We start from the raw sequence: 57,671 nt of genomic DNA, 5'->3' as shown, positions 1-57,671 counted from the left end.
TGGCCATGTCCATCGGGCAATGCATCGCCAGGGCCGGCGCACTGAGCAGCACGGCAAAGGCAAGGGCTGAGAAGCGTCGCATGGCTATTCTCCTGCGTGAGAGGGCTCATGCAGTATAGATAGCGTTTTTGGAATCGCGCACTGTCGGAAAAAGCCTCGCGACGAACTACTCTTTTCCCGCACAAAAGAAAAAGCCCCAAGCAACGGATTGCTTGGGGCTTTTCAATATGGAGGCCGATGTCGGAATCGAACCGGCGTACACGGATTTGCAATCCGCTGCATAACCACTCTGCCAACCGGCCTCAAAACGAAGGCGCCGCATGATTACTGCGGCGCGATCTTACAAACTGGAGCGGGAAACGAGACTCGAACTCGCGACCCCGACCTTGGCAAGGTCGTGCTCTACCAACTGAGCTATTCCCGCATTGTCTTGGTGACGGGCGCCATTCTATACGATCGAATGCTGCCGTCAACCCTTTGATTAAAAAAGTTTTTATTTCTTTTCGGTAGGGCTCAGATGCGGCCAGGCGGCCATCAGGTAATTGATCATCGACCACAGTGTCAGGCCCGCCGCCACGATCAGCAACGCATAGCCCAAGCCGACCCAGATCGTTGGTTGCGGCGGGTTCGCCAGCAGGACCACAAGCGCAACCATCTGCGCGGCGGTCTTCCACTTGCCCAGACTCGACACCGCCACCTGCGCTCGCGCGCCCAGCTCTGCCATCCACTCGCGCAGCGCCGAAACGACAATTTCACGACCAATGATGATGGCTGCCGGCAATGTCAGCCACAGGTTCGAGTGCTCTTCTACCAGCAGCACCAGCGCGACCGCTACCATCAGCTTGTCCGCTACCGGATCGAGGAATGCACCGAATGGCGTGCTCTGCTCCAGACGGCGCGCCAGGTACCCATCAAGCCAGTCGGTCAGCGCCGCCACGGTGAATACCGAGCTCGCGGCCAGATAGCTCCAGTGAAACGGGAGATAGAAAAGCAAAATGAAGATGGGTATCAGCAGCACGCGTAGAACGGTGAGCAGGTTCGGAATATTCATCGGTACCACTGATCGGCAGAATTCGGGGGACAGTTTACTCACTGTGTAGAGCGGCATAAATCGACTCGGCAAGCTTTTTACTGATGCCCGGAGCTTTCGCGATCTCGTCGAGGCTTGCTCTACACAGTTCCTGAAGACCGCCAAAATGCGTTAGCAGTTCGCGCCGGCGCTTCGGGCCGATACCTGGAACCGCCTCCAGAGTCGATGTGCGGCGGGTTTTTCCGCGCCTTGCGCGGTGGCCAGTAATGGCGAAACGGTGCGCCTCGTCGCGCACCTGCTGGATCAGGTGCAGTGCCGGTGAATCTGCCGGGAGCGTGAATTCGTGCGCTGCATCATTGAGGTAGAGCGTTTCAAGTCCCGGCTTGCGCGTCACGCCTTTGGCTACGCCGAGCAGGATCAGTTCCGGCACGGCCAGCTCCTCGAGCACCTCGCGCGCCATGTTGAGCTGGCCTTTGCCACCATCGACCAACAGAATATCCGGTAGTTTGCCCTCCCCCTCCGCTGCCTTGCGAAAACGTCGGGACAGTGCCTGGTGCATGGCCGCGTAGTCATCACCTGCGGTGACGCCTTCAATGTTGTAGCGGCGGTAGTCGGACTTCAGCGGACCCTCTGGCCCGAAGACCACGCAGGATGCCACCGTCGCCTCACCGCTGGAATGGCTGATATCGAAACACTCCAGGCGCTGCGGTGATTCGTCCAGTTCCAGCGCCTCGGCCAATGCCTCGAAGCGAGCCGATAGATGCTGACGATTGGCCAGGCGAGCGCCCATCGCCTGTTCGGCGTTGGTCAAAGCCAACTGCTGCCAGCGCGCACGCGTGCCACGCACGCGGTGAGTAATCGTCAGATCGAAGCCACGCAACTCGGCGATGGCGTTGATAAGCGTGGGGAAATCCTCATGCACAGCGTTGACGATCAGCTCGCCTGGCAGATCGCGCTCGATAGCGGCCAGATAGTACTGCTCAAGGAACGCCTGCAGCACTTCGCTGACACTTTCTTCGATCGCTACCTGCGGGAAGAAATTCTTGCTCCCCAGCACCCGGCCGCCACGCACGGTGATCAGGTGAACGCAGGCACCGCCCGGGCTGACCACCGCGGCGACGATATCCACGTCGCCAGTGCCGCCTTCCATGCTCTGTTGGTCCTGCACGCGGCGCAGGATGCCGATCTGATCGCGGATCTCGGCGGCGCGCTCGAAGTCCAGATTCATCGCAGCCTTTTCCATATTTCGTGAGAGTTCTTCAGACAACGCATTGCTGCGGCCTTCAAGGAACATCACTGAATGGCGTACGTCTTCGGCGTACTCGTCCGCGTCCACCAGCTTCACGCAAGGCGCCTTGCAGCGCTTGATCTGGTACTGCAGGCAAGGCCGTGTGCGGTTTCGGTAGTAGCTGTCTTCGCACTGGCGCACGAAGAACGCCTTCTGCAGCAGACTCAGGCTCTCGCGAATCGCTCCGGCGCTCGGATAGGGGCCAAAGTAGCGGCCAGGCTCTTTCTTTGCGCCGCGATGAATGCTCAGTCGCGGAAACTCGCCGGCCGAGAGGAACACATAGGGATAGGACTTATCGTCACGCAGCAGGATGTTGTAAGGCGGCCGCCATTGCTTGATCAGGGTCTGCTCGAGCAGCAGCGCCTCGGTCTCGTTGGCGGTGATGGTGGTTTCGACCTGGGCGATCTTGGCCACCAGTGCGGCGGTCTTCGGCGCCTGCCCGGTCTTGCGGAAATAACTTGCCAGGCGTTTTTTGAGGTTCTTGGCCTTGCCGACATAAAGCAACTTGGCCTGCGCATCGAACATGCGATAAACGCCCGGGCGGCCGCTGCAGGCCGCCAGGAACGCCGACGAGTCGAAGGTTTCTGCCATCAGTTGACGGTGTCGACCATCCCGTGGCGAACCGCCAGCAGGGCAAGCTCGACATCACTGGTAATCGACAGCTTTTCGAAGATGCGATAGCGGTAGGTGTTGACCGTCTTCGGCGAGAGACAGAGCTTGTCAGAGATGCTCTGTACTTTCTGGCAGTTGGCGATCATCAGCGCAATTTGGATTTCCCGCTCCGAGAGCAGATCGAACGGTGATTCGCTGAGCTGCGGCTGGAACGATTTCAGCGCCAGCTGCTGGGCAATCTGGGGGCTGATGTAACGCTGGCCGCCAAACACCATGCGAATGGCCTGAACCATTTCTTCCAGCGCCGCACCCTTGGTCAGGTAGCCCGCAGCGCCGGCTTGCAGGAGACGGGTCGGAAAAGGATCTTCTTCGCAGATGGTCACTGCAATGACCTTCAGATCGGGATAGCTGCGCAGCAGTTTTCGGGTCGCCTCGAGGCCACCGATGCCGGGCATCTTGACGTCCATCAGGACGACATCGGGCTTGAGCTCCCGGGCCTTGCGAATGGCATCTTCACCGGAGTCCGCCTGACCAATCACCTGCAGTCCGGAGATGTCCCCCAACATGCGACTGATGCCTGTGCGAACCAGATCGTGGTCATCGACCACCAGCACCCTAATCAAGCAGACACCTCATTGACCGTACTAAAAGCTGGCTGGCTGCTCGCTTTTTCAGGAGCGAACTCTATCAAAAAAATCATCGGCCTGGCCGATCACGATGCAGGTAACTGATCGAGATCATAAGTCCGCCCCACCAGCCGACGAACTGCATGCTGAACGCCGATGGACGGCCAAAGTCACAAACCTGATGGCTATTTCCTCAGGTTACCCATGCTCACATTGCTCGCCGCACTGGTTCTGACCGCCACCCACATATTGGCCGGAAGGCTGAGCGAGCTGCACCAGTTGCCGCGCAGCCGCTGGTTATCCGCGGCCGGTGGCGTTGCCGTCGCCTACGTGTTCGTTCATCTGCTTCCTGAGCTGGCTCACGGGCAGAAGGTGATGGAGGATAGCGGGTTCCACCCGTTGCGCTACCTGGAACACCACGCATATCTGCTAGCGCTGATCGGTCTCGTCTGCTTCTACGGACTCGAGCGGCTGATCAAGCAGCACCGCGACGAGCAGTCTGAAGGTGCGCCTTCTCACGCTGGCGTGTTCTGGCTCCACATAGGTGCATTCGCCGGCTACAACGCTCTGATCGGCTATATCCTCGCCAACCGAGACCCCGGCCAGGAGTTGGAACTGGTCTGGTACACCGTGGCCATGTCGCTGCATTTCATGGTCAATGACGTAGCACTTCAGCACGACCATCAGCAGCTGTTCGCTCGTCGAGGTCGCTGGATACTGGCGGGCTCTACGCTGGTTGGCTGGGCGTTCGGCGCAATCATAGAGCTGTCCGAGCTAGGCGTATCAGCAGTCACTGCGTTCATCGCCGGTGCAATCATCCTCAACGTACTCAAGGAGGAGCTGCCGTCGGAACGCAACAGCCGATTCGGCGCGTTTCTGCTCGGGTCGCTCGGCTACTCGTTCCTTTTATTGTTGATGTAGCCGGTACGCCCGTGCCTGTCGTTCATCCTCTAGGTCTGCGCATCAATCGATAAACTGCCGGGATCACGAGAGGAAAAACTTGATCGAAATCGTGTCAGCCGGCTTCTGACGCACTTGCGCCGCCGTTGCCCGCAAGCAGATGGCTGAGCACCGAGCGCATCTTGCCGGGCTTGACCGGTTTGTTCAGCACTGGAACGCCACAGCCCTGCAATTGCTGACGGCACTGGTTACTGCGATCAGCGGTGATCATCACCACCGGCAGCGCCTGATTGAAGCGTTCTCGCACCGCGAGCACGACGTCCCAGCCGGTCAGCCCGTGATCCAGATGGTAATCGGCGAGGATTGCATCCGGTGCCATCCCGCCCAGAGCAGCCAGCGCGCTCTGCTCGTCGGTAGCAGTCACTACGGTGCAGCCCCATTGTTCCAGAAGCGCTGACATGCTTTGGAGAATGCTCTCCTCGTTGTCGATCACCAGCAGACGTCGCCCAGGCAGCGGATCACCCAGTTGCGGAGCGATCGAAGGCGAGGCAACCCGCGCACTGGGTATGGTCTCGGCCAGTGGCACATCGATGCTGAAAACGGAGCCCCGTCCCGGAGTCGAGCGGACTAGGACGCTGTAGCCCAGCATGTTGGCGATGCGGTCGACAATGGCCAGGCCCAGCCCTACTCCGCTGCGCTTCGCGGAACGACCGATTCCAAGCTGGTTGAATTCGAGGAAGATCGATTGCAACTCCTCCTCTGGGATACCTCGACCGGTATCCCAGACCTCGAAGCGCACTGCACCGTCGCGTATGCGAGCGCCGACCAGTACGCTGCCTCGATCGGTATAACGGCAAGCGTTGCTGAGAAAGTTGCGCAGAATCCGCGTCAGAAGACGGAAATCGGTCTTGACGGCGAAACGAGGAATATAGTGTTTCAACCTAAGCCCCGCAGCACTGGCCACCGACTGGAACTCGGACACCAGCGGCAACAGAACGTCGTCCAGTGAGTAGATGTCGATGTCCGGCTTGATAGCGGCCTGATCGAGCTTGGAGATATCGAGCAGGTCGGTAAGCAGGTCTTCGGCGCCTTCCAGTGCCTGATGGGCCCGCTCGACCAGATGCGATTCACTCTGGGGCAGCTTTCGCTCACGCAAGGTCGAGATCAAGAGGCGCGCAGCGTTGAGGGGTTGCAGCAGGTCATGGCTGGCCGCGGCGAGATACTTGTCCTTGCTGAGGTTGGCAGCCTCCGCTGCATCACGAGCCTCGCGCAGCTCGCAGGTACGTTCGGCGACGCGCAGCTCCAGTTCTTCATTCAACTGCAGCAGGCGTATCTGGACCAGTCTGCGCTCGGTGACATCGGCGACGAATCCTTCGACCAGGCCTTCTTCATCCGGCTTGAGCAACAAGTTCATGACCACGTAGATGGCGCTGCCATCCTTGCGTCGCAGGCGCGTCTCGTAGCCGAACAATCCATGCTGCTGGCTCAGGGTGTGACGAATCTGGCGCAGTTCATCCTCCCCACCAATGAATAAATGGTGCGACAGGTCGGTTAGCGCCCACAGCGCCTCCTCGGAGGACTCATAACCCAGCATGCGCGCAAGTGCCGGGTTGGTCGCACGGATGCCTTCGTGCAGGCTTGCCTGGAAAATCCCGTGCACGGCGTGTTCAAACAGCCATTTATAACGATTGCGCTCGGCTTCGAGCTCTGCCACGCGAGCCAACAGCTCTGGATAATGGCTTTTGCGTGCCGAATGGCTACCGAACCCGAGGAGTTCCGTCAGTGCCTGATGCTGGTCATCAGAGGGCTTCGGCATAGACGACCTCGACGTCGCGCTGCGTCGACGAGCGTGGATTGGTCAGGATGCAGGGGTCCTGCATCGCATGTTGCGAGAGGAACGGGATATCGGAAAGGTTAACGCCGTGCAGGCTCAGCGTTTCGCGGAAGCCGATCTGCTGTTTGAGGTCGATTAGATGCTGCACCAACCGCTCGCGAATCTGACGATGGTTCAGCCCGCGCGGATCGATGCCAAGTGTTTCAGCGACCTTGCGGTAGCGGTCCGGCGAAGCGTCGTAATTGAATGCGACGACATGTTCGACCAACACGGCGTTGCACACGCCATGCGGCAAATCGAGGTAGCCGCCCAGGCTGTGGGACATGGCATGCACGGCGCCGAGAATCGCATTGGAGAACGCCAACCCCGCCTGCATGCTGCCAAGCATGATCTGTTCACGCAGCGTGATATCAGCCGGGTTGGCAATCATCTGCACCAGATTGCCGTTGATCAACCGCATGGCTTCCAGCGCGTGGGGATCGGTCAATGGACCATGGCCGGTGGACACGAACGCTTCGATTGCATGTACCAAAGCATCGATACCGGTGCAGGCGGAGAGAAACGGATCCATGCTGAGAGTGGTTTCCGGATCGATCAGCGAGACATCCGGCACAGCGGCCTTGCTGACGATGGAGAACTTCATCCGCTCTTGCTGATTGGAGATGATCACGAACTGAGAGACATCGGCCGAGGTGCCCGCAGTAGTCGGAATCAGAATCAGCGGCGGGCTTGGCACGCGTAGCGTATCCACTCCCTCGAACTCATAAATATGGCGCCCATGAGCGGCGACGATGCCTATGCCCTTGGCGCAGTCCATCGGGCTGCCACCGCCGACCGCGACGATCACGTTGCAGCCTTCGCTGCTATAAAGCTCGGCGCCGAGCATTACCTCTTCGCAGCGAGGATTAGGGGAAACACCTGTGAACAGGCAGTGTTCGATGTTCTGGCGATCGAGGCTCGCCTGCACGTCCGCCACCCAGCCAGCCTTGACAACGCCAGGATCAGAAACCACCAGCACCTTTCGCGCCCCAAAGTTGGCGGCGCAGGTGCCGACACTATGACGGCAGCCCGCCCCAAAGATGATTTCAGGGGAGACGAATTTGCGCTGGAGGCTGATATTCGGGCTCATCACTGCGGCCTTCTTTATTTTTTGTAACAACGGGCGCAAGCCTACTGCATTGCTCGGGTAAAGCAATGCGCCTAATGCTAATGGATGGCGCGTTTTCGGGGGCGGAGCAAAGCGTCAAAGCAACCTTTGGTAAAACCGCAATTCGCGCTCCAACGCGTCAGCGAGGTTGGCCGCGTGGCGAAAGCCATGGCGCTCCTCGGGGTACAGCCGATATTCCACCTCGATGCCACGGCTGCGCAAGGCAGCCACCATCGACTCGGTCTGTTCGGGCAGCACCACGGCGTCCAGCCCGCCCTGAAAAAAGATCACCGGCGCGTTTATTCTCTCGGCGTTATGCAACGGTGCACGTTCGCGAAAGCGCTCCGGTACTCGCTGCGGATCGCCGATCAGCCAATCCAGGTAGTCGCCTTCGAACTTGTGCGTTACCCGGCTCAGAGCCAGAGGGTCGCTTACGCCATACAGACTTGCGCCGCCGCGGAATAGATCGGTCGTCGCCAACGCGTTGAGCGCGGTAAAGCCGCCGGCGCTGGAGCCGCGTACGAACAGCCGTTGCGGATCAACCACACCCTGCTCCACGAGCGCCTGTGCCGCCCGGCAGACGTCCTCCACATCGACAATACCCCACTGCTCACGCAAGCGCTGTCGATAGGTGCGGCCAAATCCGCTGCTGCCGCGGTAATTGACGTCGACTACGGCGAACCCGCGCTGGGTCCAGTACTGGATGCGCGGGTCGAACACCGGGTAGCTAGCCGATGTTGGACCACCGTGGGCGAAGACCACCAGTGGGGGCAGTGATTTCGGATCGCCGCAAAAATGCGCATTGGCCGGAGGATAAAAGAAAGCGTATGCGACCTCCCCGCCTTCGGTAGCAAAGCGCATGGACTGCGGGCGCGACAACTGGGTGGTCGCAAGCGGCTGGGCCCCGCCCGCCAGAATTTGCACTGCACCACTGATCCGCTCGATGGCAATAACCGACGCAGCTCGCTCAGGCGAGCCGGCAATGCAGAACACATGTGTCTCGTTCGCGGCAAGTTGGCGGCAGCGAGTGAAGTTGGCGGCCAGTTGGCGCCGGCTACCATCGGCAACGTGCTCGAACAGCCAGCCATAGCCATCGACCATGTGCGTCAGGAGCAAGCCACCCTCTGCCAATGGCACGTAGCTAGTGGTGCCCAACTGCCAAGGCGCTGGGGCGCAGTCGAAATTCTGTGTCGCTTGCGTCTGTCCGGATCGCATCAGCGGATGGATCAGCAGTTGGCCGTCCTCCTCCACCCAGGGTTGCCAAAAGCCCAGACGGTCGCTGAGGCAATACAGGCGGCCATCGGGGGCGAAGCGTGGCTGTTGCAAGGACTCGCCGCCCGCCGCGCCAGCCAGGCACTGCCGGTTGCCCCAATGCCCGTCGGGCGTACGCTCAGCTATGTACAACCGCGTCGACGTCCAGGGTTGCTCTGGGCGATCCCACTCGATCCAGGCCAGACGCGCTCCGTCAGAGCTCAGCGTGGGCGAGGAATAGAAATCGGCTCCCTCAACAAGAACCCGGCGCACGCCATCACCCATGGCAATGCTCACCAGACGATGCACGACCTCATCAGCGGCGTGGGTTTCTTCCAGCGCGACGATTGCATCGGCATGAGGGTCATGTTGCAGGTCGCCATACCGGCATTCCGCCCGCCCGGTCAGGGCGACAGGCAGTGCTGCAGCGTCAGCCTCATTGAGCGCCTGCAGGTAGACCTGCTGATCCGCCTCGTTGACGAAGGCGAGGCCCTGGCCGGTCAGGCAGAACGCGCCGCCGCCGTACTCGTAGACGCGACTGCGTACCGAGTAGCCGTCGGGGGTAACACGGAGCACGCTGCCGGCTCGCCAGAACCACAGGATGCAGCGCCCATGGGCAGGGTCATACTCGATCCAGAACAGCCCACCGTGCCCGCTCCGCAGTTCGGCATAGTCTTGGCTGGCGGCCGCGGCTGCATCGGCACTCCACTCGCTGGGCCAGAAGCCGTAAGGCAGCGCCTGAGTCGCTGGGCTGGCACTGGTGCAATCGTTGTCGGGAGACTTCATACCTTCAGGATCAGCTTTGAGGCCTTTTCGTTGCGGTGCTGCAGTTGCTCGAGCCCCAATGCGCCGTGGTCGGCCTGATCACGAGCCGCGAGGATTATGCCGTGATGCTCGGACTTGCTACATACCGGATCGGCGTTGGCAGCATCGCCGGTGAGCATGAAGGCCTGGCAGCGACAGCCGCCGAAGTCCCGCTCCTTCTCATCGCAACTGCGGCATGGCTCGGGCATCCAGTCATAACCGCGAAATTTGTTGAAGCCGAACGAGTGCCGCCAGATATGTTCGATGCTGTGCTCGCGCACATTGGGAAATTCAACCGGCAATTGGCGTGCACTATGACAAGGCAAAGCCGTGCCGTCGGGGGTGATATCGAGGAACAGGTTGCCCCAGCCGTTCATGCAGCCTTTCGGCCGTTCTTCGTAGTAATCGGGGGTGACAAAGATCAGTTTGCAGGGGTGGTTCTCGGCGGCGAGTTTCTCGCGCCACTCATTGGTGATGCGCTCGGCACGTACAAGCTGCTCCTTGCTCGGCAGCAATCCGGCACGGTTCAGCTCGGCCCAGCCGTAGAACTGGCAGGTGGCGAGTTCGACGAAATCGGCTTCGAGCTCGATGCACAGACGAATGATCTGATCGATGTTGTCGATATTGTGCCGATGGGTGACGAAGTTGAGCACCATCGGGTAGCCGTGCTTCTTCACCGCCCGAGCCATTTCTAGTTTGTGGGCAAATGCCTTCTTCGAGCCTGCGAGCAGGTTATTCACTTCTTCGTCAGCGGCCTGGAAACTGATCTGGATATGGTCGAGGCCGGCCTCGGCGAAACTGGCGATCTTCTCTTCGGTGAGGCCGATACCGGAGGTGATGAGGTTGGTGTAATACCCCAGGCCTCGCGCGGCCTCGATCAGCTCCGCCAGGTCCTGGCGCACCAATGGTTCGCCACCGGAAAACCCCAATTGCGCGGCCCCCATTTCGCGAGCCTGGCGAAACACCTCGATCCATTCGGCGGTGCTCAACTCTTCATGGCTGCGGGCGAAATCCAGCGGGTTGGAACAGTATGGACATTGTAGCGGGCAACGGTAGGTCAGCTCCGCGAGCAGCCAGAGCGGCGGACCGGGCTCGTAACCGGGTTTAGCGAAGCTCGATCCAGAACCGTTCAACGGCAACCTCCAGAAACGCGACAATATCTTCTTGAATACCTTCGGCCTCGGGGTAGCGGGCCTGTAGATCGGCAACGATGGCACCGACGCTGCGTGTTCCGTCCACTTCGGTAAGCACCGCCGCCGCGCTTTCGTTGAGTTTGATCATGCCTTCCGGGTATAGCAGCACATGGCAGCTTTGCGCTGGCTCCCATTGAAAGCGGTAGCCGCGGCGGAAGACCGGAATCTGGGTCAGTTGGATGTCGCTCATGGTCGATGTCTCGCCAAAGGCAGGCTGGCAGCCTGGCCGAATCATTTTGCTCATTGGCGGCGGGCTCAGCCCACCCTACAAGAGCCTGTGGCTAGAAGCTGATTCCCTTGTGCCAGACGCGCTCCGGGGTCACGGTATGGTACGGCGGGCGATCCAGCTCGTAGGCCATGCTCATGGCGTCCAGCATGCTCCACAGCACGTCGAGCTTGAACTGCAGGATCTCCAGCATACGCTCCTGGGATTCTCGGGTTCGGTAGTGATCCAGAGTAATGCGCAGGCCGTGTTCGACGTCGCGGCGGGCTTCCTTCAGGCGTTTGCGAAAGTAGTCGTATCCCGAGGCATCGATCCACGGATAGTGCTGCGGCCAGCTGTCCAGGCGCGACTGGTGGATGGTCGGCGCGAATAATTCGGTCAGCGAACTGCTGGCGGCCTCCTGCCAACTGGCTCGTCGGGCGAAGTTGACGTATGCGTCGACGGCGAAACGTACGCCGGGTAGCACCAGTTCGTGCGACAGCACTTGCTCGCGATCCAGCCCGACAGCTTCGGCCAGGCGCAGCCAGGCCTCGATACCACCCTCCTCACCCGGCGCCCCATCGTGATCGATGATTCGCTGAATCCACTCCCGGCGGGTATCGCGGTCCGGACAATTGGCCATGATCGCCGCATCCTTCACCGGGATGCATACCTGATAGTAGAAACGATTGGCGACCCAGCCCTGAATCTGTTCGCGTGTTGCCTGCCCGGCATACATGGCGCGGTGAAACGGGTGATGGATGTGGTAGTACTCGCCCTTGGCGCGCAGTGCCTGTTCGAATTCCGCGGGGCTCATGGCTGGCAGGATCATGGCGGTGTCATTCCTTTTCTTGTCATTCCGACGTGCGTGACTTGACGCAAGAGGCGGCTGTGGCCGCACTCACGATGGCCAGGCCGTGTTATAGCTCGATGTTCATGCCGTCGAAGGCAACTTCGATTCCGTGTTCACCGAGGATTTCGCGCTCGACGGAATCCTCATCGAGGATCGGATTGGTGTTGTTGATGTGGATGAGAATCTTGCGGACGGCGGGCATGCCATCGAGCACCTCGATCATGCCGCCTGGGCCGCTCTGCTGCAGGTGCCCCATTTCGCTGCCGAGCTTGGTGCCGACCTCGCGTACGAGCATTTCGTCATCGCGCCAGAGCGTCCCATCGACCAGCAGGCAATCGGCCTGGCGCATGGTATCCAGGAGCTCGTCGCTGACTTTGCCCAGCCCTGGTGCATAAAACAGCGTGCCACCAGTTTTGCGATCCTCGATCAGCAGACCAATGTTGTCACCCGGGTGCGGGTCATTGCGGTGTGGCGAATAAGGTGGTGCCGAGCTGCGTAGCGGGATCGGCGTGATATGCAGAGCCGGGCAGCAGGGAATGGTGAAACTGCCGGTCAGGCCGATGGGGTTCCACTTCAGCCCACCGTTCCAGTGCTCGAGCATGTTGAACAGCGGGAAGCCGGTGGTCAGATCCTGGTGGACCATCTCGGTGCACCAGACTTCGTGAGGGCAACCTTCGCGCAGGGTCAGCAGGCCGGTGGTGTGGTCGATCTGGCTGTCCAGCAGCACGATTGCGCCGATGGCGGTATCACGCGGGGCTCGAGCTGGTTGCAGAGTCGGGAAAGATTCCAACTGCGCGCGGATGTCCGGCGAAGCGTTGCACAGAATCCAGTCGACGCCATTGTCGCTGAGGGCGATAGAGGACTGGGTACGTGCCTTGGCGTTGAGCGTCCCGGCGCGCAGTCCTGCACAGTTGGCGCAGTTGCAGTTCCATTGCGGAAAACCACCGCCCGCAGCGGAACCGAGAATACGGATGAACATCGACAGCCCCCAAAAGCAAAGCCCCGGCCTGAGCCGGGGCTGATTCATCAACGATTAGCGAAGTACATGGTGACTTCGAAACCAATACGCATGTCGGTGAAGGCGGGTTTAGTCCACATAGGTCGGTCCTCTTTTTATGGTGCCGGTAGATTCCGACAACCCAATTAAGCCCCTTATTCTGCCTAAAACAGAATGGTACTTTGGAAGGAGACAGCGACATGCGATGGTAGTGCCGTAACACCCACCTTTGCATGTTGCGGTGCCTCGCTTTCAGCTAGCCTTTGCCAGTTCAAAGAGTCAACCCGCATGCAGGGCCGATCGACCATTGGCGTTGCGCCATGCCAGCTCGTTGGTGATGGTTGCCATGGGCGCGAACATGGCGCTATCGAAATCACTCAGCGGCAAGCCCTGCTGAATACGTAGAGGCCAATCATTATTGGCCAGGGCGGCCTTGCCAACCGCAACCAGATCCATGCTGCCGTGGGTGAGCAGGTGCTGGGCCTGATCTCCGCTCACGATGCCGCCATTTCCAATCACCGGAAGCGACACGCTGCTCTTGGCAATCGCGGCGAAGCTCGGTCCATCGGCGAAGGCCGGCGCAGCAGCGTCGGGTTCGGTGACGTGCAGATAATCGAGGCCGGCTTCTGCCAGGGCAGCGAAACGAGTTTGCGCCTCTTCTACCCCGCCCTCCCACTTCAGCCCGCTGTCGCTCACCATGCTCTGCGACAGTCGCATACCGACAAGAAAATCAGCGCCAACTTCAGCCCGCACTGCGCTGATGACCGCCTGTGGCATGCGTAAGCGATCAAGAAAATCACCGCCCCAGTGGTCATGGCGCAGGTTGAACTCGGCGCTGATGAATTCGTGCAACAGGTAGCCATTGGCGCCATGCAGCTCGACGCCATCGAAACCGGCCTCTTGTGCATGGCGAGCAGCAAGGGCAAAGCCTGCGATGGCTTCCTGGATTTCCTTCTCGCTCATTTCAGCTGGTGTCGCATATGGCCCTTCACCACCGTAGAACGTCAGCTGAGACCCGCCAGGCTGCACTGCTTAGGGCGCGACATGCCGAGCATGGTGGATATTGCCCTGCGTTTGAGCGCCGCCGTGCATGAGCTGGGCGACAAAAGCTGCGCCTGCCTCGTGTACGGCCTCGACTGACAGACGCCAGCTGTCTCGATGGGACTCGGTCGCGAGGCCTGGCTGGTTGAAGTAGCCCTGGCTATAAGCCGTATCGGTATAGATGCCCTCGCTGATGACCAGGCCAAAGCCGCCCTTGGCGAACGACGCGTAGTAATCACGCATCAGCTCGTTGGCTGCGCCCTCAGCTTCGGCGCTGACCCGGGTCATGGGCGCGACGACCGCGCGATTGCGCAGGTTCAGGTGTTTCAGCGAGTAGCGCTCGAGCAGTTGCGACATGGTGATCTCCTCATCTTCCAGCACCGGGGACATGCTGATGTGAGAGGTTTGTACCGGAGGGAGTTCGATGCCTGCGATGGCTGGTCATCCATGGAGCCAAAAAAAAACGCGGCCGAAGCCGCGTTGCGATAGGAGCCTTGTGCTCGATTCAAGGGGGTTACAAAGAAGCGGCACAGGTTCCTGCACATGACGTGCGTAGCAAATAACCGGCGCGTTGGAGCTAACGCGCCGGGGCCCTCATCAGAAGAACCCGAGTGGATTGATGTCGTAGCTGATCAGCAGGTTCTTGGTCTGCTGGTAGTGATCAAGCATCATTTTGTGGGTTTCACGACCGACCCCGGACTTCTTGTAGCCACCGAATGCAGCGTGCGCCGGATACAGGTGGTAACAGTTGGTCCACACGCGGCCGGCCTTGATGCCACGGCCCATGCGGTAAGCGCGATTGATGTCGCGGGTCCAGACGCCGGCACCCAGGCCGAACTCTGTGTCGTTTGCAATTGCCAAGGCTTCGGCTTCATCCTTGAAGGTCGTAACGCCGACCACCGGGCCGAAGATTTCCTCCTGGAACACGCGCATCTTGTTGTGTCCCTTGATCAGGGTCGGCTGGACGTAGTAACCAGAAGCCAAGCCACCTTCAAGCTTCTCAGCGGCGCCACCGGTAAGGATTTGCGCACCTTCCTGCTGAGCAACCTCCATGTAGGACAGAATCTTGTCGAATTGCTGCTCGGACGCCTGAGCGCCGACCATGGTTTCAGTGTCCAGCGGGTCACCACGCTTGATCGCCTTGATCTTCTTCATCACCACTTCCATGAAGGGTTCGAAGATCGACTCCTGAATCAGCGCGCGCGACGGACAAGTGCAGACCTCGCCCTGGTTGAAGAACGCCAGCACCAGGCCTTCAGCTGCCTTCTCGATGAACGCAGGTTCAGCATTCATGATGTCTTCAAAGAAGATATTCGGGCTCTTGCCACCCAGTTCCACCGTGCTCGGAATGATGTTCTCGGCAGCACAACGCATGATGTGCGCTCCGACTGGGGTCGATCCGGTAAAGGCGATCTTGGCGATGCGGGTACTGGTTGCCAGCGCCTGCCCAGCTTCTCTGCCAAAGCCCTGAACGATGTTCAGCACGCCCGGCGGCAGCAGGTCGCCGACAACCTCGATGAACACCATGATTGACAACGGAGTCTGCTCGGCCGGCTTGAGCACGATGCAGTTGCCGGCGGCCAGGGCCGGGGCGAGCTTCCAGGCGGCCATCAGCAGCGGAAAGTTCCACGGAATGATCTGTCCGACCACGCCCAGCGGCTCGTGGAAGTGATAAGCGGCCGTGTGCTCGTTGATCTCGGCAGCACCGCCTTCCTGGGCGCGGATACAGCCAGCAAAGTAGCGGAAGTGGTCAGCGGCCAGCGGCACGTCAGCGTTCAGGGTTTCACGAACGGCCTTGCCGTTGTCCCAGGTTTCGGCGATCGCGAGCTTTTCCAGATTGGCTTCGATGCGATCGGCAATCTTCAGCAGGATGTTGGCACGATCCTGGACAGAGGTTCGGCCCCAAGCATCGGCGGCGGCATGAGCGGCATCCAGCGCCTTCTCGACATCCTCGGCGCCCGAACGCGGAAACTCGGCAATCACTTCTCCATTAACCGGCGAGGTATTGACGAAGTACTCGCCTTTGGCCGGTGGCACGAATTCGCCGCCGATGTAGTTGCCATAGCGTGGTTTGAAGGAAACGACGGCGCCAGGGGTACCGGGCTGGGCGTAGATCATGATGGGCCTCTCTTTCTTCTGCTTGTCGGAGCCTGCGCCGGAAGGTGCGCAGAACATGGACCGATGTTAGGCAGCGCAGTCTTCGCTGCGGAATGCCCCCATGGCAGCGGAGAACTCCTCATTTGGTAGTAGATGCCGAGGCGCAGGGCCGACGTTTGAGCATCCGGGCAGACGTGGAAGACGAGCACTTGCGACAAAAAAAGCCCGGCAGCTTAGAGCGCTTACAGGCATTAGAAAATGACTCTGAACAAGGGTGTTGAGGCAGCACTGAAATATTTCTCCAGCGCAATAAAAGTGCGACCAAAAGCGGAAAAAATCAGCCCGAAAGTCGTATGAGATGCCCTCGGAAAGCGCCTTAGTTTCGAGTGGCAACATTGTTTGCCCCTTAACAACCGCTTTAGGAGATATGCCATGCAGTGGATCGATCCGGACTTCTGCGACCTGCGTCTGGGCTTCGAAGTCACCGCGTACGTTTACGTGCGCTGAGCCCCTGGTCGGCGTGGTGGCAACTGCCATCACACCGACCGAGCGAGGAAATGGACATGACAACAACAACATCGACCGAGCGCTGCTACGAGATTCGTCCGCCCTTCCTATTTCGCTGGGAGGAGTCGCAACAGGCCCACGTACTTCTCTACCCCGAAGGCATCGTCAAGCTGAACGCCACCGGCGGAGAAATATTGAAGCGCTGTGACGGCAAGACCAGTGTCACTCAGCTGATCGAACAGCTGCACGAGGCCTACAACGCATCTGCTCGCGACGCAGTCCGCGATGGCGTCCTGAATTTTCTGGAGGTATCCCATGGCAAAGGTTGGATCCGCGCCAAGGCTTGACGGTAACGGTAATCCAGTCTGGCTGCTGCTAGAACTGACGTACCAATGCCCGTTGCAATGCGTGTTCTGCAGTAACCCGCGCAACTTTGGCGATTACCGGCAGGACGAGCTCAGCACCGTCGAATGGATCGACGTAATGGCCCAGGCCCGCGCGATGGGGGCGATGCAGATCGGCTTCTCCGGCGGTGAGCCCACGCTGCGCAAGGACCTTGAGACCCTGGTTGCCGAGGCTGACCGTATGGGCTACTACACCAACCTGATCACCTCTGGCATCGGTCTTACCGAGGCACGTCTGCGGGCCTTGAAGCGTGCAGGCCTGCGGCATATTCAGCTCGGTTTTCAGTCCACCGACCGCGATGTGGCCCGCCAGCTCGCCGGCGTCGACGCGTGGGAGCGCAAACTGCGCATGGCACGGCTGATCAAATCCATGGACTTTCCGATGGTGCTCAACGTGCCCATCACCAGGCAGAACATCGGTCAGGTGCAAGACATCATCGAGTTCGCTGTGCAGCTGGGGGTCGAATACCTAGAGCTGGCCAATGTGCAGTACTACAACTGGGCGCTGCTCAACCGTGATCAGTTGATGCCGACCCAGGCCGAGCTGCAGAGAGCCGAAGCTGCGGTGAAGAGTGCACGCGAGCGTTTTGGTGATCGCCTGACCATCTTCTTCGTTATCCCCGACTATTACGAAGGCCGCCCCAAGGCCTGCATGAACGGCTGGGGCGCCATACATGTCACCATCGCACCGAATGGCAATGTGCTGCCCTGCTCACAGGCCAGTAACTTCAAGAGCCTGACTTTTCCCAATGTTCGCCAGCAGCGGCTTGAGCAAATATGGCACGACTCGCCGGTGTTCAACCTCTATCGAGGTGACGCGTGGATGCCTGAGCCATGCCGCAGCTGCGATGAGAAGGAAAAGGACTTCGGCGGCTGCCGTTGCCAGGCGTTGCTGCTGACTGGCAATGGTGCCAACACCGACCCGGCATGCAGTAAGTCACCGCATCATCAGCTGATCCGTCAGGCCGTGGAGCTTGCACAGGACGCCACGCGCCCGCCAGGCGCGCTGATCGCTCGTCAGGCCAGCCAGGGGGTGGAATTTGAAACTTCCCCATGACTCGTTTGGCGGCACCGTCAGCGCCGGTCTCATGTTGACGCTCGGCTGCTATCTACTGCTGCGCTACTGGCTGGTGGGCTGATGCCGATTCTTGACCTGATCACACGTTACGCACATCTCCTTTTCGCGCTGGTGTGGATCGGGCACAACTACGCCAACTTCATTCAGAACCCGCGTTTCGTACCACTACAGAATGGCATCGACACCGCTACGCTGAACCGCGACCTGGAAGTGCGGATGAAACGTGAACACGGCATCTTCCGCTACGCTTCCGTGGTGGTCTGGGCCTCCGGTATGTTCATGCTCTGGCAACGCGGCTGGCTGGTCGATGCCCTGTTATTGCAAGGGCCGCTGGCGGTGATCGGCCTTGGCGCCTGGATCGGCACGCTCATGCTGCTCAACCTTTGGCTGGTGCTGTGGCCGCATCAAAAGAAGCTGCTCGGCTTCGTCCCGGCGACATTGGAAGAGCGGGTGCGCTGCTCGCGGATCACCTTTCTCTCCTCGCGCAGCAACACCATTCTGTCCTTTCCCCTGCTGTTTCTGATGGCGAGTGGTGGTCATGGCTTGCACCTCTTCTGAGCAGCCCGAACGCTACAACTTCGCCGCAGGTCCGGCGATGTTGCCTGAGGAGGTGTTGGAACAGATTCGCGAGCAATTGCCGAATTGGCGTAATACCGGCTCTTCTGTGCTGGAGCAGCCCTTCACCAGCACCGCCTTCAAGCAGCTGATGGCCGAGACCGAAGCCGACCTGCGCGCGTTACTGGCGATCCCAGACAACTATCGCGTGCTCTTCATGCAAGGCGGTGCCTCGGCGCAGTTCGGCCTGTTGCCGCTCAACCTGCTGCACCCAGGCCAGAGCGCAGACTATCTGGAGAGCGGCCACTGGGCGCGCAAGGCAATCACAGAGGCCCGCCGTCATTCGCCAGTAAATGTCATCGCCAGCGGTGCGGATCAGGCTTTCACCGCCCTGCCCCCAGTCGATCATTGGTGCCTCGACCCTGCTGCCGGCTATTGCCATGTAACCAGCAACGAAACCGGTAACGGATTGCAGCTGCAGGAGTTTCCGCAATTGTCGGTACCGCTGGTGGCGGACATGACCTCCGACTTTCTAACCCGGCCCGTTCCGATCGAACGCTTCGGGCTGATCTATGCCAGTGCACAGAAAAATCTTGGAGTCGCCGGTTTGTGTGTGGTGATAGTCCGTGAGGATCTTCTGCAAAAGCCACGATCTGGCCTGCCCGCAGCGTTCAGTTATGCTACACAGGCCGAACAACAGAGCCGCTTCAACACGCCGCCGACGTTCGCCCTGTATGTCGCCGGACTGATGCAGCGGTGGATCGCTAGCCACGGTGGGCTCTTCTCCATGGAGGCGGCAGCGCGTGAGAAAAGCAGTCAACTGTACCGATATCTGGACGCGAGTTGGCTCTACCACTGTCCTCAGCGTGCACAAGACCGGTCATCGATAAACGTCTGCTTCCAGCTGAGTGACGAACGATTGACCGAGGCATTTCTTAATCAGGCCAGCTCGAACGGCCTGGCTAATCTGAATGGGCATGCAGCCATCGGCGGTGTTCGGGCCAGCCTCTACAACGCCATGCCGCTGATCGGCGTGAAACGGCTGCTAGCGTTCATGCAAGAGTTTGAGCGCTGCCATGGTTAGACAAATCAATCTGCGAGCCCTGCGCGGCCGATTGGCTTTGGAGCTAGTCAGCATTGCGTGTCGCTTGCCCAGGTCGGAGTTTGGCCGTCCGCTCAGGGTAATGGGGCTGGATTTCCCCTCCCCGCTGGGCATTGCCGCCGGTTTCGACCGTAGCGGGCGCCTCGCCCGGCGGGTGGCGGCACTTGGCTTTGGCTTTAACGAAATCGGCAGTCTTACTGCTCAGGGCTTGGCCAGACTGCAGCTTGCGCCCCATGGCGAAGCGCAGTTGGGCATCAATCTAACCCTGGATGCCCGAAACTCGACAGCTGAAAGCTGTACGCTTTTACGTGCCGCCCGCGCGTACGGTGACTATCTGGTACTCAATCTGATGGGCCCAGCCAGCGCGCCGTTGCTGCAACAGCCCACGCGCTTGCGTCTGTTGCTGGCTGCGCTTCGAGCCGACCAGCACGAATTGAACCAGGCAGGCTCACGCCAAATACCATTGGTGGTGAAGCTCCGCTGTCTGCCTGGGCGTGTTCCGTTCTCAATCACTGAGATGCTGTTGGAGCTGGGCTTCGACGGCTTGCTCGCCGCCCATGACCCTGGCCCGCCCGCGACACGCGAGCGCTACCAGGACTGGCAACACGGGCTACAGCAAGCGCAGGCATGTGAGCAGATCGCCCATTTACGGCGCTTCTGCGGCGAGGGACTGGCGTTGATCTCGGTTGGCGGTATTCAGGCAGCGGATCAACTGCAGGCACGTATGGCGGCCGGGGCACAGTTGGTGCAGGTTCATTCGGCTCTGTTGCATCAGGGCCCATGGTTGGCACATCGCCTGCTGCGCTAATGCGCTAATGCGCCCTTTGAAAACGACAACGCCCCGAACCAGTCGGGGCGTTGTCGCATCATGCGATCGTCAGGATCGGGTCGCCTGAGCAATCATTCCACTATCAGAGCCAGGTCAGAATCTTTCGATGTCTGCCTCGGCCTGCTGTTTCTGACGGTAGGCCGCGAAGTCCTGCTGACCAATGCGTGAAGCCAGAAAACGACGGTAGTTCAGCTTCTCTTCATCGGTCAGAGCGGTTTCTGGCTCATTGACGCCATTCAACCGAACAACGACATAGTCACCATTGCTCAACGCCACACCAGTGTAGTTCGGCTTGTCCTGTTGTTCTGGACGCGGCATGCGGAACACCGCCTGCAGCAGCGCAGGCGCAACGCCTTCCTGACTGCGCGACGCTGCCTCTACGGGTTGCCACTGGCCATCGGACTGCTTACCGTCACGCAGGTCCGCTAGCCGCTGCTCACCCTGCGTGCGCGCTGTTTCCGCAGCCAGGCTTCGTTGAAGCTGCTGGACGATATTGTCACGCACATCCGCGAGCGGAATCGCCGCTGGCTTCAGATGCTCTTTGACACGCAAGGCGATAGAGGTCTCAGGGTCGAGCTCAATGACGCTGCTGTTGGCACCATCCACCAGAACTTCATCGCTAAAGGCTGCCTGGATGACCTGGCGATTGGCAGTGATACCGTCACCACCCTCTCTACCGAATGCTTCAGTAGTCTGCACCATCAGGCCGAGCTCCTGAGCGGGCTGCGCCAGGTCAGATGCTTCGAATGCAGCATCTTCCAGCTGTTTGCTGGTTTCAACAAAACGCTGCTCAACCTGCTGTGCCTTCAGCTCGCGCACGAGCTCAGGCTTCATGCTTTCAAAGGAGGGAACCTCGGGCGACTGTACGCCGAGCAACTTGATGATGTGCCAGCCAAATTCAGATTTGACCGGCGACGAGATGTCCCCTTCGTTCAACGCATACAGCGCTTCTTCAAACGCAGGGTCATACACGCCAGTGCCGGCAAAGCCCAAATCACCACCTTCGTTGGCAGAGCCTGGGTCCTGCGAAACTTCCTTGGCGACAGCGGCAAAGTCCTCGCCACCTTTCAGCCGAACGGCGATTTCGTCAATCTTCGCTTTAGCCTCGTCGTCGCTCAGCTCACCGCTGGTTTCGATGAGGATGTGCGCTGCACGACGCTGCTCGTCCAGATTGGCGATCTGCTGTTGATACAGATTCTGCAATTCCTCGTCGGACGCTTCGACCTGATCGAAGAATGACTCTTTCTTCAGCTCGACGTACTCGACGATGACTTGCTCAGGCGTGCGGAAACGGTCAGCGTTTGCCTCGTAATACTCCTCGATCTGCTCATCGCTGACTTCGATCGACTCGTACTGTGCGGGGATGGTGAGGGTCTCGAAGTCACGCGTCTGCATCTCGAGGCGAGCAAAGTTATCGACCTGCTGATCAGTCACGAATCCGGTTCCGGAAATGCCTGCGCGCAACTGGCCGATCAGCATTTCCTGCTCAAGCAGCTGACGGAACTGAAGGCGGGAATAGCCCATCTGCTGGATGACCTGATCGAAACGCGCGGCGCTGAAGGCGCCTTCAACCTGGAATTCGGGGGTCTGGAGAATCAATTGATCGAGTGCTTCGCGAGAAAAGGCGAAATCCGCGTCCTTGGCACCCTGCAGCAGCAACATGCGATCGATTAATGAGCCTAGTGCGGAGTCGCGCAACAGGCGGTCATCAAGCAGCGAGGCATCGAAGTCTTGGCCGAGCTGCTGGGCCAGCTGGCGACGCTGCATGTTCATCGCCTGGTCAAGGTCGTAGCGCGAGATCTCCTCGCCGTTGACCTTTGCTGCATTTTGACTATTGCTGGCGGCGTTGAAGATGGCATCGAAGCCGGTCAGTGCCAACAGCACCACAATGATGCCGATGATAGTTTTGGCTATCCAGCCTTGTGAATTGTCCCTGATGTTTTGAAGCATGCGACCCCCAGGAGTCTGCGGCGCGATGGGATGCGCAACACGGGTGGAAACCAGATAAAAGAAAGGCGCATCCAGGGATGCGCCTTCTCGGAGCTTTTGGAGCGGTTGGGCTTATTCCCCCAAGCCAGACTGCAGCAGGCCAGGCCTGCTCGACAACCGCCCCGAACCAGAGCAGCGCAAGCTGACTGGCCGGGTAGAAAAACGCTTAGTTAACGGCGTCTTTCAGAGCCTTGCCAGCTTTGAAACCCGGGATCTTGGCAGCGGCGATGTTGATCGGCTTGCCAGTCTGCGGGTTGCGGCCGGTGCGCGCAGCGCGCTCCTTGACAGCGAAAGTACCGAAACCAACCAGTACCACGGAGTCACCAGCCTTCAGGGCACCGGTGACGGATTCGATCACTGCATCCAGCGCGCGGCCAGCAACAGCTTTTGGGATATCAGCAGATGCAGCGATAGCATCGATCAGTTCCGACTTGTTCACTCTAAGTCCCCTTATTTCTGTTGAGTCGTATCTTTAATTTTCGGGTGTAAGCAAAGCGGTGCTGGATGGCAATGACACAAGAGGCCGATTAAACAAGGGCACCTGAAGTGTGTCAACGTGGCCTTCCAGACTAATGCGTGCTGATTCGCTCCTTGGAATCAGGCTCGCGCTTGTCGTCCTTTGCAACAATCTCGGGAGCCGCATCGGGCAAGGGCTCCGGCACGTATTGCAGCGCAATTTGCAGGACTTCGTCAATCCACTTCACCGGTTTAATCTGCAAGTCCTGCTTAATATTTTCAGGAATCTCTTTCAGGTCACGCTGATTTTCTTCCGGAATGATCACCGTCTTGATCCCGCCACGGTGAGCAGCAAGTAGTTTTTCCTTCAATCCGCCGATGGCAAGCACTTGCCCGCGCAATGTTATTTCACCGGTCATTGCGACATCTGCGCGCACGGGTATCTGAGTCAGCGCAGATACTAGCGATGTGCACATGCCGATACCCGCACTCGGACCATCTTTCGGTGTCGCGCCTTCTGGCACGTGGATGTGAATATCCTGTTTCTCGTTGAAATCTGCGGGTATACCCAGGCTTGTAGCACGGCTACGAACCACGGTAAGCGCTGCAGTGATCGATTCAGCCATGACCTCACCCAGAGAGCCGGTCTTGGTCAGGCGGCCCTTACCGGGCACTACAGCAGCCTCGATGGTCAATAGCTCACCGCCGACCTGAGTCCAGGCCAGCCCTGTGACCTGACCCACCTGATCCTGCAGCTCCGCAAGACCATAGCGGAACTTGCGAACGCCCAGGAAGTGCTCTAGGGCGTCGGCATCCACGTTCACGTGGAAGCGTTTATCCGAAGCGTGCTCTTTGACTACCTTACGGCAAACTTTAGCCAGCTGCCGCTCCAGGCTGCGCACCCCGGCTTCACGGGTGTAGTAGCGAATGATGTCCCGGATCGCAGATTCCTGAAACGCCAACTCATCTTTCTTCAGGCCATTGGCCTGGACCTGCTTGGGGGCCAGGTAACGTGTCGCGATGTTGATCTTCTCATCCTCGGTATAACCGGGCAGCCTGATGACCTCCATGCGGTCGAGCAGCGGCGCCGGGATGTTCATCGAGTTGGCGGTACAGAGGAACATCACGTCGGATAGGTCGTAGTCGACCTCAAGATAGTGATCGTTGAAGTTGTGGTTCTGCTCTGGATCCAGCACCTCGAGCAGTGCCGATGCTGGATCACCACGCATGTCGCTGCCCATCTTGTCGATCTCGTCGAGCAAGAACAGCGGGTTGCGCACTCCGACCTTGGTCATTTTCTGAATCAGGCGGCCAGGCATGGAGCCGATGTATGTGCGGCGATGCCCGCGAATCTCGGCTTCGTCACGCACACCGCCAAGCGCCATGCGCACGAACTTGCGATTGGTCGATCGGGCGATGGACTCGGCCAGAGAAGTCTTGCCGACGCCGGGCGGGCCGACTAGGCAGAGCACAGGTCCCTTGAGCTTCTTCACCCGCTTTTGCACGGCGAGATATTCGAGGATACGGTCCTTCACTTCTTCCAAGCCGTAGTGGTCAGCATCGAGCACTTCCTCGGCCTTGGCGAGGTCCAGGCGGACCTTGCTGGCAGCTTTCCATGGCACGTTTACCAGCCAATCGATGTAGGTACGCACCACTGTGGCTTCAGCGGACATCGGAGACATCTGCTTGAGCTTGTTGAGCTCGGCCTGCGCTTTGGTATAGGCGTCTTTGCTCAGTCCGGCATTCTCGATGCGTTTCTTCAGGTCATCGATTTCGTTATGGCCTTCGTCTATATCACCGAGCTCTTTTTGAATGGCCTTCATCTGCTCATTCAGGTAGTACTCTCGCTGGCTGCGCTCCATCTGCTTTTTCACACGACCGCGGATGCGCTTTTCCACTTGCAGCAGATCGATCTCTGCATCCAGTAGAGCGAGCACATGCTCGACTCGGGCCGGCAGATCAGTGATCTCGAGAATCTGCTGCTTTTGCTCGATCTTCAAAGCCATATGCGCCGCCATGGTATCCACCAGGCGCGCCGGCTCATCGATGCTGCTCAGCGAGGACAGAACCTCTGCGGGCACCTTCTTGCCCAACTGAACGTACTGTTCGAACTGACTAAGCAGGCTGCGGGTGAAAACTTCGGACTCACGTGCATCGACCTCGGTCTCATCGATCAGCGAGACCTCGGCGCGGCAATGATCGTCGACCTCGACAAATCGTTCGATCACGCCCCGCTGCTCCCCCTCGACCAGCACCTTGACGGTGCCGTCCGGCAGCTTGAGCAGCTGCAACACCGTAGCCACGGTACCTACGCGATACAGCGCGTCTTCAGCAGGATCGTCATCCGCAGGATTCTTCTGCGCCAACAGCAGAATCTGCTTATCGCCGGCCATGGCGGATTCGAGCGCTTCGATGGATTTTTCACGGCCAACGAAAAGCGGTATCACCATGTGGGGATAGACCACCACATCTCGCAGCGGCAAAAGGGGCAATTCGATGGTTGTCTTCATAAATTCAGCTCTACGACGGCCATACGGCGGTAAACGGACGGGCAATACCCTTGCAGCAAAGATGAGGGCACGCACCGCAAAAAACAAGGAGGCAGACCAAATGCAAAGGGGCCCGCAGGCCCCTTTGTTCGATTACGCGTCAGGCGCAGCCTTGGCTGGCGGTTCAGCGTTCTCGTAAATCAGTAACGGCTGAGACGTGCCTTCGATAACGCTTTCATCGATGACCACCTTGCTGACATCCTTCTGCGAAGGAATCTCGTACATGGTGTCCAGCAATACACCTTCGAGAATCGAACGCAGTCCGCGCGCACCAGTCTTGCGTTCGAGTGCGCGAGAAGCAATAGCCTTCAACGCGTCCGAACGGAACTCCAAATCCACACCTTCGAGTTCGAACAGCTTGGCATACTGCTTGGTCAGCGCGTTCTTCGGCTCGGTGAGAATCTGGATCAGAGCTGCTTCGTCGAGTTCGTCAAGCGTGGCGATCACAGGCAGACGACCGACGAATTCGGGGATGAGGCCGAACTTGACCAAATCATCCGGTTCAACGGCACGTAGTGCCTCGCCAATCTTCTTACCCGGATCCTTGCTGCGCACCTCGGCATTGAAGCCGATACCGCCCTGCGTAGAACGACCCTGAATCACCTTTTCCAGGCCAGCAAAAGCGCCACCGCAAATGAACAGGATGTTGCGCGTATCAACCTGCAGGAACTCCTGCTGCGGATGCTTGCGACCACCCTGTGGCGGCACAGATGCAACCGTACCCTCGATCAGCTTCAGCAGGGCTTGTTGCACACCTTCGCCTGACACGTCGCGAGTGATCGACGGGTTGTCTGATTTACGGGAGATCTTGTCGATTTCGTCGATGTAAACGATGCCCATCTGAGCCTTCTCTACATCGTAATCGCACTTCTGCAGCAATTTCTGGATGATGTTCTCGACATCTTCGCCCACATAACCCGCCTCGGTGAGGGTGGTCGCGTCAGCGATGGTGAACGGAACATTGAGCAGGCGCGCCAGCGTTTCGGCCAGCAGCGTCTTGCCGGATCCGGTCGGGCCAATCAGCAGAATGTTGCTCTTACCCAACTCGACTTCTTCTTTCTTGTCGCGCTGGTTCAGGCGTTTGTAATGGTTGTAAACGGCTACTGCCAGGATCTTCTTCGCACGTTCCTGACCAATGACGTATTGGTCGAGAATGCCGCTGATCTCCTTCGGCGCAGGCAGTTTGTGCGCGTTGCTCTCGGCCTGGGCTTCCTGCACCTCCTCGCGGATGATGTCATTGCACAGGTCGACGCACTCGTCGCAGATGAAAACGGAGGGCCCGGCGATCAACTTGCGTACTTCATGCTGGCTTTTGCCGCAAAAAGAGCAATAGAGCAGTTTGCCGGAGTCCTCGCCGTTGCGGGTGTCAGTCATTCGATCGATCCAATCGGGAAGGCTTGAAACACAAGATGAAGGCAATCGTGGGCTTTTTCAAGCCCACGGAGCAGCCGCATATCGCTGGCTGTGGAGATTAAACGGCCATTTGACGCTGAGTCAGAACCTGATCGATCAGCCCGTACTTGACGGCGTCCTCTCCACTCATGAAGTTGTCGCGGTCGGTGTCACGGGCAATTACATCCATGGGCTGACCGGTATGGTGAGCCAGCACTTTGTTCAGGCGCTCACGGATGGTGAGAATTTCACGTGCGTGAATTTCAATATCCGAAGCCTGACCCTGGAAACCGCCCAGTGGCTGGTGAATCATCATGCGCGAATGCGGCAGGCAGTAACGCTTGCCTGCGGCGCCACCGGTCAAGAGCAAGGCGCCCATGGAACAGGCTTGACCGATACAGATGGTCGACACGTCCGGCTTGATGAACTGCATGGTGTCGTAGATCGACATACCGGCAGTGACCGAGCCACCTGGGGAGTTGATATACAGGTGAATGTCCTTCTCGGGGTTTTCGGCCTCAAGGAACAGCATCTGCGCGACGATCAGGTTGGCCATGTAGTCTTCGACCTGGCCAACCATGAAGATCACCCGCTCTTTAAGGAGGCGGGAATAGATGTCATAGGCGCGCTCACCGCGTGCGGATTGCTCGATCACCATCGGGACCAGGCCGCCGGCGGCCTGAATGTCCGGAGCTTGCATAAAAGGATTGCGGGACATGTTCCAACGATACTCCCTATGTCATGCCTTAAAAGACATAAGCCAGCACGAGGCTGGCTTATGTTTGTGCACTCGAATACGTGAAGAAATCAGGCTGCTTGCGGGGCTTCCGCAGGCTTGACAGCTTCTTCGTAAGAGACCGACTTGTCGGTCACCTTGGCCTGCTGCAGGACAGTATCTACAACTTGCTCTTCGAGCACAACCGAACGCACTTCGTTCAACTGCTCGTCATTCTTGTAGTACCAGGAAACAACCTGCTCCGGCTCCTGATAGGCAGATGCCATCTCTTCGATCAGCTCACGGACACGCGCTTCATCAGGCTTCAGCTCTTTCTGCTTGACCACTTCAGCCACGATCAGGCCCAGAACGACGCGGCGCTTGGCCTGCTCCTGGAAGAGGTCGGCCGGCAGCTGGTCGGGCTTGATGTTGCCGCCGAACTGCTGAACGGCCTGGACGCGCAGACGGTTCACTTCGTTGTCGATCAGTGCTTTGGGCACTTCGATCGGATTGCCAGCTACCAGACCTTCCATGACCTGGTTCTTCACCTTGGTCTTGATGGCCTGGCGCAGCTCGCGCTCCATGTTCTTTTTGACTTCGGCGCGGAAACCTTCTACGCCGCCTTCCTGCACGCCGAACTGAGCGAAGAACTCGTCATTGAGTTCTGGCAGCTGCGGAGCGGCAATGCTGTTCACGGTAACGGTGAACTCAGCGGTTTTACCTGCCAGATCGAGGTTCTGGTAATCCTCGGGGAAAGTCGGGTTGATCACGCGCTCTTCACCGGCTTTGGCACCGACCAGGGCGTCTTCGAAACCAGGGATCATGCGACCCGAGCCCAGAACGAGCTGAGTGCCCTTGGCCGAGCCACCAGCGAAGGCCTCGCCGTCGATCTTGCCGACGAAATCGATGTTCAGCTGGTCGCCGTCTTCGGCAGCACGCTCGACGTTCTCGAAGCGAGTGTTCTGCTTGCGCAGGATTTCCAGCATGTTGTCGACGTCGCTATCGGCCACTTCAGCCTGCAGGCGCTCGATCTCGATGGCTTCGAGGCCAGCGACCTCGAACTCCGGGAATACTTCGAAGGTAGCGACGTACTCCAGGTCCTTGCCTTTTTCGAACACTTTCGGCTCGACAGATGGAGCACCGGCCGGGTTCAGCTTCTCGGCGACGATGGCTTCATAGAAGGTCGACTGAATCAGGTCACCCAGGGCTTCCTGGCGAGCGGCTTCTTCGTAACGCTGACGGATCACGCTCATCGGCACCTTGCCGGGGCGGAATCCAGGAATCTTGGCACGGCTGGCGGTCTGTTGCAGACGCTTGTTGACTTCGGTCTCGATGCGCTCGACCGGCACGCCGATGGTCATGCGGCGCTCAAGAGCGGAGGTGCTTTCAACAGAAACTTGCATGGATTTTCCTCGTTGCACAGACATAAGCCGGGCGTTCCGGCCCCAGAATGGGCAAGCATTCTAGTGGCTCGGTTGACATAAGTCACCCTGCCTGTCACGCCGAACCGAATGGCGGCTAGGCAAGCCATTCAGCGAAAGTCACGACTGCGTATGTCTAGGCCGCTCAGCAACACGCTCAGATCGGTCAGGCGCCCGGCTATGAGATGTCTGACCCCGTCCTGGCTTTCCAGCTTGCCTTCGACCTCCAGCAGTTGTGAGCCGACGAGCGCCCGCCGCTGCCGCTCGGCCAATTCATGCCACACCACGACGTTGACCATGCCGAATTCGTCCTCCAGCGTCACGAAGATCACGCCGCTGGCTGTTTGCGGTTTCTGCCGTCCAGTCACCAGCCCTGCCACACGCACCTGACGTCCGCTGTCAACGCCGGCCAGATCCCTTGAAGCCAGGCAGCGCCGTGCTCGCAAGGTCCCACGCAACAACTGCAGTGGATGCGGGCCCAGCGTGGTGCCCAGCAGCTCGTAATCGCTCTGCAGATCTTCAGCCACGCTCGGCAGCGGCAGTGTCACCACGGACTCTTGCGTCACCAGTCCGGCGAACAGAGGCAACTGTTCCTCGACGCCGGCAATGGCCCAGCGGGCTCGGTGGCGATGGCCCGCAAGGCCACGCAATGCGCCGGCATCAGCCAGCAACTCGCGCGACCGGCGATCCAGCGCCGCGCGTCGACAGACGTCCTCAACATCCGCAAACGCTGCCTGCTGACGACTCCGCACCAAGCGTAGAGCGTCTTCGCCCTTGAGCCCGCGCACTAGACACAAGCCCAGCCGGATGGCAGCGTCACCCTGCTCGCCACTCTCCAACGAGCATTCCCAGTCACTGAAACGAATATCGACCGGACGTATTTCGATGCCGTGACGGCGCGCATCCTGAAGAATCTGGTCAGGACTGTAGAAGCCCATAGGCCAGCTGTTGATCAGGGCACAGGCAAAGGCCGCCGGCTCGTGACACTTCAACCAGCTGCTGGCATAGGACAGCAAGGCGAAGCTGGCTGCGTGGGATTCGGGGAAGCCATAGCTGCCGAAGCCCTTGATCTGTTCGAACAGGCGCGCGGCGAATTCAGCCTGATAACCATTGGCGCGCATGCGCTCGGTCAGCCGCTGCCGGTGCGGCTCGAGACCCCCATGACGCTTCCATGCCGCCATGGAGCGGCGCAGCTGGTCTGCCTCGCCTGGCGTGTAGTCGGCCGCGACGATGGCCAGCTCCATGACCTGCTCCTGAAACAGCGGAACACCCAGCGTTCGTTCGAGCACGGCACGAAGCTCTTCGGACGCATAGGTTTCCGGCTCCTCACCGTTACGCCGACGCAAATAGGGATGCACCATATCGCCCTGGATCGGCCCTGGCCGCACGATGGCCACCTGAATGACCAGGTCATAAAAGGTCTGCGGACGAAGCCTGGGCAGCATGGCCATCTGCGCACGGGACTCTATCTGGAACACGCCGACGGTATCGGCGCGCGAGATCATGGCGTAGGTCGCCGGGTCCTCCTGTGGCAGGCTCGCCAGCGTCCAGCGCTGGCCTCGATATCGCTCGATCAGATCGAAGCAGCGACGCAACGCGCTGAGCATGCCCAGCGCCAGAACATCGACCTTGAGCAGCCCCATCAGGTCCAGATCATCCTTGTCCCACTGAATGATGGTGCGTTCTGCCATTGCGGCATTTTCAACCGGCACCAGCGTCTGCAGCGGCCGCTCGGAAATGACGAAACCGCCTGGATGCTGCGACAGATGACGGGGAAACCCCACCAGCTGGCTGGTCAGCACCAGCACCCGACGCAGTAACGGATTGTCGGGGTCGAAGCCCGCCTCGCGAAGGCGCTCAGGAGCTGGCGGCGCGCTGCTGTAGTGACCGCAGCAATCCGCCAGCGCACTGACCTGATCGGGCGGCAAACCCAGCGCCTTGGCCACGTCTCGCACAGCTCCAGCTCCCCGATAGCTGCTGACCACAGCGGTCAATGCCGCACGTTCGCGACCATAGCGACGGAAGATGTACTGAATGACTTCCTCGCGCCGCTCATGCTCGAAATCGACATCTATATCCGGCGGCTCGTTACGCTCCTTCGATAGAAAGCGGGCAAACAGCATGTGCCGCTGCGACGGATCCAGCTCGGTGATGCCAAGTGCGTAACAGACCGTGGAATTGGCGGCAGACCCGCGCCCCTGACAGAGAATGCTGCGTTCGCGCGCAAAGCGAACGATGTCGTGCACGGTCAGAAAGTAGCTTTCGTAACCCAACTCGGCGATCAGCTGGAGTTCGCTTTCGATCCGATCACGGGCGACCGCGGGAGTGCCTCCGGGCCAGCGAGAAAGCGCACCCTGCTCTGTCAGATGGCGCAGCCAGTGGGTAGCGGTCTGCCCATACGGTACCAGCTCGTGGGGATACTCATAGCGCAGTTGGCCAAGGTCGAATCGGCAGCGCTCGGCAATTCTCAGCGTTTCATCGAGCAGCGCGGCTGGGTACAGCTCGGCCAGTTGATCCCGTGAACGAAGGTGACGTTCGCCATTGGGAAAAAGTCGGTGCCCGGCTTCGGCAACGCTGCAGTGATGGCGGATGGCTGCCAGGCAATCCTGCAGCGCACGCCGCCCGCGGGCGTGCATATGAACATCGCCGGCAGCCACCAAGGCGATGCCAAGCGATCGAGCCAAAGCCTGACAATGTGCGAGGCGCCGTGCGTCATCACTACCGTAGTGCAGTTCGACCGCCAGCCAGAGGCGATCGGCAAAGCGCTCACTGAGCCAACGGCCATGGCTTTCGTTGTCATCGAGCTCCGGCAGCCAGAGCGCTAGAAGCCCCTGCGCGGACTGATCGATATCCTCGCGCAGCAAACGGTACTGCCCTTTCTGCGCACGCCGACGTGCCAGGGTGATGATGCGACACAGATTCTGGTAGCCCTTGATGTTCTCCACCAACAGCACCAGTTTGGGGCCGTCCTCGACCTTTACTTCACTGCCGACGATCAATGGAACGCCCGCCTCTCTGGCGGCCTGCCACGCACGCACGATCCCCGCCAGGGAGCACTCATCGGTGATGGCCAGCGCCTTGTAGGCCTGTTGGTGAGCGCGCTTGAACAGTTCACCTGCGCTGGAAGCGCCGCGCTGAAAACTGAAGTTGGACAGGCAATGCAGCTCCGCGTAATCGGGCAAGTTCATGCGAACCACCCCTGCAGCATCAGAGGGCCTGCCTCCCCGAACGCTCGATAGGCCCAACCCAGCTGCCCAGTGCGAGTTTCGATCAGGAAGTAGTCACGTCGAATATCGTCCGCGTCCCACCAGCCGGACTCGATTCGCTCTGGACCGCTCAGAATCCGGACCTCATTTTCCTTCAGCTGCTTCGCCTGTGGCAGCAACCATCCGGGGCGCTTATCCGCAGACCCATGACTGCCCGAACCATCCTCGGTAGCCAATCGCCAGGCATGTTCCGGACGATGATCGTCCCGCGCATGCAACGCCAGAACCGCCTCCTCACCCAGGCGGGCTCGCAATCGCTCCCGCAATTGCAGCCAGACCAGGCTACGCTGCGGGCGGTCATCGAACAGCTCTCGGCACTCAGGCACGAACACGGGCAGGTCTTCGGCTACCAACCGTAGCGCCTGCGTTGCCGTCGGCAGTTGCAAACGCTCCAGGCGCCCACGCGCCAGCTCGAAAAGCCGCTCGCTCGCGCGCTCCGGGCTCAGCAACCCCACATCGAGCCGAGTGTCCGCAGCTGAACGATGCTCCATGTGCAACACGAAGCGCTCCACACCACAATCACGGCCGTGCAGGAAAGCCGCCAGATCCGCGCACAACCGTCGCAACGGAAACAGCAGTGCCTGATGCGACTCGACGTCAAAATTGAACTCCAGCCGCTGCTCGAAACGCTCAGGCGGCAGGAAATAATCCAGCGCTATAGGTTGTTGCCCCAGCAGGCGATCAAGTTGCAGCAGTACTTCTGCAGGGAAACGTTTCGCCAGCCCCGAGCGAGGCAGTGCCAGCAACTGGCGAAGCGTGCGTACTCCCATGCGCTGGCAGCTTCGGGTAGCGTCGCGCGGCAAACCGAGTCGCTCCAGCGAAAGAGGCATGAGCGTCTCGAGCAGGCCCTGCTCATCGACCACCAGGCCATCGTGAACATTCGCCAGCACACGTGCCGCAACGGGATTTGGTGCCACTACGATGCGGTGACGGAAACCCAGATCGGTGAGTTCCTGACGCAATCTGGCCTCGAACCGCGGCCAGGGACCGAAGAGTGCAAGGCTGGATTCCACCTCCAGCAGCAGGGTGCGCGGATAGAACAGGCTGACATGCGAACTGAAGCGATAGGCCCAGGCGGCCAGCAAGCGCTCCGAACGTTCTATTTCGCGAGTGTCGTACTCAACCCGGATGAAGTCTCGCGCCAGGGCCTGTGCCGCCGTCAGTGTCATGCCTGGACGTAGCCCAAGCTGGCGTGCCGGTGCGTTGACTGCCTGCAACAATCGTCGTTGCACCCCCCCGGTGATCATGGCCAGCGGCGCATCGCCAACTTCTTGCGCACGCAGCACGCCGTCGAGTGCCAGTTGCGGCAGAACAATGCAGGCCCAGCGCATTGCCGTCAGGCTCCCTCAGCCAGGGCAAACGAGGTCTGCGGCACCACACCGCCTCGGCATTTGAGTAGCCGCACCGATCCAGGCGGCGTATCCAGCACAAGGCGCAATGCCGCTGGTGACGGATTGACTGCCTCGCCGGCATCACGAAGAGCAAAACCCAAACTATCTCCGCTTTCGGCCGCCACCTGCAGGCGACGCATGCCGCGGTCATCCGCACGCTGCGGCCAGCACAGCACGGCTGCACAACACCCGGAACGCAGGCATTGCTCCGCGGCCCACAGCACTTCCTTGCCGGTCGCCTGGATAATCACCAGGTGTTGCAAGGCGACACCGGCTGCCAGCCATGCAGCCGGATAGGGAATGAAAGGTGGCGCCACCAGCACGACGCGCTGACCAGCAGCGGTAAGACGGGCGATGGTTGGCCACAGCAAGCGCAGCTCTCCTGTCCCGGCAGCGGGCATCAGGATCTCGGTCAGTGCAGCTCGCGGCCAGCCGCCCGAAGGCAGACGCCTGTCCAATTGAGCATGGCCTGTCGGCTGCGCTCCGGCAGCGGGCGCAACCGACTGCCCCCGCCATACACGACGCTGGTCGAGCAGGACTTCGAGCGCTGCGACCGTTCCCATCAGGCGAACCTCGCTATCAGCGTTCGGCCAGGAAATGCCTTATTAAGCAAAGAAATGAATGCACTGCTCACGGAGTTCACCTCTGAATACTGTCTATTTATACAGTATTCACGCAGGCGATTCCATGTCGCTCATCGACGGCTCGAAATAGCCGCTAGCCCTGTACCAGGCGCTTCATCCAGTCGAGCAATACCGTAGGCAGCAAGTTTGGACGGGGTAGCAGCGCGTAGCGGGTGGCGCCGAATATCCGTGGCAGGTAGGCGCTGGCCTGCCGGTCGATGGTCAGGCAGAACGGCGATATTCCCTGCAGCACCGCTTCCAGAACCGCCTGGCGGGTGTCTTCGATTCCATATCGGCCTTCGTAGTCATCATTGTCACTGGGCTTTCCATCGGACAGCACCAGCAGTAGTCGACGGGCTGCTGGCTGGCGCATCAGGCTGGCACTGGCATGGCGGATAGCCGCGCCGCAGCGGGTGTAATGCTCCGGCTCCAGGGAGGCTATGCGGAGTGCCACGTCCTGCCCGTAAGCCTCCTCGAAGGTCTTGATATTACGGACCAAGACCGCTTCCCTGCCCTGCCCTGAAAATGCCTGTATCGCATAGGGCGCACCCAGGCTCTGCAGCGCGATGCTCACCAGCAACAGGGCTTCGCGCTCGACATCTATCACGCGTCGCCCCTGGGAAATCCAGCTGTCCGTCGACCCGCTGACATCGATGAGCAGCAGGATGGCCAGGTTCCGCTCCGCACAACGTTGCGTGCGGTACAGACGGTCGGTCAGCCCGCTACCCGCCCGCAGATTCGCTAGCGCATCGACATAGGCATCCAGATCCAGCTCGTCTCCATCGACCTGACCGCGCAACCAGGCCCGATGGGTGCGCAGCAATTCGAAACGGCGACGAATCCCCTCGAGCAATCCTCGATGGGATTCGAGCGTTTCCGCTACCCAGGCTGCACTACCCGGCGGAGCTGCGCGTACCTGCACGAGCGCGCTCTGCTCGCGGTAATGCTGCGTACGGTAATCCCATTCGGGATAGGCGATCCCTAGCTGCGCAGCCGAAATGCCGGGCGCAAGCACGGTGGCCGAAGCGTCAGGAGGATCATCAGCCAGCAGCACCTCTTTGGGTCGCCCAGGCGAAGCCACCAGGCGCGCCTGAGGAAGATCGCCGAGCATTTCACCGAACAGCTCGGCATCCGCATCGTCCCGATCGATGGGCCGCTGCAAGCCCATCGGGTCTTCCGCATGGGGATGGGGCTCGTCCAACTGGATCATCAGTGGTCCGCTTTCCTCCGATTCATCCTCATCGGGGCGCGCCTGACGAATATCGGGTCGCCGTTCGAGCCGCACGCTCTGCGGCGCCGGCTGAGTGGGGTCGAGTGAAGCCTGGGCAGCGACCGTATGCTGCTGATGGCGCATCGCAGGAGCCAGCAACGTTCCGGTCCACCAGTCCGCGAACAGCGGCTCCTGGCCGATGCGTCCTCCAGAAGCAGGTTCCAACGCCCATTCGGCCACCAATCGAGTCGCCCACTCGCATGAGGTTTCTGGCGTAGGCGATTGCGGAAAACCATCCGCTTCGCCCACCAACAGCGCTCGCACGCGAGCCTCCAAAGGCCGCCGTGCCGAACCGAATGCACTCAGCGGTGGACGACGCGCGAGTGCGCAGGCCCGCAATGCCTGCGCCGAGTCGGCAAGCCCTGGCATTTCCTCTAACAACTCGCGCTCGGCCGCATAGGCTTCCAGCAGGTGGTACAGCGCACCAGCCAGTGGCGGCAGACTGTGCCATTGGGGCAGTGCACAGCCCCGGCGAATACGCATGGCCTGCTGCAAGGCCATCACTTTGTAGAGAGTCGATGCAAGTGTGCGATCAGGGATATCCAGCGTGCGCGGCAACCAGATACTCGCACCATCGGTTGCCGGCACTGCCGCGAGTCGCTGCGGCCTGGGACTTCGGCCGAACCAGTCTGCCAGCAAGGTCGGTCGTGCCGGCGGCTGGGCGATACGCAGCCGATAGCTGTTGCCGAATACTGCCGCCAGTAGCAACTCCAGGCGCTCAGCCACTTCGCTAAGGGGCAGACTTGCCGGTGCGTCCGGCGCTGGGCTGTAGCGGCGCCAAAGGCGTTGGGCGAAGACCGTCGCATGCCGCGCAGCGTCGGTAAGAACTTCTTCGGCTTCGGCCATGGTCTAGATGAAGGTTCCGTCGACCAGATCGCGCATCGCCCCGACCAGCGCTTCGTCGTCCGAAAGGGGCGAGACGATTGCCGCCAGGCAAGCTTCCCGAACTGCTATGCCATCGGCGCAAAGTGCGCCTGCGGCGATCAGCAGGCGGGTGCTGGGCACCTCGGCCAAGCCACGGTCACGCAGCGCTCGCAGCCTGCGCGCCAGCGTGACCAAGGCGCGCGCGGTCGGTGCATCGACACCACTTTCGCGCTGGACGATCCTCGCCTCCTCCTCTTCGCCCGGGAAATCCAGATCCATAGCCACGAAACGCTGACGCGTGCTTGGCTTGAGGTCCTTGAGCATGCGCTGGTAGCCCGGGTTGTAGGAGATCACCAACTGAAAGCCTGGTGATGCCATCAGCAACTCACCGGTCTTGTCGATCGGTAACAGGCGCCGGTGATCGGTCAAAGCGTGCAGGACGACCACCGTGTCCTGCCGCGCTTCGACAACTTCATCCAGATAGCAGATGGCTCCCTCACGTACAGCCCGGGTCAGAGGGCCGTCCTGCCAGACGGTGCCGTCATGGCGAATGAGGAAGCGCCCGATCAGATCGCTGGCAGACAGATCATCGTGGCAGGCCACCGTGATCAGCGGCCGCCCCAGCTTCCAGGCCATATGCTCGACGAAGCGGGTCTTACCGCAGCCGGTCGGCCCTTTGAGCATGACCGCCAGGTCGCGCGCATGGCAGCGCTCGAACATCGCGACCTCATTACCGCTCGCTACGTAGAACGGCGCCTCCTCGCTTGCCTGCGCCAATGGCGGGTATTCGGGCAACGTCACGTTGGGCGCACCTCCGTCTCTGCCAGCACAGGCTCCGTATCGTTCAGGACAAAGCGTGGCGTGTAGCGGAAGAAGTCGTAGATGAACAGCGCAACGCCCACCGTGAACAGCGAGGCGGTGGCGATGAGCATCACGAAATGGATCTGGATCTTGAGCTGTGCATCCAGATAGCCCATGCCCATGATCCGCTCCAGATAGACCTGCGCGATACCAGCCGTGGCGAACGACAGCGTCATACCGAACATGCCGGTGATCTGCAGCCAGAACGCCCAGTAGCCCAGCGCAGTGCCCTGCTCCCGGCGCCCGGCAGTCAGCGATGGCAAGGCATAAGTGATCATCGCCATGACAATCATCGCGTAGGCCCCATAGAACGCCGCATGGCCGTGCATGGCGGTGATCAAGGTGCCGTGGGTCCATTTGTTGACGCTCGGCCAGGTGTGCGCCAGGCCCAGCAGCCCGGCGCCGAACAGGGAGAACAGCGCGCTGCCGATCGTCCAGTGCAGCGCCAGTGTATTCGGGTGCGCCAGCCCCGAGCGCCGCATGGCGCCGTAGGCATAGGCGGCCATGCCGACGAGTGCGAGCGGCTCCAGCGCGCTGAAGAACCCGCCGATCGGCAGCCAGTAGGTCGGTACGCCGACCCAGTAATAGTGGTGTGCCGTGCCGAGGATGCCGGCAATAAACACCAGGCCGACAATCACATACAGCCACTTCTCCATGACTTCCCGATCCGCACCGGACAAGCGGATCAGCAGGTAGGCCAGGAAGCCGCCCATGATCATCATCCATACGCCTTCAACCCAGAGGTGAATCGTCCACCAGCGATAGAAGATCGAAACCGTGTAGTTCTCGTAGTGCAGCAATGCCGGCAGATACAAAAGCGCAGCACTGACGAAACCGATCATCAGCACCGCCTCGGTCGTGGTGAAGCGCCCCGATTTTCGGATCGTCATGCCGATGTTATAGAGGAAGATCAGCATGCAGATGACGATGACGATCTTGTGCGGCAGCGGCTGTTCGAGCAGCTTGTTGCCGGTGCCATAGCGGAACAGGTAGCCGATGATTGCCGTAACACCCATCAGCGTCCAAAGCACCAACTGCACATAGGCCAGCTTGGTGCTGTGCAGCTCAGCGCGGGACTCCTCAGGAATCATCCAGTAGGTCGCGCCCATGAAGCCGGTCAGCACCCATACGATCAGCAGGTTGGTGTGGATCACCTTGGTCACGTCGAACGGCAGGATGTACAGCAGCGGGTCCGGCCCGATGTATTTGGTCGCCGACAGCAGGCCGAACACCAGCTGCAGGCCGAACAGCACCATCGCGACGGCGAAGTACCAGTAGGCGACCGATTGGGACTGATAGCGCATCGTAGTTTCCCCTTAAAGCGAACGTGGGTCGGGCCGAATTAGGCTTGGCCGTACGCGTGTCACTTGAGTGTTTCGAGATAGGCCGTCAGCTGATCGATCTGCTCGTCCGTCAGGCTCTTGTCATAACCCGTTGGCATGAATGACGTGCCGTCGGCTGAGTACATAGCGCCGGGAATGATGTGCGCACTAGGGTCCACGATGGACTCGCGAATATAGCCGCGAGCATCGCTGGCCTGGCCCTGGTAGTCGGGAGATGCCACGATCTCCGCCGCACGGGTGGCAAGCCCTGCCAGCGTCGGTCCTGCCATGTTGGCCCCGGGCGCGATGGAGTGGCAGGCGTTGCACGCAGGCACGGCAGAGCGAAACACCTGCTCGCCCAACGCACGCTCGTCATCGTCAGCATCCACCGGGCGCGCGCCCGCCGGCAGGTCGTCACGCTGCCCACCACCAGTGTCGGCACCCGGAACGAAGCTACCGGTGACCAGGATCGGTCGAGGTGGCCAGCCCTGGTTATCGACTTTGCTCACCCAGTCGAGAAAAGCGATTAGATCGCTGATTTCATCTTCCGCCAGATCCTGCTTGGGCATCAGGCGACGATGGATCTTCTCGTCATAGAACTTCGATGGATCGCGCATATAAGCCTTGAGATAAGGCTCGCCGCGGTGCTGGGTGATCTTGGTCAGATCAGGCGCGTAGTAGGCCCCCTCACCGAACAGCGTGTGGCAGTTGATGCAGTTGTACTTATGCCAGACATCCATCCCGTGTTTGACCTCCGCGGTGATGTTCTCGGCATTGGTCAGTTTTGGAAACTGCCGGTGACTGTCCACTGTCAGCCCGATGAACACGAGCGTGGCCACACCGGTTGCGGCAATCGCGAAGAGCCTCGCTTGGCGGTTGTTCATGGCGTGCCCTCAGACATTGATGCCTGTCCAGTGAATGAGCGTCATCGTGAACGCGTAGAGCATTGCGCCAAACATCAGCGCGAGTACGACAACACTCAGAATCTTCAATGGGCCATATAACTTTCGAGCCTGCATGCCTTCTCCTTTGCAGCATCAGCTGCAGTATGGGAAACCGCTCTCAGTGCCCGGAATGCGGGTCAATCGGTTCGGGGCTGGAAAAGATCGAAGCGTCCGCATCGCCCTTCACCGTCAACACACCCATCAGGCCTTTCTCTGCGCGCGACAAGGCGTGGTCCACCAGGATGTACTTGCCTGGGTAGTCCGCGACGAACTCGACCATGGTGGCGCCGCCGGCCGGCACGAGGGTCGTCTGCACATCCGTCAGTGGCGGGCTGGAGAGCGACCCCTGATCGAAGACCTTGTCGAAGATTTCACCAATCACATGGAAGCTGGAAATCAGGTTCGGGCCGCCGACACCAAAGAAGATGCGCACGCTGTCACCGGTGTTGACTTCCATCTTATGGATACTGGTGAGAGCGTCCTTCGAACCATTGAACATCAGATGTTGCGGCGTCTCGCGCAGTAGCATGTCCAGCGAGAACTCATGCAGCCCGCGGGCTCCTCTCGGGTTTGCCGTGTACAGCTCGCCCTGCATCACATAGAACTCGTGGTCGACCTTCGGTAGCCCGCCCTCGGGCTCGACCAGAATCAACCCATACATGCCGTTGCTGATGTGCTGCGCAACCATCGGTGTGGCGCAGTGATAGACGTAGAGGCCTGGCTGTAACGCCTTGAAGGTGAACGAACGGGTCTGCCCAGGCGCAACCTGAGTGACCGCGGCGCCGCCACCGGGACCGGTCACCGCATGCAGATCGATGGAATGGATATGCGCACTGTCAGGCTCGTTGCTGAGATTCAACGTGACGGTATCGCCCTCGCGAATGCGCACCATCGGCCCGGGCACCGTGCCGTCGAAGGTCCAGAACTTGTAGGTGCTGCCATCGCTCAACCGCCCCTCCTCCTCGGTGGTCCGCAAGTCGAGGGTGATGCTCTTCGGTTCGCGACTGCCGACCGGCTCACCGACCTGTGTCGGGTCCTTGGAAAGGTCCTTGCCCTGTTCGACGACCGTCTCTGGGCCATCTCCAACGATGAACTTCCCGAACATACCGGCGGCCTTGTGCCCTGGAAGCGTGCAGTAATACTCGAAGGTTCCACTTTTGGTAGCGCGAAACACGATTGCAGTCGCGGAACCCTTCCCGGAAATCTCACCGGAGCCGGCATCGAATTCCGGCACCGCTATGTCATGAACCGCGCCGTCGCCGTTTATCAAGTTGATTTGCACCACGGCGCCTTCGGGAACCCGTAGTTCGGGGTTCACTTGCCCACGAGTAGGGCCGGATTCACTAACGTAAACGAGCTTTCCGTCAGCAATATCCGTCCTCAATGTAATCGTGACGTCGGGTCGATAACTTACATCGCTACTGGATTTCGTCTGCGCCCAAAGGGCAGTAGGTAAAACAAGCAACGCGAGCAATAAGGCTATTGATAAATGACGCATGCCTGGCCTCTTGAGCAACGAGTTAATCTCGATCGGCAGTCTAGCCACAGGAATAAGTCACGTCAGATTGAGAATTCGCCACCCATTTCATTCTATAAAAATATATTGAGAAATAGCGCAAAATAAGTGATTGAGAATTAATCCCTAAGATAGGTAGAAATGTTTTGAATCAATGCCGTAGGCTTGTATTGATGGGCTTTCACAAACATAGGATTAATACCTTCGTGAAAAATGAAGTCACGAAGACCAAGAAAAGTGCCGACAGACGGTATGCTTGGGGTTCCACTTGCGGCGCTGTAAGCGACGAAATTAAAGGTTATAGAATCGCTAAAATTACAGCGCAGCACTTTTGTAGAAAACCGCATCGAGATCGGTTTTTATTTCGTGCTGAAAACACCATCACACCGAAAAGATGTCATAAGCGCCAACTAATCTGTTGAATGCAATTTTGCAAAGAACGATAAGCAAGGCTCACTGATTTCAGTTCTGCCTTTATGCATTCGTTTTTTCAACGGAATAGATGACTCTGCAAGAATGTACGGATGCATCGTCGCTACCGTCGTCAGCAGTGCATTACATTTGCGCCCCAAGAGTTTGGGCGATAACGTTACGGCTCACCTCGCTCTGACCTCTTCGATCATGACCAAGCCCCGCTCCTGCCCGGCACTGCAGCTGGACAATCAACTTTGCTTCGCATTGCATTCAACCTCGCTGCTGATGACCAAGGTCTACAAACCCATGCTCCAGCGAATTGGGCTGACCTATCCGCAATACTTGGCCATGCTGGTGCTTTGGGAAGAGGACGGCATCACCGTTGGTGACATCAGTGCGCGTCTGTTGACTGACCCAGGTTCACTGACACCGCTACTGAAACGGCTTGAGGCTGAAGGTTTTATCACCCGGACCCGACGCACCGACGACGAGCGCGTAGTCGAATTACGAGTGACCGAGAAGGGTCGCGCTTTGCAGGCAGAAGCCGAGTGCTTTCCCACGAATATCCTTGGTGCAAGCGGTCAGTCCCCTGAAACCATCGCTGCGCTGAAGGACCAGATTGTCGCGCTGCGCAGCGCGCTGCAAAAGCTGGTCTGACGTCCGCTCGTCGCTGCCCCTATTCGAGTATCCCAAACCGCCCCGAAAATACCTTGCGCGCCAACTAAATCAAGCATACCTTCTTCAGCTAATTACTTTGCGCGCAAAGTATTATCACAAGGCATCCACGGAGAAGACCATGCAATCCATCCAAGCTCTCTATACCGCTACCGTAACCACCACTGGAGGTCGCGACGGCCGAGCCTTATCGTCTGACGGTGCATTGGATGTCAACCTCAGCACTCCTCGCGAGCTGGGTGGCCAAGGCGGCGAAGCGACCAACCCGGAGCAGCTGTTTGCGGCCGGGTACTCGGCTTGCTTCATCGGGGCAATGAAGTTCATCGCGGGCCAACAGAAACAGGCGCTGCCGGCTGAGACCGCCGTTACCGCCAATGTCGGTATTGGCCAGATCCCCGGGGGCTTCGGCCTGGAAGTCGAGCTGCAGATCAGCCTGCCTGGGCTTGACCGTAATCTGGCTCAAAGCCTGATCGACGCGGCGCATCAGGTTTGCCCCTACTCCAATGCAACGCGCGGGAATATCGACGTGCGGCTGGTGTTGAAGTGACCGTATAGCGAAAACCAGCGAACAGGCGCCCAGATAAGCCTGAAGGAATTACCTAGGCGCCCCCTGTTTCAAATGGGATAACCGGAATGTCATCGCGGTGCTTCTGGTGAGATTGCAGGGCTCATCCAGAACCGCGCCCCACTCCGCAATTACCTACATCCGCAATATGTAACCTGACCTGACCTGACGCATGCGTCTGCTGACTGCCAATCTGTCGAGCAGTGAGCATCACGAGCAGAACGTCTGATCGCTCATCGCGATATCGCATTCAGTCACCCACCACTACACCCGACATGCGTATGGGTTTGCGGCAAGGCTACCTTTCCGATACCTACCCTGCTTCACCCAGCTAAGCACCAGTGGGGTCTCGCTCGCCTCATTGTCGTTATGTTATAACGTGTTTCTGACATCGACATTGTACTTCCTGAAAGGACGGACTCATGAAACCAGGTATCCATCCCGACTACCGCCCAGTGCTGTTTCACGACACCGCGGCGGACGTCTTTTTTCTGATCGGTTCGACCGCCGACACCAATCGCACCCAGCAGCACACGGACGGCAATACCTACCCGTATATCGCGCTCGATGTTTCCAGTGCGTCGCACCCGATCTACACGGGCAAACAGCGCAAAACCACCACCGAAGGCCGCATTGCCGGCTTCAACAAGCGCTTCGCCGGTTTCGCGAAAAAGAACTGATGCACCCTCGGATGCAAAGTCGCCCTGCCGGTGCGGCTTGCATCGCTACACCCAATCAGCCAAGGAAGATGATTAGATGTTCCGCCGTTTCAGCACTCCTGATCTTTGCTCCCCAGCTCGACTCTTCTCCGTTCTGGCTTGCCTGCCTCTGGCAGCGCTGGGCGCCGACAACGCGCTGCATCTGAAGCCCACCGTCGTCACTGCAACCTCTACGGTGCGTCAGCTGAACGATGCGCCGGCGAGCGTTACCGTAATCACTCACGAGGAATTGACCCTGCGTCCGGTTCAAGATCTGGAGGATGCCCTGCGTGGCACACCAGGTTTGCAATTCACCGGCATCGGCATGACTCGCCGCGGTGTGAGCATTCGCGGCATGGGGAGCGAGCACACGTTGGTGCTGGTGAATGGACAGCGCATCAATACCGCCGGCGGCGCCGTCGCCCATGCCGATTTCGATCTAGGCTGGGTTCCGGTGGAGGCCATCGAGCGAATCGAGGTGATACGCGGGCCGATGTCCTCGCTCTACGGTTCCGAGGCGCTTGGTGGTGTGGTCAACGTCATTACCCGTCGCAGCACGGACGCCTGGCATGGTGCGGCACAGCTCAATGGTGGCGTGCGCGAGGATGATCGGGGCGGCCAGACGCACCAGCTGGGTGTGTATACCGGCGGCCCGCTGATACCTGATGTGCTGGGCCTGTCACTGAGCGGCGAGACGCGGCGACGGCAGGAAACGCCCCTACATCGTGATGCAGCCCTGTCGGAAATCGAAGGCCGTGATGCCCATAGCGGCAGCGTCTCTCTGAGCTGGACGCCAGACGCCGCTCAGCGAATCGACCTAACCTACGCCAACGGGCTGGAAGATCGCTGGCGCAATACGCGCCGTGCAGGTGCTAGGCCTGTCGACTACGAGGCCAGCGATCGCATCGAGCGCGAACGATTCTCCGTCGCCCATAGTGGCGATTGGTCGTGGGGCGCCAGCTCGCTTCGCGCCTATCGCAACACCCTGGAGCGTAACAACCGCTTTACCAACGATGTCATTCCCACTTCGCCGCGCCAGGAACTCACCGACGATATCGTCGACGGCAGCCTGAGTATGCCGGTGGCCGACATGCACCTGGTGACGCTCGGTGGCGAATGGCGCAACGAGCAACTGGAGGACGGAGGATTCGCTACCGGCGATGCGAGCATCATTCATCGCGCGTTGTTTCTGCAGGACGAAATCGAGTTCGATCCTTCCTGGTCGCTGGTACTGGGGAATCGTTTTGACCGCCACGAGGAATATGGCTGGCACAACAGCCCGCGCGCCTACCTCGTCCATCACGTCAACGATGAACTGACGATCAAGGGTGGCGGCGGCCGCGGCTTCAAGGCGCCATCGCTCAAGCAGCTGTCGCCAGGCTATTCGGCCGTTGGCGGCGGCGGAATGTTCACTATTTTCGGGAATCCAGACCTCGAACCCGAAACGAACACCACCTATGAGCTCAGCGCAGACTACCAGGCGAACGGCTGGTCGCTGAATGCTGGGCTGTTCCAGAACAACGTTCGCGGCCTGATCCAGACCGTGTGCGTGGCGAGCTGTGGCCAACGTGGCCGCGAGATACGCAACTACGATAACGTCGACAAGGCGCGTATCCGCGGCCTCGAGCTGGGTGGCGGCCTGGATCTACCAGCCAACCTGCGCTGGGATCTGAACTACACCTATCTGGACGCCATCGACCGTAGCGGCGACCGCAGGCTGGGTGATCGCGCTCGGCATCTGGCCAACACCCGAATGCAATGGACACCGAACGCCCGCTTTACCGGGCAACTGCGTGGCGAATACGTAGGCAGCCAGCTGACCTACTCCAGCAATACCGCCTATGCAGTGCCGGCCTACAGCCTGTGGCACCTGGAACTGACCCAGCGCATCACCGAAAATCTCAGCATTCGAGGCGGCATCGAAAACCTCACTGACGAAGACTTCAGCGATGTGTCCGACAATTTCGGCTTCGCCGAACCCGGCCGGACTTACCACGTCGGCGTGAATCTGAGTTTCTGATATGCACTGCCTGATCCAAACCAGCCTGCTCATCCTGGCGCTGGCCGGCTGGGGTGCGCTTGCCTTTGCCGAGCCAGCGCAGCCGAGGGCGCTTCGGGTACAGGTCGTGACAACCGACTTCGTGCTGCAAGGCAAGCTCGATCGGCTTGCCAGCTGGGCGAACGAATCGGGCGTTACGCTGAGTAGTACGCGGGTATCCTCTGCCGCCTTCGCTAAGGGGCTGGACGAAACTGCTGCCCTACTGATCCTGGATACGCCTAGGCCCGCCGACCTAAGCGCCGTTCAGCAGGCGCTCGGCGACCGACTCAGCGCGACTACTACACCGTGGATACGCATAGGCGGTGGCGCCCCCGCGTCCGGTAACTTGCCCGCCGCCGAGGCGAGGCTGCTGATCGGATACTACGAAAACGGCGGCGAGCAAAACCTGCGAAACCTGTTCGCTTACCTTCGCGCCCGGCACGACGGAGCTGAAAATGAGTCCATTGCGCCCCCGACCGAGCTCGCCAGCACGGGTTTCCACCATCCTGATGCACCTGGCCCATTCGAAGTTCTGGACGACTATCTAGCCTGGGGAGCCGAACGCTGGACGCCCCAGGCACCACGGGTAGCGTTCGCGATCCATCGCGGTGCCCTGGTCGACGGCCAACTTCAGCTGATCGATGAGCTCATCCGCCGTAGCGAGGCCCGTGGTCAGGCACCGTTGGCATTCTGGGCGGATGACAAAGACCCACAAGCGCTTAGCAAGGTTCTCGTGCCGGCTCGCAGTGAGGTATTGGTCAACCTGCAGCACATGCAGAACGGTACAGCTCGACAGGCGGAATTCCTGGCGCTAGGTATCCCCGTGTTATCGACTCTCACCTGGCGCGAGGGGGACCGGGCACATTGGCGAGCCTCCAGTAGCGGGGTAACGCCACGTACCGCCGCGACGATGCTGACCGTACCGGAAAGCTGGGGCATGACCGATCCACTGGTGATCGCCGCTATCGAGAATGGCGAGCCTACGCCGATCCCGGAGCAGCTCGAGGCCCTACTCGGCAAGGTCGCCAGCCTGTCTCGTCTTCGCCGGCTGACTCCGGCCGAAAAGCACCTGGCCGTGATGTTCTGGAACCACCCCGACGGTGCAAAGAACATTTCCGCATCAAATCTGAACGTGCCGCGCAGCCTGGCGCGGCTCTCCTTGGCATTGCGCCAAACCGGTTATGACGTGCTGCCCAGCGATGAAAGTGAGCTGATCGAAACCGCGCAGCGCCTGCTCGGCGGTTACTACCGCCCGGAAACACTGGATACATTGCTAGCTGACGGCTTCGCCTTGACGTTGTCGTTGGACCAATACCAACGCTGGCTGGCAACCCTACCCGAACATGACCGCCACGCGCTGAACGAGCGCTGGGGTGATCCCGCGGCACATTGGGCATTGCGCGAGATCGATGGAGCACTGCACTTCGTGATTCCGGCCGCGCGCCTCGGTAAGTTATTGCTGCTACCGCAACCGCCGCGGGCCGGCCGCCCGGGCGAGGCTTATCACGACAGCAAGATCCCACCGGACCACCTCTATCTGGCGGCTTATCAGGCGCTGCGAGTCGGCTTCAAGGCCGACGCACTGATCCACTTTGGCACTCACGGGACCCAGGAGTGGTTGCCCGGCAAGGATAAAGGGCTGGCGGCCGGCGACTACCCCTTCCTGGCGCTAGGCGACCTGCCAGTGTTCTACCCCTATATTCAGGACAATATCGGCGAGGCGATTCAGGCACGTCGTCGCGGTCGTGCGGTGATCATCAGTCACCAAACGCCGCCTTTCGCCCCAGCCGGTCTTTACGACGAGCTGCGAGAGCTGCACGCACTGATTCACGAATACCAGCAACTCGATCAGGGCGCGGTACGCGACGCCACTGTCGAGCGTATCCGGCAGCTAGCGCTGCAAAGTCGGATGCTCGATGACCTGGGCTGGAACGAAGAGCGAACGCACACCGAGCCAGACGGCTTCCTTCAGGCGCTGCACGATAGATTGCACGACATGGCCGAGGCGAATGTGCCACTGGGCCTACACACCTTTGGCGAAGCGGCGTCGCCAGAGCACCGCCTGGCCACAGTGCTACAGCAGCTGGGACCGCAGTTTCTGCAGGCGCTGAAGCTGAGCGAAGATGAACCGCTGGCCGAAGACTTCACAGGTCTGCAAAAGAGTCTGCCCTACCGCACCCTGCAACGCTTTCTTCGGAATGGCGAACAAGCTGGTTCGATCAATGACCCAGGTCTGCGCGAACAAATCGTGCGAGCAATCGATCTGGACGCCAATCTGGCCGAGACGGGTGAAATCGAAGCACTGCTGGCCGGCCTGGCCGGCGGCTTCATTGCCCCCGGCCCCGGCGGCGACCCGGTACGCAACCCAGACGTACCAAGCGGGCGCAACCTGTACGCGTTTGAAGCAGACAAACTACCGACCCGTACAGCATACGAGGCCGGCGGCAAGGCATTGGAGCAGCTGCTTGCGAGCTACCGGGAGGAACACGAAGGCGAGACGCCGCAAAAGCTTGCCTTCAGTCTGTGGTCGTCGGAAGCCATGCGCCATCTCGGCGTCCTCGAAAGTCAGATCCTGCATGCCCTGGGAGTACGGCCGGTCTGGGACACCGGGGGACGCGTGCGTGCGCTGCAGATTATTCCGGCAGCGGAACTTGGCAGGCCGCGCATCGATGTCGTCGTACAGGTCACCAGCGTTTATCGCGACCAGTTCGATGGTTTCATGCGCTTGCTCGCCGATGTGGTTGAACAGCTCGCGGCGCTCGACGAGCCTGGCAACGTACTGGCCAGCAATAGCAGAGCCCTGGCCCAACGGCTAAGCGACCAGGGCGTCGATGCCGATAGCGCAGAACAACTGTCTCAGCTACGGCTGTTTGGCAATGAGCCTGGCGATTACGGTACCGGCGTATCTCAACTCACCCTTGACTCGACCCGATGGGAAGATGAGGCGCAGCTCGCCGACCAATTCCTCTCACGACTGCAATATGGCTATGGCACCAGGAGCTGGGGAGAAAAGATAGACGGTCAGAACCTGTTCGCTGAGCAACTCAAGGGTGTCCAGGCGGCGGTGATGGCCCGATCCAGCGAGCTGAATGGCGTGCTTTCTACGGATCATCCATTCGAGTTTCTCGGCGGGCTGTCTCTGGCGATCCGTCATCTCGACGGCACCAGCCCATCGCTCTATATCTCTGATCTACGCAAAAGCGAACCGCGGACTACTGGGGCGGCGAGTTATCTCGCCCGAGAGCTGCGCAGCCGCTACCTGAACCCGCAATGGATCACTGCCATGCAACAGGAGGGCTACGCCGGAACATTAGAGATACTCAACGTCGCCAACAATCTGTGGGGCTGGCAAGCAGCTGACAGAAGCATGGTTCGCGCTGATCAATGGCAGGCCTTGCATGACACCTTCGTCAAGGACCAGCGTGAGCTCGGTCTGAGCCAATGGTTCCAAGACAACAACCCCACCGCCCAGGCGCAGCTTATCGAGCGCATGGTCGAGGCGATCCGCAAAGGCTACTGGGACGCATCCGAGGAGACCCGCCGCGAGCTGACCGAGCGTTGGCAGGCCTTGACCCGTGACCACGGCGCCGACACAGGCGAACCGGCGACCCGTGAATTCATTGAACAGATGGCCATTGGGTACGGACTCGCTCTCAACGCGCCACAGCCTTCGCCGGACGCACCCGCCTCTGACGCCACCATGCCAGGCGAGACCGTACGTGGGCAGGTGATGCAGGAGGTCGCCGAACAACCGAGCGAGGCACCCAGCCCATGGCGACTCGCCCTCGGCATCGCTGCCTTACTCATTTGCCTGCTGCTCGGCGCAGTGCGTCAGGCACTCGCCAACCGTCGTATCGCTACCACTCCTGACCGAAAGAACCCCATCCAATGAACGCACTTGAAACCAGTCTCTACGAACTCACCCGCATCTTTCTGGTGCCCGTTTTGCTGCTAATCCTCGCTGCGCTGGTTTACGCCTTTCTTGCACTGGGCAGCTTTGCCATGGAGGCTTGGCAACGCCGCAGCGGCCGCTACAGCTCGGTACTTGCTGCTCATCAGGCCATCCATGGCGGCACCAGTGATGATCTGGAGCTGTGGATCATGCAGCGCCTCGAATGGCTGCGCGTGACCTCGCGCAGCGCGCCTATGCTCGGCCTTGTCGCCACCATGATCCCTATGGGACCTGCCCTGCTCGCCCTCACCGAGAGCGACGCCAAAGGCATCGGCGAGAACCTGGTGGTCGCCTTTTCGGCCGTGATTCTTGCGCTCGTCGCCTCCAGCATCGCCTTCTACGTGCTTACCGTGCGGCGACGCTGGCTACTGCAGGAGTTGCGCGCCATCGAACGTGCCGTGGAGCTGCATTGATGCGCTTTCTCGACCATGACGACGACGATGATCCGCTACTTTCCGTGGTCAACCTGATCGATCTGTTCCTAGTAGTGATCGGCATCCTGCTTATCGTCATCGTGCAAAACCCGCTCAATCCGTTCAGCCAGGACAAGGTCGTGGTCATCGAGAACCCCGGCGAAACAAACATGCGCATGCTGATCAAGGAAGGCCAGGAACTGACGCAATATGAATCCAGCGGGGAAATCGGCGAAGGCCAGGGAGCGAAAGCCGGCATCACCTACCGCCTGAACGACGGAAGAATGATCTACGTACCCGAGGCAGCGAGCCCGCCCTGATGCATCCCTGACGAGCTCTTTCGCTTCGCTGTGAGATCGGCGGGGCACATCTATCCGCGGACAACCTAGAAGGGGCCGGCGTGTCCGCCTGAATGACCGGTCGCGCCTGTGCCGAGAGCGCTTCAACTGCAGCCCGCGAGGCACCTGCTAGCCGCGCGAGCTGCCGGAACACGCGCAATCGTCGTCATCCGACCGCAAGCCTTCATGCATACATTCAGATCCGCAACGCGACACCAAGGCGCAGCTCGCGGCCGGGCTCGTAACTGCCGCGCACACCTTCGTAACCCGGGATGTGCTCGAAATCCTCGTTGCTGGCGTGGTCCAGATACTGCTTGTCGAGAATATTCTTCAATGTCAGGTTCAACACTAGCCGATCATTGGGTAGCGCTGACCACTGGGCGTAGAGGTCGTGTACGCCGTAGCCGGGTTTGTCTAGCTTGCCGACGCCAGTGCGTAGCGAGTCCACAGCGGTGACGAAGCGGCCCTGCCAGCCGAAACTCAGCGCATCATTGGCACGGTAGTCGGCAAAGCCTATCCACGTATCGCCAAGCGTCGTGCCCAAGCCGTTGTGCTCGTATACGTTCAGATCATCGCCATCGAGCTCGATGGCGTTATGGTGGTAGCTCAGTCCAATGCTCAGTTGCTGCCAGTGATATGCGCTTTGCAACAACACGCCCTGGCTTCTGAGCGTGCCGCCGTTCACGTAGAGATTGGGTCGCCCGCTGGGGTCATAGATCACGTCGCGGATACGGGTGTCGTAGAGCTTGCCCGACAGCTCCAGACCGCCCTCGCGGAACTCGATCCCCATCTCGTTGGTGCGCGCTTTTTCTGCATCAAGGTCAGGGTCGTTACCTGCGGCATCGAGCTTGAATGCGTCGCGTACCTGCACGCCACGCAGTGCCTGAGCATGACCGGCGAGCAGCGCAAGTTGTGGCGTCAGTTGATAACGCAGATTCACGTTCGGGCTGAAGCCGGCGTCCGAGAAATCCTGCCCGTCACGATCATCGAGACGGTAGCGATCATAGCGAACACCCATGCCGAGCAGCAGTTTGTCCGTGACCTGATAACTGTTCTGGAGGTAGAAGCCGAGTACGCTGCCCTCCTCCTCATCCAGTTTGCGGTCGCCAGCAGGGCCAAGGCTGGTTTTGTCATCGCGATAATCGACACCATAAGTCAGGCGATGAGCACCAAACTCACTCGTATTGCGTACGTCCAGTCCGGCACTTGTTGTGTCACCGATGTACAGTCCCCAGCGTCCGTCCTGCTGCAACTCGGTGGAGGTGTGATAGGTCGTAACCTCGAGGTCGAGTAGCTCGTCGCTCAGCGGATTCCAGCCGTAGTTCAAGGTCCAGGTTTCGCGCTCCGTTTCCAGCGGAAATAATGGATTGAACCCACTCGGGATCCACTGCGGCCGCTGGCTGCGTTCGCCTTCGTCGGTGCGTTTTTCGTAGGACAACCGCAGCGTCTGCTCATCGCTCAGGCGCCCGACCAGTTTGGCGAAACCCAGTTGCTGCCGCGCTCCGGTGCCGAGAACATCGCGCCCCTTGCCATCCTCATAGTCGTTTTGATCCTGGTAGGTGGCCACCGCCAATGCCGACCAGTCATCGTTGACCCGACCAAACAAGCTCGTACTGGTCTTGTAGCCCTCTGCGTTGCTGAAATAGCCACCTTTTACCAGCGCACCAGCCCGCTCGCCCTCACGTAACAGATCGTCCGGATCCTTGGTGACGAAGCGAATCGAGCCACCCAAAGCCCCGGGACCCGACGTCGCATCGCCCGTACCGGCCCGCACTTCGGCACGCTTGAGCAGTTCCGGCTCGATGCCAATACGGCCTGTATGGTGGAAGGTCTGCCCAGGCTGGCTGGCACCGTCGATGGTGATGTTGAGCAAGGTATCCTCGAAGCCACGCAGATAGAGCTTTTGAGCCACGCCGGGGCCGCCGCCAACAGAGACCTCCGGACTGGACTCGAACACGTCCTGCAGGTCGGCCGCCTGGTAATGCTGAAGCTGCTCGGATTCGACGCTGTCGTCTTGCACGTGGCGCGCCGTTACCTCGGTGCCGCTCAACTCCAAAGGTGCGGATGGTTGAGCCTGGCAAGGCACGGTAGTCAGAAGCGCGGCGAACGACAGTGACCCGAGTAGCGCGCGCGGACATGGACAATGTTGCATGAAAGACCTCGAAGCAAGAATGCGAACGTTTCGTATTCATCATTCTCGCTGGAGGACTGCAGCAGCAGAATCACTTTTACAACTGTTACGCAGCGCTCCCTTCGCGGGGCAGCCAGATCCCCATACACAAGCCACCTTGCTCGTCATTGCGCGCCGCCAGTCTCCCGCCGATCGCACGTACCTGACGCTGCGCCAGCGCCAGGCCCAGGCCGTAACCGGCTCTATCTTCACTCAGCCGCTCGAACGGCAGGAAGATACGCTCGAGCCACTGCTCCGGCACCCCAGGGCCCTGATCGATGATCTCAAGGCAATAGGCCTGGGGGACGGTTTGCAGATGAATGCGTACTCTTCCTCCAGGCGGCGTGTGGTCGAGGGCGTTGCGCACTATATTCTCGATCGCCTGACCAAGCGCACGGTGGCAGCTGCCAACCAGCTCGGCCTCCGTAGGAAGCTGCGTGTCGATATGGCGATCCGGGAATTCGAAGCGGGCGTCATCAAGAATGCTATCCAGCAGATCGATCAGATCCAGCGTCTCGTCACGCAACCTGGGGCGCTCCGTTTCGAGCCAGCTCAGCGTTAGCGAATCCTCGACCAGACATCGCATCGCAGCGCAGTCCTGGCGTATACGCGGCAACAGGGTAGCGGAGTCCGCACCCTGCTCGGCAAGCCCCACCGCCATTTCGATACGAGCCAGTGGCGTACGCAACTCGTGAGACATCTCGGCGAGGCGCTGACGCTGATCGATGATCAACCCGCCAATTCGCTCAGCCATCGCATCGAAGGTTTCGGCCAACCCCGCCAGTTCATCGCGACGCGAGCCCAACAGCGCACCGGCCCGCGCTTCATAGTCTCCTTCGCTGAATCGACGGGTTGCTTGTTCCAGGCGATTCAGCGGCTGCATCAGATGGCGATAGAGCAACAGGCAGCCGATCACCAGCAACACCAGCGGCAACACCAGCTCCAGGAGCAGGCGTGCGGGATACCAGTAATGTCCGGGGCGCATACGTTGCGGCAGCTGGATCAGAAATCGCCGCTGCCCATCGGCGAACGGTACGTCCATGATCGGGTTGTCCTGGAAATAAAGGTGAATCTTCCACGACGGGTCTCGACCCAGACTGAATTCGCTGAGAAACCGCTCGGACAACTCACTGCCAGCCAGCGCCTGCAGGTGCGGCTCGACGATCGCTGCCCAGGTTTGCTCCTGCAGTTGCACGGAACGCAGCCAATCCTGCAGCGCCTTAGCATCCCCCTCGCGGTAGAGCGCCTCGGCTTGCTGCGCGTACTGGCGCAGCGTGTGCTGATGCTCGGCGTCAATGAAACTCATCTGCTCTTCGGCCTGACCGCTGAGCCGCGCGATGACCCAAAACAGCGCTACGCTGCCCAGCGCAACCCCTACGCACAGCTTCCAGAACAAGCGCCGGTTCATTGGAAGCTGTAACCGCGGCCGTGAAGCGTCTGTAAACGATCGGCGGCAAGCCCGGCCTCGCCCAACCGGCGCCGAATGCGACTGACATGCATGTCGAGGCTGCGGTCGTAGCCGCTGTACTCACGCTCCAGAACCACTCGATAGAGGTAAGGTTTGCTGAGGACTTCTCCGCGCTGGAGCACAAATTGCCAGAGCAGCCGGAACTGCAGCGGCGTCAACGCCAGATCATGCTCGCCAACCCGCGCCCATAAGCTGTGGCGATCGAGAATCAGAGAATCAACCTGCAGGGACGACGGCACTGTCACACGATGGTCTGCGCTGCGCGTACGCCGCAGGATTGCATCGATACGTAGCTGCAGCTCGGTCAGGTTGAAAGGCTTGGCCAGATAGTCGTCCGCGCCATGCCGCAATCCGCGAATACGCTCTTCCTCCGCGCCGCACGCTGTCAGCATGATCACTGGCGTTTGCTGCCGTTCACGCAGCCGGCGCAGTACTGAAAGTCCATTCATGTCTGGCAACATGACATCCAGCAGCACCAGATCCGGCGCGCTGGCCAATGCCATTGCCAGTCCGCTTTCACCCAACAGGCTGGATCGCACTGCATATCCTTGCAGTCTCAGTAGCTCAGCCAGCTGAGCGTTCAGAACCTGATCGTCCTCGATGACCAGCACATCCGCCAGGTACCCGCCCATCGCCACTCCTTGTCAGGTAGATACACCCGTCACTTGTAGATAATAATTCTCATCCAGTTTAAGCGAACAGGGGTGGACAGCGGAAAAGGATGTGGGCCGGCCTCTGGCTACAACTCGCTTACGCTGTTCCGTGATGTGCCATTGGTCGAGTTCCAGGAATCAAACGGCGCTCTCTGCAAGACTAAACAACGACGACGTTTTGCCAGCGGACGCCTATGCATACCACCTACAACATCGCACTGGTCAGCCTTTCCATCCTGATCGCCATCGCCGGATCTTTCACCGCCCTCGATCTCGCCAGCCGCAACCGGGTCGCCCATGGCTGGGCACGGCATGCGTGGCTAGCCGCCGCAGCCGCTTGCATGGGCGGCAGCATATGGTCGATGCACTTCATCGGCATGCTCGCCTTCGGCATGCCTGGGGTGGAGATTCAGTACGACGTCGGCTTGACGGTCTGGTCCTTTGTCCTGCCGATGGTGGTAACGGCCATCAGCTTCTTTGCTGTCGGCGCCAAGGGTTCGAACGGCGCAACCCTGGGCGTAGGCGGCCTGTTCATGGGCCTCGGTATTGGCGCGATGCACTACATGGGTATGGCCGCCATGACCCTTCACGCCGAGTTGAGCTATGACTGGGCATGGGTCGCGGTTTCCTTTGCTATCGCGATCGGTGCCTCTACGGTTGCTCTGTGGTTGTCGGCCAAGGGTGCGCGACCGCTGTTGCAGGGGATATCGGCTGTGGCGATGGGCTTCGCCATTGCTGGCATGCATTACGTTGCGATGATCGGCGCGCACTTCACGCCCTTAGATCTTGAGATACCAGTAACGGCCGGTGGCGGTCTGGATCTTGTGACCCTTGCCTCGGCCGTATCCGGTTCGACCTTCATTGTTCTGTTCTTTGGCCTGGCCGCCTCGATGCACGACAGACGTCGGGCAATCCTCAGCGAACGTGAGGCGTCGGCACTGCGCCTGAGCGAGGAGCGTTTCAGGGAGCTCTATAGCAAGACACCCCTGCCCCTGCACTCCCTGGACCACGACGGCCGCCTGGAGTCGGTGAGCGACGCGTGGCTCGCCCTTGTCGGGTTTCGCCGGGAAGATGTGATTGGACGCCAGCTGATCAGCTTCATGACTGAAGCATCGGCCCGGCAGATGATCGAGCAGGACTGGCCAGTGCTGCTCGAAACGGGCGAATGCCTGAACGCCGAGTATCGGCTCGTCGCGAGGGCCGGCATTTTCGTGGATGTACTCGCCTCGACCCGTATTGAAACGACCTCAGGAGGCTCGCTCATTCTCGGCGGCCTAGTTAATGTCACCGAGCGTAGGCAGGCTGAGGCTGCGCTGCGCCAGGCGCAGAAGATGGAGGCCGTAGGCAAGCTTACCGGCGGCATCGCACATGATTTCAATAACCTGCTGGCGGTGGTGGGCGGCAACTTGGAGCTGCTGCGCAAACGGATTCCGAGCGGCGAGACGCGTGTCGATAGCCTGATCGCGAATGCCCTGCAGGCCACACAACGAGGCGCTGGTCTGGTTCAGAGGTTGCTCACCTTCGCGCGCAAGCAGGAACTACGCCCCAGTTCGATCCTCCTTCCTGATCTGGTAATGGGCGTGCGCGAATTGCTGCAGCGCTCGGTGGAGGCGAATATAACCGTAGACATGCGCTTTCCGTTGAACCTGCCGCCCGCCTTCGTCGACGCAAACCAACTGGAAATGGTGTTGATCAATCTCGTGGTCAATGCACGTGATGCGATGCCCAATGGCGGCACCATCTGCATCGAAGGTCAGAGCCGACGGTCTGCCACCACGCACGACGGCCATACCCAGCGCGACTATGTCGTACTTACCGTGCGCGACAACGGCTGCGGCATGCCTGCGGAAATCCTGTCGCGTGCCACGGACCCGTTCTTTACCACCAAAGGGCCGAACAAAGGCACTGGCCTGGGGCTTTCCATGGCCCACGGCCTGGCCGAGCAGTCGGGTGGACGCTTGGAAATCCAGAGCAGTCCTGGCAACGGAACCACCATCGAGCTATGGCTGCCACAAGGTACGACGCAGCAGACCCAGCATGACGACGAGGTGATCGAAGTCCCCGGCACGCTATTGCCCCACACGATGTCGAGGGTTTCACTGGCAGTACTCGTGGTAGACGATGATCCGCTCGTGCTGGAAAACACTTCGGCGCTCCTGGAGGACCTCGGCTATCGCGTCACGGCGGTAGACAACGGCGAGGCGGCGCTCAGCCTCCTGCGCCGACAGGGCAATTTCGACATTCTGGTGACTGACCACATGATGCCGGGAATGACTGGCGCCCAGCTGGCTGAAACGATCCACACGGAGCGTCCAGGGTTGCCGGTTCTTCTGGTGAGTGGCTATGCGGACCTCGCCGAGGGTAACCGCCGACTTCACACCCTGGCCAAGCCCTTTACCCAAACTTCATTGGTTCACGCCATGAACCAGGCAATGGACCGACCGGATTCAGGTGTGGTGGTGGAGCTGTATCCATCCCATTGACGTTCTGCGATGCGGCGTTTAGGGCGGAAGTTGTGCAGCCTCAGATTCGGCCGGCAATGGGCATTTCAAGCTCAGCTGAGCGGCCGCACCATCGGTCAGTTGAGCCTCAAGCCACGCACTTGACAGCCGATAGCGCGTTCATCGCCACGCCCGCTTAAGCGGGCGGCCGTCTTAAGGCTCAAGATATGTTCGCGCTCAAAACCATAAAGTCACGTTACACAATCACCTTCATCGGCTTCGTATTGCTGGTCATGCTGCTCACGATGCTTGGCATCAAACGTTTCGTCGCGCCGCAGCTTATGGCAGCAGGCGAATCGATCGTGCTGTCCCAGGTCAGTGAAATTGGTGAACAGATCACAATGGAGCTGGCGCGGGTCGAAGCCCAGGCCCGTAGCATCACCCAGACTGTTCCCATGCTGGAAAGCGATGAGATTGACCGAGTTCTTCCGGGCCTGGTCGATCAATACGGTGACGTGAAAGTGTTCGGCGGCGGAATCTGGCCAATGTCAGGTGCACGGACGCCGGGACGCGCAAAGCACAGTACGTTCTACCATCGGGACCAGTCGGGGAAACTGGTGGTCAATACACACTGGAATTCTGCCGAATCCCTGAATTACTTCGAACAACCTTGGCATAGAGACGGCATGCAAGCCCCGCGTGGAAAATGCGTATGGGCCGCTGCTTACAAAGACGATGCGAGCGCAGAACCACGCACCAATTGCGCCATGACCATTTACAAGGACGGTTCGGCTTGGGGTGTCTCGACAATCGATCTGACACTCGGCTTTTTCAATCGACTGGTTGCCGAAAAGCAGGACGAGATCAAGGGCGAGGTGATGATCGTCGAAGCGGACGGCAAGATTCTCAGCAACCAA

General features: G+C 59.9%; 47 protein-coding genes, 2 tRNA genes and 1 pseudogene (2 of these 50 only partly in view). 16 read left to right on the top strand and 34 right to left on the bottom strand.

Features of this window, described 5'->3' with window-relative positions; translation table 11 throughout:
* The 6 genes from CXK91_RS02265 to gacA all read right to left on the bottom strand — a co-directional run.
* A protein-coding gene (locus tag CXK91_RS02265) for a hypothetical protein (protein ID WP_103454763.1) crosses the window boundary here: on the bottom strand, nucleotides 1–82 show its 5' portion. Its footprint begins 164 nt before the window's first position; the window shows 82 of its 246 coding nt (coding positions 1–82); the start codon lies at nucleotides 80–82; its stop codon lies off the left edge, out of view.
* 146 nt (nucleotides 83–228) lie between these two features.
* Nucleotides 229–302, bottom strand: a tRNA-Cys gene (locus tag CXK91_RS02260).
* Nucleotides 303–348: 46 nt separating this feature from the next.
* Nucleotides 349–424 (bottom strand) — tRNA-Gly (locus CXK91_RS02255).
* 69 nt (nucleotides 425–493) lie between these two features.
* Complete coding sequence (pgsA, locus tag CXK91_RS02250; protein ID WP_103454762.1) at nucleotides 494–1,051, bottom strand: CDP-diacylglycerol--glycerol-3-phosphate 3-phosphatidyltransferase; 558 nt, start codon at nucleotides 1,049–1,051, stop codon at nucleotides 494–496.
* A 34-nt stretch (nucleotides 1,052–1,085) separates the two neighbouring features.
* Nucleotides 1,086–2,909: an excinuclease ABC subunit UvrC gene (gene uvrC / locus CXK91_RS02245; RefSeq protein WP_103454761.1), complete on the bottom strand. Its 1,824-nt coding sequence runs from the start codon at nucleotides 2,907–2,909 to the stop codon at nucleotides 1,086–1,088.
* Nucleotides 2,909–3,553 (bottom strand): response regulator transcription factor GacA, encoded by a 645-nt coding sequence (gene gacA / locus CXK91_RS02240; protein WP_103454760.1) that lies wholly within the window; start codon nucleotides 3,551–3,553, stop codon nucleotides 2,909–2,911. Before gacA ends, uvrC begins: the two co-directional genes overlap by 1 nt.
* A 207-nt stretch (nucleotides 3,554–3,760) precedes the next feature.
* Here gacA and CXK91_RS02235 point away from each other — a divergent pair, with 207 nt between their 5' ends.
* The gene (locus CXK91_RS02235) at nucleotides 3,761–4,477 is read left to right on the top strand and encodes a hypothetical protein (RefSeq protein WP_103454759.1); all 717 of its coding nucleotides are present in this window, start codon (nucleotides 3,761–3,763) and stop codon (nucleotides 4,475–4,477) included.
* 94 nt (nucleotides 4,478–4,571) lie between these two features.
* Here the strand turns inward: CXK91_RS02235 and CXK91_RS02230 are convergent, their stop codons facing one another.
* The 10 genes and pseudogenes from CXK91_RS02230 to exaC all read right to left on the bottom strand — a co-directional run bounded on the left by CXK91_RS02230 (nucleotide 4,572) and on the right by exaC (nucleotide 15,896).
* A complete protein-coding gene (locus CXK91_RS02230) occupies nucleotides 4,572–6,272 on the bottom strand; it encodes a PAS domain-containing hybrid sensor histidine kinase/response regulator (protein WP_103454758.1) in 1,701 nt (566 codons plus the stop codon).
* On the bottom strand, nucleotides 6,256–7,419 hold the full coding sequence (gene ercA / locus CXK91_RS02225; protein WP_103454757.1) for an alcohol dehydrogenase-like regulatory protein ErcA: 1,164 nt from the start codon (nucleotides 7,417–7,419) through the stop codon (nucleotides 6,256–6,258). Before ercA ends, CXK91_RS02230 begins: the two co-directional genes overlap by 17 nt.
* A gap of 114 nt (nucleotides 7,420–7,533) precedes the next feature.
* Nucleotides 7,534–9,474: a S9 family peptidase gene (locus CXK91_RS02220; RefSeq protein ID WP_103454756.1), complete on the bottom strand. Its 1,941-nt coding sequence runs from the start codon at nucleotides 9,472–9,474 to the stop codon at nucleotides 7,534–7,536.
* Entirely contained in the window at nucleotides 9,471–10,625 is a 1,155-nt protein-coding gene (pqqE, locus tag CXK91_RS02215) for a pyrroloquinoline quinone biosynthesis protein PqqE (RefSeq protein WP_103454755.1), read from the bottom strand. The genes CXK91_RS02220 and pqqE (CXK91_RS02215) overlap by 4 nt, the downstream gene beginning before the upstream one ends.
* Nucleotides 10,597–10,875 (bottom strand): pyrroloquinoline quinone biosynthesis peptide chaperone PqqD, encoded by a 279-nt coding sequence (pqqD, locus tag CXK91_RS02210; protein WP_103454998.1) that lies wholly within the window; start codon nucleotides 10,873–10,875, stop codon nucleotides 10,597–10,599. Before pqqD (CXK91_RS02210) ends, pqqE (CXK91_RS02215) begins: the two co-directional genes overlap by 29 nt.
* Before the next feature lie 91 nt (nucleotides 10,876–10,966).
* Nucleotides 10,967–11,719, bottom strand: a complete 753-nt coding sequence (pqqC, locus tag CXK91_RS02205) for a pyrroloquinoline-quinone synthase PqqC (protein WP_103454754.1) — start codon at nucleotides 11,717–11,719, stop codon at nucleotides 10,967–10,969.
* 88 nt (nucleotides 11,720–11,807) lie between these two features.
* Complete coding sequence (gene pqqB / locus CXK91_RS02200; RefSeq protein WP_103454753.1) at nucleotides 11,808–12,719, bottom strand: pyrroloquinoline quinone biosynthesis protein PqqB; 912 nt, start codon at nucleotides 12,717–12,719, stop codon at nucleotides 11,808–11,810.
* A gap of 47 nt (nucleotides 12,720–12,766) precedes the next feature.
* Nucleotides 12,767–12,838 (bottom strand): pyrroloquinoline quinone precursor peptide PqqA, encoded by a 72-nt coding sequence (gene pqqA / locus CXK91_RS02195; protein ID WP_003284930.1) that lies wholly within the window; start codon nucleotides 12,836–12,838, stop codon nucleotides 12,767–12,769.
* A 178-nt stretch (nucleotides 12,839–13,016) separates the two neighbouring features.
* A pseudogene (locus CXK91_RS02190) lies at nucleotides 13,017–14,135 on the bottom strand (NADH:flavin oxidoreductase).
* Between the two features lie 240 nt (nucleotides 14,136–14,375).
* Nucleotides 14,376–15,896: an acetaldehyde dehydrogenase ExaC gene (gene exaC, locus CXK91_RS02185; protein WP_103454752.1), complete on the bottom strand. Its 1,521-nt coding sequence runs from the start codon at nucleotides 15,894–15,896 to the stop codon at nucleotides 14,376–14,378.
* A 411-nt stretch (nucleotides 15,897–16,307) separates the two neighbouring features.
* Between exaC and pqqA (CXK91_RS23030) the strand changes: the two genes are divergently transcribed.
* The 6 genes from pqqA (CXK91_RS23030) to CXK91_RS02155 all read left to right on the top strand — a co-directional run bounded on the left by pqqA (CXK91_RS23030) (nucleotide 16,308) and on the right by CXK91_RS02155 (nucleotide 20,329).
* Nucleotides 16,308–16,382 carry a pyrroloquinoline quinone precursor peptide PqqA gene (pqqA, locus tag CXK91_RS23030; RefSeq protein ID WP_003282509.1) on the top strand — a complete coding sequence of 25 codons (75 nt, stop codon included), beginning with the start codon at nucleotides 16,308–16,310 and terminating at the stop codon, nucleotides 16,380–16,382.
* Between the two features lie 56 nt (nucleotides 16,383–16,438).
* Entirely contained in the window at nucleotides 16,439–16,729 is a 291-nt protein-coding gene (gene pqqD / locus CXK91_RS02175; RefSeq protein WP_103454751.1) for a pyrroloquinoline quinone biosynthesis peptide chaperone PqqD, read from the top strand.
* Nucleotides 16,698–17,843 (top strand): pyrroloquinoline quinone biosynthesis protein PqqE, encoded by a 1,146-nt coding sequence (gene pqqE, locus CXK91_RS02170; RefSeq protein WP_103454750.1) that lies wholly within the window; start codon nucleotides 16,698–16,700, stop codon nucleotides 17,841–17,843. The genes pqqD (CXK91_RS02175) and pqqE (CXK91_RS02170) overlap by 32 nt, the downstream gene beginning before the upstream one ends.
* An 81-nt stretch (nucleotides 17,844–17,924) precedes the next feature.
* On the top strand, nucleotides 17,925–18,422 hold the full coding sequence (locus CXK91_RS02165) for a urate hydroxylase PuuD (RefSeq protein WP_103454749.1): 498 nt from the start codon (nucleotides 17,925–17,927) through the stop codon (nucleotides 18,420–18,422).
* Nucleotides 18,403–19,503 (top strand): 3-phosphoserine/phosphohydroxythreonine transaminase, encoded by a 1,101-nt coding sequence (gene serC, locus CXK91_RS02160; RefSeq protein ID WP_103454748.1) that lies wholly within the window; start codon nucleotides 18,403–18,405, stop codon nucleotides 19,501–19,503. Before CXK91_RS02165 ends, serC begins: the two co-directional genes overlap by 20 nt.
* Nucleotides 19,496–20,329: a phosphoserine aminotransferase gene (locus CXK91_RS02155; RefSeq protein ID WP_103454747.1), complete on the top strand. Its 834-nt coding sequence runs from the start codon at nucleotides 19,496–19,498 to the stop codon at nucleotides 20,327–20,329. The genes serC and CXK91_RS02155 overlap by 8 nt, the downstream gene beginning before the upstream one ends.
* Before the next feature lie 114 nt (nucleotides 20,330–20,443).
* Here CXK91_RS02155 and CXK91_RS02150 read toward each other — a convergent pair whose 3' ends face one another.
* From CXK91_RS02150 to nirK, 15 genes are all read right to left on the bottom strand, one after another.
* Nucleotides 20,444–22,300: a SurA N-terminal domain-containing protein gene (locus CXK91_RS02150; RefSeq protein ID WP_103454746.1), complete on the bottom strand. Its 1,857-nt coding sequence runs from the start codon at nucleotides 22,298–22,300 to the stop codon at nucleotides 20,444–20,446.
* A gap of 205 nt (nucleotides 22,301–22,505) precedes the next feature.
* Nucleotides 22,506–22,778 carry a nucleoid-associated protein HU-beta gene (hupB, locus tag CXK91_RS02145; protein ID WP_003282502.1) on the bottom strand — a complete coding sequence of 91 codons (273 nt, stop codon included), beginning with the start codon at nucleotides 22,776–22,778 and terminating at the stop codon, nucleotides 22,506–22,508.
* A gap of 130 nt (nucleotides 22,779–22,908) precedes the next feature.
* Nucleotides 22,909–25,305 carry an endopeptidase La gene (lon, locus tag CXK91_RS02140; RefSeq protein ID WP_103454745.1) on the bottom strand — a complete coding sequence of 799 codons (2,397 nt, stop codon included), beginning with the start codon at nucleotides 25,303–25,305 and terminating at the stop codon, nucleotides 22,909–22,911.
* Between the two features lie 132 nt (nucleotides 25,306–25,437).
* On the bottom strand, nucleotides 25,438–26,718 hold the full coding sequence (gene clpX, locus CXK91_RS02135) for an ATP-dependent Clp protease ATP-binding subunit ClpX (protein ID WP_103454744.1): 1,281 nt from the start codon (nucleotides 26,716–26,718) through the stop codon (nucleotides 25,438–25,440).
* Between the two features lie 97 nt (nucleotides 26,719–26,815).
* Nucleotides 26,816–27,454: an ATP-dependent Clp endopeptidase proteolytic subunit ClpP gene (gene clpP / locus CXK91_RS02130; RefSeq protein WP_103454743.1), complete on the bottom strand. Its 639-nt coding sequence runs from the start codon at nucleotides 27,452–27,454 to the stop codon at nucleotides 26,816–26,818.
* Nucleotides 27,455–27,543: 89 nt separating this feature from the next.
* On the bottom strand, nucleotides 27,544–28,854 hold the full coding sequence (gene tig / locus CXK91_RS02125; protein WP_103454742.1) for a trigger factor: 1,311 nt from the start codon (nucleotides 28,852–28,854) through the stop codon (nucleotides 27,544–27,546).
* 128 nt (nucleotides 28,855–28,982) lie between these two features.
* Nucleotides 28,983–32,060 (bottom strand): error-prone DNA polymerase, encoded by a 3,078-nt coding sequence (locus tag CXK91_RS02120; RefSeq protein ID WP_181003898.1) that lies wholly within the window; start codon nucleotides 32,058–32,060, stop codon nucleotides 28,983–28,985.
* The gene (locus CXK91_RS02115) at nucleotides 32,057–33,469 is read right to left on the bottom strand and encodes a Y-family DNA polymerase (RefSeq protein ID WP_103454741.1); all 1,413 of its coding nucleotides are present in this window, start codon (nucleotides 33,467–33,469) and stop codon (nucleotides 32,057–32,059) included. Before CXK91_RS02115 ends, CXK91_RS02120 begins: the two co-directional genes overlap by 4 nt.
* A 5-nt stretch (nucleotides 33,470–33,474) precedes the next feature.
* A complete protein-coding gene (gene imuA / locus CXK91_RS02110; RefSeq protein ID WP_103454740.1) occupies nucleotides 33,475–34,092 on the bottom strand; it encodes a translesion DNA synthesis-associated protein ImuA in 618 nt (205 codons plus the stop codon).
* Nucleotides 34,093–34,246: 154 nt separating this feature from the next.
* Nucleotides 34,247–36,268: a nitric oxide reductase activation protein NorD gene (locus tag CXK91_RS02105; protein ID WP_103454739.1), complete on the bottom strand. Its 2,022-nt coding sequence runs from the start codon at nucleotides 36,266–36,268 to the stop codon at nucleotides 34,247–34,249.
* Between the two features lie 3 nt (nucleotides 36,269–36,271).
* Complete coding sequence (locus CXK91_RS02100; protein ID WP_103454738.1) at nucleotides 36,272–37,087, bottom strand: CbbQ/NirQ/NorQ/GpvN family protein; 816 nt, start codon at nucleotides 37,085–37,087, stop codon at nucleotides 36,272–36,274.
* Entirely contained in the window at nucleotides 37,084–38,451 is a 1,368-nt protein-coding gene (locus CXK91_RS02095) for a cbb3-type cytochrome c oxidase subunit I (RefSeq protein WP_003282492.1), read from the bottom strand. The genes CXK91_RS02100 and CXK91_RS02095 overlap by 4 nt, the downstream gene beginning before the upstream one ends.
* Before the next feature lie 59 nt (nucleotides 38,452–38,510).
* Nucleotides 38,511–39,353: a c-type cytochrome gene (locus tag CXK91_RS02090; protein ID WP_058064500.1), complete on the bottom strand. Its 843-nt coding sequence runs from the start codon at nucleotides 39,351–39,353 to the stop codon at nucleotides 38,511–38,513.
* 9 nt (nucleotides 39,354–39,362) lie between these two features.
* A complete protein-coding gene (locus tag CXK91_RS22855) occupies nucleotides 39,363–39,488 on the bottom strand; it encodes a hypothetical protein (protein WP_015277086.1) in 126 nt (41 codons plus the stop codon).
* Nucleotides 39,489–39,531: 43 nt separating this feature from the next.
* Entirely contained in the window at nucleotides 39,532–40,695 is a 1,164-nt protein-coding gene (gene nirK, locus CXK91_RS02085; protein ID WP_256055633.1) for a copper-containing nitrite reductase, read from the bottom strand.
* 855 nt (nucleotides 40,696–41,550) lie between these two features.
* Here nirK and CXK91_RS02080 point away from each other — a divergent pair.
* From CXK91_RS02080 to CXK91_RS02050, 7 genes are all read left to right on the top strand, one after another.
* Nucleotides 41,551–42,000: a MarR family winged helix-turn-helix transcriptional regulator gene (locus CXK91_RS02080; protein WP_051121810.1), complete on the top strand. Its 450-nt coding sequence runs from the start codon at nucleotides 41,551–41,553 to the stop codon at nucleotides 41,998–42,000.
* A 139-nt stretch (nucleotides 42,001–42,139) separates the two neighbouring features.
* Nucleotides 42,140–42,565: an organic hydroperoxide resistance protein gene (locus CXK91_RS02075; RefSeq protein ID WP_058064502.1), complete on the top strand. Its 426-nt coding sequence runs from the start codon at nucleotides 42,140–42,142 to the stop codon at nucleotides 42,563–42,565.
* Nucleotides 42,566–43,005: 440 nt separating this feature from the next.
* On the top strand, nucleotides 43,006–43,263 hold the full coding sequence (locus tag CXK91_RS02070) for a type B 50S ribosomal protein L31 (RefSeq protein ID WP_058064503.1): 258 nt from the start codon (nucleotides 43,006–43,008) through the stop codon (nucleotides 43,261–43,263).
* Between the two features lie 76 nt (nucleotides 43,264–43,339).
* Nucleotides 43,340–45,301, top strand: coding sequence for a TonB-dependent receptor domain-containing protein (locus CXK91_RS02065; RefSeq protein ID WP_103454736.1), 1,962 nt, complete (start codon nucleotides 43,340–43,342; stop codon nucleotides 45,299–45,301).
* Between the two features lies 1 nt (nucleotide 45,302).
* Nucleotides 45,303–49,211 (top strand): cobaltochelatase subunit CobN, encoded by a 3,909-nt coding sequence (gene cobN, locus CXK91_RS02060; protein WP_103454735.1) that lies wholly within the window; start codon nucleotides 45,303–45,305, stop codon nucleotides 49,209–49,211.
* Nucleotides 49,208–49,684 carry a MotA/TolQ/ExbB proton channel family protein gene (locus tag CXK91_RS02055; RefSeq protein ID WP_103454734.1) on the top strand — a complete coding sequence of 159 codons (477 nt, stop codon included), beginning with the start codon at nucleotides 49,208–49,210 and terminating at the stop codon, nucleotides 49,682–49,684. Before cobN ends, CXK91_RS02055 begins: the two co-directional genes overlap by 4 nt.
* The gene (locus CXK91_RS02050; protein ID WP_103454733.1) at nucleotides 49,684–50,004 is read left to right on the top strand and encodes a DUF2149 domain-containing protein; all 321 of its coding nucleotides are present in this window, start codon (nucleotides 49,684–49,686) and stop codon (nucleotides 50,002–50,004) included. Before CXK91_RS02055 ends, CXK91_RS02050 begins: the two co-directional genes overlap by 1 nt.
* Before the next feature lie 214 nt (nucleotides 50,005–50,218).
* Here the strand turns inward: CXK91_RS02050 and CXK91_RS02045 are convergent, their stop codons facing one another.
* The 3 genes from CXK91_RS02045 to CXK91_RS02035 all read right to left on the bottom strand — a co-directional run bounded on the left by CXK91_RS02045 (nucleotide 50,219) and on the right by CXK91_RS02035 (nucleotide 54,292).
* Entirely contained in the window at nucleotides 50,219–52,174 is a 1,956-nt protein-coding gene (locus tag CXK91_RS02045; RefSeq protein WP_103454732.1) for a TonB-dependent receptor domain-containing protein, read from the bottom strand.
* Between the two features lie 85 nt (nucleotides 52,175–52,259).
* On the bottom strand, nucleotides 52,260–53,588 hold the full coding sequence (locus CXK91_RS02040) for a sensor histidine kinase (RefSeq protein ID WP_256055628.1): 1,329 nt from the start codon (nucleotides 53,586–53,588) through the stop codon (nucleotides 52,260–52,262).
* Between the two features lie 8 nt (nucleotides 53,589–53,596).
* Nucleotides 53,597–54,292 carry a response regulator transcription factor gene (locus CXK91_RS02035; protein WP_103454730.1) on the bottom strand — a complete coding sequence of 232 codons (696 nt, stop codon included), beginning with the start codon at nucleotides 54,290–54,292 and terminating at the stop codon, nucleotides 53,597–53,599.
* Nucleotides 54,293–54,507: 215 nt separating this feature from the next.
* On the opposite strand from CXK91_RS02035, the gene CXK91_RS02030 reads away from it, so the two are divergent.
* Both CXK91_RS02030 and CXK91_RS02025 read left to right on the top strand, forming a co-directional pair.
* Complete coding sequence (locus tag CXK91_RS02030; protein ID WP_103454729.1) at nucleotides 54,508–56,796, top strand: MHYT domain-containing protein; 2,289 nt, start codon at nucleotides 54,508–54,510, stop codon at nucleotides 56,794–56,796.
* Between the two features lie 185 nt (nucleotides 56,797–56,981).
* Nucleotides 56,982–57,671: the 5' portion of a methyl-accepting chemotaxis protein gene (locus tag CXK91_RS02025; RefSeq protein WP_103454728.1), read on the top strand. 1,308 nt of this gene lie beyond the right edge of the window; 690 of the gene's 1,998 nt are visible here — the first part of the coding sequence; the start codon lies at nucleotides 56,982–56,984; its stop codon lies beyond the right edge, outside the window.

The organism is Stutzerimonas stutzeri, from assembly GCF_002909485.1.
Classification (GTDB): Bacteria; Pseudomonadota; Gammaproteobacteria; order Pseudomonadales; family Pseudomonadaceae; genus Stutzerimonas; species Stutzerimonas stutzeri_AH.
This window is presented reverse-complemented; position numbering and strand designations above follow the sequence as displayed.

Coding starts and splice junctions, on each gene's coding strand:
- pgsA (WP_103454762.1), bottom strand. CDS start 1,051: ATGAATATTCCGAACCTGCTCACCGTTCTACGCGTGCTGCTGATACCC.
- uvrC (WP_103454761.1), bottom strand. CDS start 2,909: ATGGCAGAAACCTTCGACTCGTCGGCGTTCCTGGCGGCCTGCAGCGGC.
- CXK91_RS02235 (WP_103454759.1), top strand. CDS start 3,761: ATGCTCACATTGCTCGCCGCACTGGTTCTGACCGCCACCCACATATTG.
- CXK91_RS02230 (WP_103454758.1), bottom strand. CDS start 6,272: ATGCCGAAGCCCTCTGATGACCAGCATCAGGCACTGACGGAACTCCTC.
- ercA (WP_103454757.1), bottom strand. CDS start 7,419: ATGAGCCCGAATATCAGCCTCCAGCGCAAATTCGTCTCCCCTGAAATC.
- CXK91_RS02220 (WP_103454756.1), bottom strand. CDS start 9,474: ATGAAGTCTCCCGACAACGATTGCACCAGTGCCAGCCCAGCGACTCAG.
- pqqD (WP_103454998.1), bottom strand. CDS start 10,875: ATGAGCGACATCCAACTGACCCAGATTCCGGTCTTCCGCCGCGGCTAC.
- pqqC (WP_103454754.1), bottom strand. CDS start 11,719: ATGATCCTGCCAGCCATGAGCCCCGCGGAATTCGAACAGGCACTGCGC.
- pqqB (WP_103454753.1), bottom strand. CDS start 12,719: ATGTTCATCCGTATTCTCGGTTCCGCTGCGGGCGGTGGTTTTCCGCAA.
- exaC (WP_103454752.1), bottom strand. CDS start 15,896: ATGATCTACGCCCAGCCCGGTACCCCTGGCGCCGTCGTTTCCTTCAAA.
- pqqD (WP_103454751.1), top strand. CDS start 16,439: ATGACAACAACAACATCGACCGAGCGCTGCTACGAGATTCGTCCGCCC.
- pqqE (WP_103454750.1), top strand. CDS start 16,698: ATGGCAAAGGTTGGATCCGCGCCAAGGCTTGACGGTAACGGTAATCCA.
- CXK91_RS02165 (WP_103454749.1), top strand. CDS start 17,925: ATGCCGATTCTTGACCTGATCACACGTTACGCACATCTCCTTTTCGCG.
- serC (WP_103454748.1), top strand. CDS start 18,403: ATGGCTTGCACCTCTTCTGAGCAGCCCGAACGCTACAACTTCGCCGCA.
- CXK91_RS02155 (WP_103454747.1), top strand. CDS start 19,496: ATGGTTAGACAAATCAATCTGCGAGCCCTGCGCGGCCGATTGGCTTTG.
- CXK91_RS02150 (WP_103454746.1), bottom strand. CDS start 22,300: ATGCTTCAAAACATCAGGGACAATTCACAAGGCTGGATAGCCAAAACT.
- lon (WP_103454745.1), bottom strand. CDS start 25,305: ATGAAGACAACCATCGAATTGCCCCTTTTGCCGCTGCGAGATGTGGTG.
- clpX (WP_103454744.1), bottom strand. CDS start 26,718: ATGACTGACACCCGCAACGGCGAGGACTCCGGCAAACTGCTCTATTGC.
- clpP (WP_103454743.1), bottom strand. CDS start 27,454: ATGTCCCGCAATCCTTTTATGCAAGCTCCGGACATTCAGGCCGCCGGC.
- tig (WP_103454742.1), bottom strand. CDS start 28,854: ATGCAAGTTTCTGTTGAAAGCACCTCCGCTCTTGAGCGCCGCATGACC.
- CXK91_RS02120 (WP_181003898.1), bottom strand. CDS start 32,060: ATGAACTTGCCCGATTACGCGGAGCTGCATTGCCTGTCCAACTTCAGT.
- CXK91_RS02115 (WP_103454741.1), bottom strand. CDS start 33,469: ATGCGCTGGGCCTGCATTGTTCTGCCGCAACTGGCACTCGACGGCGTG.
- imuA (WP_103454740.1), bottom strand. CDS start 34,092: ATGGGAACGGTCGCAGCGCTCGAAGTCCTGCTCGACCAGCGTCGTGTA.
- CXK91_RS02105 (WP_103454739.1), bottom strand. CDS start 36,268: ATGGCCGAAGCCGAAGAAGTTCTTACCGACGCTGCGCGGCATGCGACG.
- CXK91_RS02095 (WP_003282492.1), bottom strand. CDS start 38,451: ATGCGCTATCAGTCCCAATCGGTCGCCTACTGGTACTTCGCCGTCGCG.
- CXK91_RS02090 (WP_058064500.1), bottom strand. CDS start 39,353: ATGAACAACCGCCAAGCGAGGCTCTTCGCGATTGCCGCAACCGGTGTG.
- CXK91_RS22855 (WP_015277086.1), bottom strand. CDS start 39,488: ATGCAGGCTCGAAAGTTATATGGCCCATTGAAGATTCTGAGTGTTGTC.
- CXK91_RS02080 (WP_051121810.1), top strand. CDS start 41,551: ATGACCAAGCCCCGCTCCTGCCCGGCACTGCAGCTGGACAATCAACTT.
- CXK91_RS02075 (WP_058064502.1), top strand. CDS start 42,140: ATGCAATCCATCCAAGCTCTCTATACCGCTACCGTAACCACCACTGGA.
- CXK91_RS02070 (WP_058064503.1), top strand. CDS start 43,006: ATGAAACCAGGTATCCATCCCGACTACCGCCCAGTGCTGTTTCACGAC.
- CXK91_RS02065 (WP_103454736.1), top strand. CDS start 43,340: ATGTTCCGCCGTTTCAGCACTCCTGATCTTTGCTCCCCAGCTCGACTC.
- cobN (WP_103454735.1), top strand. CDS start 45,303: ATGCACTGCCTGATCCAAACCAGCCTGCTCATCCTGGCGCTGGCCGGC.
- CXK91_RS02055 (WP_103454734.1), top strand. CDS start 49,208: ATGAACGCACTTGAAACCAGTCTCTACGAACTCACCCGCATCTTTCTG.
- CXK91_RS02050 (WP_103454733.1), top strand. CDS start 49,684: ATGCGCTTTCTCGACCATGACGACGACGATGATCCGCTACTTTCCGTG.
- CXK91_RS02045 (WP_103454732.1), bottom strand. CDS start 52,174: ATGCAACATTGTCCATGTCCGCGCGCGCTACTCGGGTCACTGTCGTTC.
- CXK91_RS02035 (WP_103454730.1), bottom strand. CDS start 54,292: ATGGGCGGGTACCTGGCGGATGTGCTGGTCATCGAGGACGATCAGGTT.
- CXK91_RS02030 (WP_103454729.1), top strand. CDS start 54,508: ATGCATACCACCTACAACATCGCACTGGTCAGCCTTTCCATCCTGATC.